Here is a 57,671-nt window from a genome sequence, read left to right as displayed (position 1 = left end):
ATCTTTGAATGTAGGTTCCTTGTAAGCCATGCGGGCCCCTTAACGCCCCCTTCCCCGCGCGTCAAAACGTCAACGCCCGAGAATCCGCCGGTAGAGTGCGAGATACTCGTCCGCCATCCGCTCGACCGAGAAGCGTTCGGCCACCGCGCGGCGGACGGCGGCGCGGTCGATCTCCCCGATCCGGTCGATCGCGGCGACCGCCTGCTGGACGTTCTCCACCAGAAAGCCCGTCACACCGTCTTCTATCAGCTCGGGCATCGATCCGCGATTGGTCGCGATCACCGGCGTCCCGCACGCCATCGCCTCGATCACCGACAACCCAAAAGGTTCATCGAAGTTGATAAGATGAAGCAACGCCCACGCCTCCCCCAACGCGCGCAGCCGCTCCGCCCCGCCGACGACGCCGTGAAAGCGGATGATGTCGCCGTCGATCCCCGGCGCGACATCGCGCTCGTGATAGCCCGAATCCTGCACGATGCCGTACATATCGAGGCGTCGACCGCTCGCGCGCGCGGCGGCAATCGCCTCGGCGGGCCCTTTGTCGGGATGGATGCGACCGAAGAAGAGCAGGTCTTCGCTGCCCGCCGGATCGAACGGAAATTCGTCGATCACGATGCCGTGATGGATGCGCGCGGCGTAGCGCAGATCGGGATGGCGGTCGGCGTCGCTGATCGCGACGTAATGCACGCGGTCCTGATAGGGCGCGTACATCGGCAGGATGCGATCCGAGGAGAAGCCGTGGATCGTCGTCACCATTGGCGTGTCGACCAACCCGGCAAAGGCATGCGCCGGGAAATCCGCCTGATTGTGGATCAGGTCGAAGCGACCGGCCTGATCGAACAGGTGCGCGAGGTGCCGGAATTCCCAGACCTTCGCGTCGATCGACGGATCCTCGCTGTACGCCGCCGGGACGACGCCATCGAGTGTCGCGGCGGTGATGCTGTCGAGTGTGGCGAAGAGCGTGACGTCCACCCCGCGCGCGACCAGCGCCTCGGTCAGCAGGCTGGTGACGAGTTCCCACGGACCATAGCCGCGCGGCGGCGTACGCCAGGCGATCGGCGCGAGCATCGCGATTTTCATGCGATTACGACTCCTTCGTCGGCACGGAGTTTGCCCGGTTCGGGCGCGCTGGTCAGCGTCGAGAGCAGCGGCGCTCCCTGCCACTCCATCGTTACCTCCTTCGAGGTGAGATTGAGCAGCACGCGCAGCCGCCGCCCGCCCCGCGATCGCTCATAGGCCAGCACGCCGTCCGGCGCGGAGAGCAGTGCGAAGTCGCCGAGCGCCAGCGCCTCCTCCGCGCGGCGCAGCGCCAGCAACCGCCGGTAGAAAGCCAGCATCGACGCCGGATCGCGCTCCTCCGCCGCCACGTTGCGCGCCGGCCAGTCGCCATTCAGCGGCAGCCAGGGCTCGACGGTGCTGAACCCGGCGAAGGGCGTCGCATTCCACGGCATCGGCGTGCGCGAGCGGTCGCGGCCGATGTTCAGCGTTGGCTGGCGGAAATGCTGCGGGTCGCGGATGCGATCGGGCGGGATCGCCACCTCGCCGATGCCGAGTTCGTCGCCCTGATACAGCGTCGGCGTACCGCGCAACGTCAGCAGCAGCATCGCCGCGACGCGCGCCCGCGCTTCGCCGATACGCGCGGCGATGCGCGCCGCATCATGACTCCCCATCACCCAATTCGGCCAACCATAGGACGGCAGGCTCGCCTCATAGTCGGCGATCACCCGCCGCAGCACGGCGGCATTCCACGGGTTCTCGATGAGCTGGAAATTGAACGGCAGATGCACCTGGGGCCGTTCAGGCGTGCCGTACCAGCGCGCGTGGCGGTCATTGGGCAGGAAGATCTCGCCGACCAGCACGCGCTCACCGTAGCTGTCGGCCAGCGCGCGGAAATCTGCGGAGATCGCATGCGCCTCGGGCTGATCGGTCGAAAACGCCTGGATCAGCCGGTCACGCTCGGTGCGATCGGGCGTCCAGTCGGGATTGAGCGGATTGTCGGGCAGCTCTTCGGCCTTGACGATGTGCCACAGCACGTCGATCCGAAAGCCGTCGACGCCGCGATCCAGCCAGAAGCGCAGCACGCGCATCATCGCCGCGCGCAGATCCGGGTTGCGCCAGTTGAGATCGGGCTGCGATTTCAGGAAGGCGTGGAGGTAATATTGGCCGGTGCCCTCGTCCCATTCCCAGGACGAGCCGCCGAAATCGCTGATCCAGTTGTTGGGCGGCCCGCCGTCCGGCGCGGCGTCGCGCCAGATGTACCAGTCGCGCTTCGGATTGTCGCGTGACGAGCGGCTCTCGACGAACCAGGCGTGCCGGTCGGAACTGTGATTGGGCACGAAATCGAGCAGCAGCTTCAGCCCGCGCGCATGCACCGCCGCCAGCAGCCGGTCGAACCCCGCGAGATCGCCGAACATCGGCTCGATCCCGCAATAGTCGCTCACGTCATAGCCGAAATCGTCCATCGGCGAGGGGAAGATCGGCGAAAGCCAGATCGCATCGACGCCGAGCGACGCGACATAGTCCAGCCGCGCCGCGATCCCGGCGAGATCGCCGACGCCGTCACCATCGGTATCCTGAAACGAGCGCGGGTAGATCTGGTAGATCACGCCGCGTTCCCACCAGGGGCTCGGTCTTGTTTCCGCTGTCACGCGGCATGCTTAGCGCACTCGTCAAGGAACGGCCATGACCTCGCGCAACCGATCGCTGCGCTGCGGCATTCTGCATCGACTCCCATATTGCCGCATGTTACGTTCAACTAGTTGGCCGATCATGTGATCGCCGGGTGCTTGCGTACTATCATGAAAACACGGGATCGAATCCCGCGTGCTGGGGGCGGCATCTGGTTTTCAATTCGCTGACGTTCTTCGTCTTCTTTGCCGTGGTTCTGGCGATCTATTCGATTCCGTTCGGCTGGACGGCGAAGAAGGTCTTCCTGCTGCTCGCCAGCTATCTGTTCTATTCGGCCTGGAACCCGCCGTTCGTCATCCTGCTGTGGGTCTCGACGATCGTTGATTGGGTGGCGGCGCAGCAACTCGTCAAGGCGCGGAGCCAGTGGGTGCGGCGGCTATGGATGCTGATCTCGGTCGTCGTCAATCTCGGCATGCTGGCCTATTTCAAATACGGCCAGTTCGCGGTCGACAGCTTCGCGGGGCTATTGAGCGAGTTCGGCGTGCATTACGCGCCGCCGCAATACGACATCGTGCTGCCGGTCGGCATCTCGTTCTACACCTTCGCGACGCTCTCCTACACGCTCGACGTGTACCTGCGGCGAGCGGCACCGGCGCGCAATTTCCTCGACTACGCGCTGTTCGTGACCTTCTTCCCGCACCTCGTCGCCGGGCCGATCATGCGGCCGACCGAACTGGTGCCGCAGTTCGCGGAACCGCGCCGTGCGACGCCCAACCAGATGGCGTTCGGGCTGTCGCTGATGATCCTCGGCATCTTCCAGAAGATGGTCCTCGCCGACGGCTTCCTCGCGCCGGCGGTCGAGAAAGTCTATGACAGCGCGCACAGCCCGCCCGGCTTCGTCGATGCGTGGGTCGGCACGCTCGCCTTTTCGGGCCAGATCTTCTGCGATTTCGCGGGCTATTCTACCACCGCGATCGGCGTCGCGATGTGCATGGGTTTCGCCATGCCGGACAATTTCCGCTTTCCCTATGCCGCGATCGGCTTCTCCGATTTCTGGCGGCGCTGGCACATTACGCTGTCGTCGTGGCTGCGCGACTATCTCTACATCCCGCTCGGCGGCAGCCGGCACGGCGAGGCGCGGACCTATCTCGCGCTGATGGCGACGATGCTGCTGGGCGGGCTGTGGCACGGCGCAAACTGGACATTCGTCGTGTGGGGCGGGCTGCACGGCCTCTACCTCGTCGTCGAGCGCGCGATCCGCAAGCACGTGCCGTGGCGGCCGGGGCCGGCGGTGCTGGTCGCGGTGGGCGTCCTGACGTTCGCGCTAACCAATATCGCCTGGGTGTTCTTCCGCGCCAAGACCTTCGGCGGCGCGTGGGCGGTGCTGACCGGCATGTTCGGATTGAGCCCGCATGGACCACCACTGCTCGCTGGCATCTATCTGGTGACGACGCTCGTCATCGTCGGCGGCATCGTCGCGGCGCACTGGGTCATGCGCAACCGTACGCTGGAGGCGACACTGGCGAAGGTGCCGCCGGCGGTGATCGTCTCGGCGCTCACGCTGATGGCCTTCGCCATCGTCATCGAACATGGAGGAGGCAATGCCTTCATCTATTTTCAGTTCTGAGGACGCGGTCGTCTCGGCCCAGGGGCCCAACGCGCATCACGGCCCGATGTCGCCGGGGTTGCGGCTGACCGCGTCGGACCGGCCCGGCATCGCGCAACCGGTGCCCGAGCGCGACGTGCCTCCCCTTCCCTGGCTGAAGATGCTGGCGATTGCGGTCGTGCTGGTACTCGCGCTGACCGCATTGTGGGAATGGCGTTCTCGCGCGCTCGGTTACGAGGCGGGCGATCTCGGCACCGATCCGTCGGCTTGGGCGGAGCAATGGCACCGGCTCGCGTCGGAAAACCCGCCAGCGGTGATTGTCGGAGATTCGCGCATCCTGTTCGATACCGATCTCGATCGCTTCCAGAAGATGACCGGCGTACGTCCTGTCCAGCTTGGGCTGGAAGGCACCAATGCCGAGCCGGTGTTGAAGATGGTCGCGGATTCGCAGTACAAAGGGCTGGTGATCGTCGGGATCGCCGACCAATCTTATTTCCGCGACAGTATCGGCATCGGCGAGACGTCGATGAAGGCGGCGAAGTGGGAATCACCCAGCGCGCGGCTGTCGTCGCAGCTTTACCGCGGCCTGCGCCGACAGCTCGCGATGCTCGACGACGACAACAAGTTTAGCAACACGGTCGGAAAGCTCGATCACGGCTGGGTGCCCGGGGCGCGCGGGCCGTATGACGACGTGTGGAAGCTCGGCCGCACGCACGACGACCGCCAGTTCTCGCTGTGGACCGAAGTCGAACGCAACGGCTTCGTCCGGGCGCACGCGATCCGCATGTGGATGATCATTTTCCACATCCTCAAGCCCGACGCCAAGGTGATTGCCCATACCCTCGCCAAGACCCGGGCCGATGTCGCCGCGATCCGGGCGCGCGGCGGCGAGGTGGTGTTCGTGCGCCCGCCCTCCGCACCGGCATTGCGCGCGGTCGAGGACAGTCTGCTGCCGCGCGCGAAGGGATGGGCACCGCTGCTCAAGGCCGCGAACGTACGCGGCGTCCACGCCGACGATCTGCCCGCGATCAAGGGCATCGCCATCCCCGAATTGTCGCACATCAGCGCCGCGTGTCAGGGCGTTTTCACCGATGCCTATGTGCGCGCGCTGACGGCGCTGACCCCGCGCCTGAGGCTGCGCGCCGACGCACCGCCGCCGCTTACCTCCGCCAATTGTCCGAAGTGGATCGAGACGACACCGCCGCGCCAATAGTGGCTCGCCGGGGCCTTTTTCCAAGGCGATGCGTAACCGGACGAACTTGCAGGTAGGTTCGCGGCCTAGTGGAAGATGCTGTGCCGCTTTGGCAAGAGCAGAATCAGCGCCGGTAGGAACACCAGCACCAGCGGCACCGCAGCCGTCAGGCCGAAGATAATCGCGGTAGCGAGCGGGCGTTGCAGGCCCGCGCCGCGCGACAGGCCAAGCGCCAGCGGTGCCAGCGTCAGCGCGGCGATGAGCGCGGACATCAGGATCGGCCGCAGGCGTTTGCGGCCCGCCTCGCGCAGCGCTGCGATATCGATCACCGCCTCGCCCGGCAGCTCGGCGAGGAAGAAGATCACCAGTTCGGTGACCATGCCGACCACCATCGTCAGCCCCATCAGCGCCGAAATGTCGAGCTCGATGCCGGTGATCCAGAGCCCCACCAGCACCATCGCGGCCGAGAGCAGCACCGTCGCAATCGCCGCCAGCGTCCAGGCGAGCCTCCCGAACAGGAACGTCAGCAACAGTGCGCTCAGCAGCAGGGCCGCCAGGAACACCACGGTCAGATCGGCGAAACTCTGCTGTTGCTGCGCATAGAGGCCACCATAATCGACGCGTACCGAGGCGGGCAGATGCAGCCCCCGCACCGCCGCCTGCACGTCTTTCATGCCCGATCCGAGATCGCGGCCTTCGAGCCGTGCGGTCACGGCGACGAAGGGCGCGAGATCCTCGCGCGTGATCTGCTCCTGCCCCGGCGTGACGGCAACGGTCGCGACCTGCCCCAGCCGCACAAGATGCCCATCGGGTGCGGTCAGCGGCAGGCGGACGAGCGCATCGACGCGCGTCCGCAACTCGGCCGGCGCCCGGACGCGCGCCGTGACGAGCTGTTCGCCGATGCGAAGCTGCGTCGATTGCGTACCGGCGACAAGCGCCTCGATCTGCGTGGAAATCGCATCGGGATCGAGCCCCTGCTGGAGCGCGGCGGCGGGATCGACCTTCACCGTCAGCGCATCGCCCGCGACGCGCAGGCCATCGACCACTTCGACGATGCCGCTGATCTTGCCGATCGTCTCGCCCACGCGCTTGGCCGAATCCGCCAACACCTTGGGATCGTCGCCGAACAATTTGACCTCGACCGGCTGGGGCACCGCCGTGAGATCGCCAATCAGATCCTCCATCAACTGCGCCGTCTCGATCTGAAGGCCCGGTACTCTGGATTCAACCTGGCTGCGGATATCAGCCATTACTTCGTCGATCGGACGGCGCGATCCATTCTTCAGGCGAATGAAATAATCGCCCTCGTCAGCCTCGGTCAGGCCGCCGCCGAGCTGGACGCCGGTCCGCCTGGAATAACTCGCCACCTCCGGGGTCGCGGTGATGATCTGCTCGACCTGTTTCAGCAGCCGGTCGGTGTCGTTCAGCGCAGCGCCCGATTGCGCCTTGTAGTCGAGGATGAAGCCGCCCTCGTCCATCGCCGGCATGAAGCCCGAGGGCACGTGGTTCCATGCGGCGTAGCCCAGCACCGCAAGCCCGACGCCGGTCAGCATGACGAACACGCCGGGCCGCGCCAGCGCGCGATCCGTGGCCTTGTCGTTCCACCGTTCGATTCTTTGCTGGAAACTGCCGGCCTTCTCCGCCGCCTCGACGTCCTTTGCGCGCACCCACCGCTCGGCGAGCAGTGGCAGGACGAGGCGTGCGAACACCAACGAAAGGCCAAGCGCGGCGACCATCGTCAGCGCCAGCGCCTTGAAGAAGCCGCCCGTCACGCCGCTGACGAAGGCAAGCGGCATGAACACCACAATCGTCGCCGCCGTCGATCCGATCAGCGGCTTGGACATTTCGGCAGCGGCCTTTCCGACCGCCTTCTCGCCCTCCTGCAACCGGCGCATGATATGTTCGAGCATCACCACCGCATCGTCCACGACAAGGCCGACCGCCGCGGCCATCCCGCCGAGCGTCATCATGTTGAAGCTCATCCCGAACGCAAACAGGACGAGGCAGGTCGCGGCGAGGACGGCGGGCAGCATCAGCCCGGTGATGATCATCAGCCGGGTCGAGCGCAGGAACAGGAACAGCACCAGCCCGGCCAGCACCGCGCCGATCAGGATCGCGTCGCGCACTGCATTGGCGGCACCCGTCACCAGTTCGGACTGATCGTAGAACGGCGTCACCTTGACGCTCGGCGGCAGGCCGAGGCCGGCGAGACGCGCGTCCACCTCCTGCACGATCCGCACCGTGTCACCGGTCAGCGACTGGCGGACGTTGACGAGCACGGCGTCGCGCCCGCCCGAGGAAACCTTGGTGAAATTCGGCGCGATCGAGGGATGTATCGTCGCGATCTGGCCGAGCGTGACGATGCCGGCGGCGCTGCCCGTCGCGGCCTTCACCGGCGTCGCGGCGAGATCGGCGATGGTGGCGATCCGGTTCTCGCTCAGGACGAGATAGAGCCGGTGGCGATCCTCCAGTTTGCCGACGCCGCGCACCGCATTGGCCTTGCCGATCGTCGCCGCGATGGCGTCGAGCGACAGGCCGAGCGCCTGCGCCTTGGCGGGATCGACGTCGACCGCGAGTTCGCGCGGGGAGCCGCCGAGGATGTCGATCCCCGCAACGCCGGGCACCGCCGTCAGCGCAGGGCGGACGTTCAACTCGGCGATCTGGCGCAGCGCATTCTGGTCGAGGCTGTCGGATGTCAGCGCGATGCCGAGCACGGGAAAGATCGTCGGATCGGAGCGGCGCACGTCGAAGCGCGTGCCTGCAGGCAGATCGGGCAGTGTCGTCGCCAGCGCAGTCTGCACCGCGAGCGTCGCCGCGACCATGTCCTGGCTCCATGGGAAATCCACGGCGACCTCCGCCGATCCCCGGCTGGTCGTGGACCGCACGCGCGTCACACTCGGCACCGCACGCAGGGCGATCTCGATCGGGCGCGTGATCTCCGCCGTCATCTGCTGCGCATCGCGGTCTCCGGCATCGATCGAGACGACGACGCGCGGGAAATCGATATGCGGGAACAGACTGACCGGCATCCGCGTCGCCGCGAAGACGCCGCCCGCGATCAGCAGGATCGCCGCCAGCCACAGCGCCTGTGCATTGCGTTGCAGGGCGTCCTTCACCGCGTGCGGACCTTCATCCCGTCCTCGACGGCGGTGCCACCCTCGACCACGACCTGTTCGCCGGGCTTGAGGCCTTTTCTGATCGTCACGCGGTCGCCGGTCGCGGGATCGGTCTGGACGTCGCGGCGATGCGCGACCCCTGCGGAGACGGCGTAGACATAGGGTTGCCCCGCGTCGTCGAGCAACGCGGCGTAAGGAATGGTCAGCGCCGATCCCGTCTGCATCACGGCGACCGACCCCGACACAACCTCCCCGGCGCGCAGACCGCTGCCGGCCGGCACGTTGGCATAGATCGAGGCGAGCTTGGTCTGCGTATCGACATTGGCGTTGACGGACTGGATCGCGACCGAAACCGGCGCGCGCGCGACATTGCCCGCGATCCTGATCGTCATACCGGGCCGCAGCGTCTGCGCGGTATCGGGATCGACGCCGAATCGCACGCGAACGTCCCCGCTGCGCGTCACCGTGGCAACGGCGGCGGCGGGCTGGAGGAGATCGCCGACCGCGACCGACACCGTATCGACGATCCCCGCCGCGGGCGCGCGCAGGGCGAGGCCCCCGACACGGTCCGCGAAGCTCGCGCGCAGGGCATTGGCCGCTACTGCGGCGGCGCGCGCCATTTCGACCTCGGCATCGCTCATCAACCCGTCGCCGCGCATGCGGATCGCGCGGGCGAGCGCCTTGTCGGCGACAGTGGCGTCGCTTGCAGCCTTGGCGGCGTCCGATCGCGTCGTCGGCGAAGGCGCCAGCCGCACGACGATCTGACCCTGACGCACCGTCGTGCCGGCTGGCGCATCGATCGCGGCGACCTTGGCTTCCGCAGGCGCGACCAGCGACATCTTTGCCGCCGGTCCCGCCTCTGCCGCGCCGTAGAGCGCGATGTCCTGCGCGGCCTCGCCCTGCATGGCGGGCGCGAGCTTGACCAGTGCCACCGGGTCGGCGGGCTTGTCCTCGCCGCCGCGCGAACAGGCGGCGAGCAACAGCATTGGCGCGGCGATCCACAGCCGGGTCATTTCGTCCACCCTTCCCTGAGCGTTCCGGTAAGCAGTTCGAGCGCGATGCCCTGTTCGGCGATCGCCTGTTCGGCCTGGGCAAGCAGGATGCGCTTGTCGCGCAGCGCCTGTTCGGCCGTGTCGGCGGTCGATCGTGCCAGATCGCCGCGATCGGCGGCGTTTCGGCTCCTGGTGGCGAAGCGTTCGGCGGCGGGCAGGTCGCGCAGCACCGTGTCGCGCTGCGCGCGCGCGACGCCAATTCCGGCAACGGCGGCGGCAATCTCGGCGCGGGTCTGAAACAGGCGCGCATCATATTCGGCCTTGAGCGCCTGCCGTGTCGCACGTTCGATCGCGATACCGCCCCGATTGCGGTTCCACAGTGGCAGCGTGAAATCGATCGCGGGGCCGACAATGAGGTTGCCCGCCGTATCGCGATTGACAGTGCTGGTCAGTCCGAGCGTCGGAAACTGGTCCATGATCGCCTTGCGCACCGTCGCCTCCTGCGACGCATAGCCCGCCTCCAGCGCGCGCAGATCCGTGCGGTTCGCCTGCGCCACGGCGAACAAAGTCGCGGCATCGAGCGCTCCGGCGGGGTCGGGTGCCGGAGCGAGCCGAAGCGCGGTCGCAGGCGGCAGGCCGAGCAGCCGGGTCAGCTCGAATGTCGCGGTGTTGAGGTCGTTGCGCACGGTCTGCAGCTTGTTCTCGGCATCGGCGGCGGCAAGCCGTGCAGTCTGCACCGGATCGCCCGCGACGTCGCCGCGCCCGGCCGCGCGCAGGTTACGGTCGAGCAGCGAACGCGCGCTGTCGCGGGTCGCCTCCGCGAGTGCGAGCGCCCGGGTCAGCGCGACGACCCGCACCGCCTGAAGCCGCGCCGCACCGGCGGTCTGCCATTCGCTCCAGGCAAGATCGAGCCGCACCTGATCCGCCGCCGCCTTCGCCTGCGCGACCTGCACGCCGCGTGTCCGCAGCGCGTTGAGATCGAGCGCGAGAGCGCCGATCAGGTCCATGAGCGGATCGGGGCCGGTTAGCACCTTGCTCACCCCGAGGTTAAGCGTCGGGTCCGGCAGGAGATGCGCTGAGAAAACCTGTGCGTCGGTGACGCCCGCCCGTTCGCGCAGAGCTTTCAGGTCGGGATTGTTGAGGACAGCCAGGGTTGCGATCGCGTTGCCGTCGAGCGGTCCGGCCAGATCAATCACCACCGGCTTGAGATAAGGCCGTTCGATTGTCGCCGCCGCCGCCGATAGGGCGCGCACGTCGGGCACCTTCAATACTGCGGGACGGGGATCGAGCGGCGCGGGCGCGTAGCTCTGGCACCCTGCCGTCAGCAGGCAGGCAAGCGGGACGAGCCTGCGCATCAATCGATCCTGGGTATCGTGACGGTCACGCGCAGCCCCGGCTGGCCGTCGTCCGTTTCGACAGCGCCGCCATGTGCCGCCGCAACCGCCGCGACGAGACTGAGGCCCAGTCCGTTCCCGGGCGTCGTCCGGCTCGCCTCGCCACGATAGAAGCGGCGCAAAAGGACGGGAAGCTCCGCCGATGCGACGCCAGGTCCGTCGTCTTCTACCAAAATCTCCGCCTTGGTTGCGTGGCCGCTTAGGGTCAGCGTCACGCGCGTACCCGCAGGTGTATGGACGCGCGCATTGTCGAGCAGGTTGGCGACCGCCTGCGCGAGCAACTCGCGATTGCCGCAGACTGCGATCCCGCGCTCGGCCCGCCATTCGAAATGGTGGCCGCTGTCGCTCAATGCAGGCAGGAAGCTGTCGCCGACGTCATCGACCAGCCCCGACAGATCGACCCGCGTAAAGCTCTGTTCAAGCCCGCCACCTTCGACTTCGGAGATACGCAGGATCGAGCCGAACAACGCCAGCAACGCATCACCTTGTTCCAGTGCGCGCTCCGCTGCGCCATCGACCTTGCCGACCTGTTCGAGCTGACCGCGAAGTCGGACAAGCGGCGTGCGCAGATCGTGCGCGACATCGCTGGACACCTGCCGGAGATTTTCCATCAACCCGGCGATCCGTTCAAGCATCGCGTTGAGCGCCAAAGCGACGGAATCGAACTCGTCGCCATAAGCGCTGACGGGCATGCGCTTGTCGAGCTCGCCACCAATGATAGCGTTTGCGGTGCGACTGATGACGCCCAGTCGCTGGCGCAGATACCGGCCGAGCAGCAACGCGCCGGCCAAGCCGACCAGCAGAACCACCGCAAAAGCGATGCCGAACAGTTCGAGGATCGTGGCGTCGATCGCCTCGACCGCTTCGGAATCGACTGCCACGACCAGTCGCCCCCCGTCCGGCAGATCGAGCGCCTTGGCACGTGCGCGATCCGGCCCCTCTGCTGGATCCCGGAAAACGATCATGCTGAAGCCCGGTGCGGGGCGCGTCGTGTCCATCCGTCCTGCAATGCGGCGACCCGCAGCGTCGAACAGCGCATAGCCGAACGATTCGGTGGTACGCCCCCGTTCGCGCTCGGCAATCTCCTCGCTCAGCCCGGTGGTTCCGCCCTGCTCTTGCGCGAGATCTGACAGCTCGGCCGCGATACGCTCGTCGCGCTGATGCCGGAACTCCGCATCGGCCGCGAAATAGACCGCTATGCCCAGCATCAGGATCGCCGCAGCGAGCGCGGCGGCGTAGGTGAAGGCGATGCGATAGGCGGCGCTTGTTCTTAGGCTAGCCATCCGCACGCACCCGGTATCCGGCGCCGCGTATCGTCTCTACCGGATCGCCCGCGAACCCGTCGCGCAACTTCGTTCGCATGCGGCTGAGGTGACTCTCGACGATGTTGGTCTGCGGATCGAAATGGAAACCCCAGACCTCCTCCAGGAACATCGTGCGAGTCACGATCTTGCCGGCGTTGCGCATCAGGAGCTCGAGCAACTGAAACTCGCGCGGTTGCAAATGAACGAGCCGCCCCGCCCGCGTCACCTCGCGGCGCATCACGTCGAGCGCAATGTCGCCGACCTCCAGCCGGGTCACGACCTCGTTGATCGGCGGCCGCCGCGCGAGCGCATTCAGGCGGGCGATCAATTCGGCCATCGCGAACGGTTTGACCAGGTAGTCGTCGGCGCCGGCATCCAGACCGTCGACGCGGTCGGCAACGCCACCCTTTGCGGTCAGCACCAACACCGGCGTGCGTACCGACGCCGCGCGCAACCGGCGCAGCACGTCAAGCCCCTCGATCTGCGGTAGCATACGGTCGAGCACGATCACGTCGAAACTCTCGGTCGCACCGATATGCAGCGCATCCTCCCCATCGGCCACGCGGGTGACCGTGTGGCCGATCTCGCTCAGCCCGCGCTCAACAAAGGCGGCGATTTCGGTATCGTCTTCGGCGAGGAGGATGCGCATGGCTCAGTCCTTCGCGCCGGGCGTTTCGTACATATCCTCGACGACCTTGCCCGACATCGCATCGGCGCCGATCTCGTGGATACGCCCGCCTTGTGCGATGTCGAAGGAATAGCGCCAGCCGCCCTTTTCATATTCGTATTCCGCGGCCTTCACTTGGCCCGGAGCACGCTTCAAAGCGATCGCGCGTGCGGCTGCCGGCGCGATCTTCGGCGTCGGCCGGGCAGGCGTGGCAGCGGCTGGGCAGGAAGCTACCAAGACAGTGGCGATCGTCAGACTAAGCATCGCAGGTTTTATGATCCGAATCCTCGAACACGCGATCGATTCGACCGCGTGTTCTTCCTGCCGCGCTTTAGATTGGCGCTCCGTGGCACGGCACATCGTTTTTCCCAATGTTTGTTAACACGGGCGATCTGCCCAGACTGACAGGCGGCGATTGTATTTTGCCAATGTCTCCCCCGGGGAGTGGCGCGACCAGAATGGCCGGCGCAGAAGGCACGCACTGGATGCTAGGAGTTCTTCATGCGCCTGACCCTGATCGCCCTTCTCGCTGCCGTTGCCGGTCCCGCAATCGCGGTCCCGGCCGCGTCGCCAAGCTACGCTGTGACAGCCAGGATCGCAGGCCCCGACGGATCTTGGGACTATGCCAAGGTCGATCCCGAAACGCACCGGCTCTTCATCGCCCGCAGCGGATCGGTGACGGTGATTGATCTTGCCGGCGGCGGCATCTCGTCCTGGGGCGAGATCGCGCGGGGCCATGCCGTCGTACCATTGCCGGGAAATCGGCTGCTGGTGACGAGTGGCAATGACGGCACCGTCCGCTTCCTCGACACGACGACAGGCAGGCAGATCGCGAGCGTTGCAGTCGGCAAGAAGGCCGACGCCGCGATCTTCGACGCCGCCAATGCCCGCGCTTTCGTCATGAACGCAGACGGCGGCACCGTATCCGTGCTCGACACCGCGACGATGCGCGTCAGCAAGACGATCACGGTCAAGCCGGCGCTGGAATATGCCGCTCTGGTCGGCGGTACGCTTTTCATCAATGACGAGGATGCGAACGAAATCGAAGTGGTCGATATCGCCAGCGGCAAGGCGGGGAAGCCGATCGCCATGCCAGGCTGCGAAGGCCCGACCGGCCTCGGCTATGACGAACGCACCGGCCACCTGGTCAGCGCCTGCGCCAACGGCAAGGCGGTGATCGCCGATGCGAAGGCGCGCAGGGTCGTCGGCATGGTCGATACCGGCAAGGGTGCCGATGCGGTGATCCTCGACACGGCTCGGCGGTTGGCCTTCGTTCCCTGCGGCAAGGACGGCGTGCTCGACATCCTCTCGCTTGACGCCCCTGGCGGCGTTATGCGCGTCGGCCGCGTCACGACCGAGGTGGGCGCTCGTACCGGCGCGCTCGATCCTGCGACCGGCGCGATCTACCTGCCGACAGCCGCATTTTCCGTCCCCGCCACACCCGGCGCGCGCCCAACGGCGGTCCCCGGCAGCTTTCATGTGCTGGTCGTAAAACCCGCCTGAGCGGCCGGGCGCGCGACTGGACATTACATTATCCCAATCTCGAAACTGTCGTCGTTACGCAATCGAACCGTAACACGACACCCATAGCCGACGCCCTGCCGGGAGCTGGCAAGGGGTCAAGAAACATGAGAGCGACATTTGTCGTGGCCGCATTTGCGGCCGCGTGCGCGAGCGTCTGCGCGCAAGCTGCGCCGGCACCGGAGGTCGTCACCTACCGCATTGTCGATCGCTTTGCGGGACGTGACGGTTATTGGGATTTCGCAACGATCGATCCCGTCGCTGGCGCGATTTACATCGCGCGCGGCGATGCGATCGAACGGATCGAGCTTGCGACACGCAAGGTGACTGATGCACTCGTCCCGGCACGCCGCGCGCATCAGGTGCTGGTGCTCGACGGTGGTGCGACCCTGTTCGAAACCGACGGCGAGACCGGCCTCGGCCGTTTCGTCTCGACGACTGACGGCAAGGTGTTTGCCGAAGTCGAGACCGGAGCGAAGCCCGACGCCGCGTTCTTCGACTCCGCGACCGGCCTTATCGCGGTAATGAACGCGGGCGACGGTACGGTCGCCCTTATCGATCCGAAAACGCACGCGCTTGCGGGAAAGATCACCGTCGGCGGCGGCCTGGAGTTCGGCGTTGCCGATGGCAAGGGCGGCGGCTTCATCAATATCGAGGATGCCAACGCCATCGCCCGCATCGACCTCAGGTCGAAGCGCCGCACCGGCACGATCGCCCTGCCGGGTTGCGACGGCCCGACCGGCCTCGCGCTGGTCGCGAACGGCACGCGGCTGATCTCGGCCTGCGCCAACCGCGTCGCGCTGGTCATCGACGCGAAGAGCGGCAAGACGCTGGCAACGCTTGCGATCGGCGCCGATCCCGATGCCGTGCTCGTCGATGAGACGCGCGGGCTCGCCTTCATCCCATGCGGCGGCTCCGGCACGCTCGTCGCGCTGTCGCTCGCCGATCCGAGCCACATCGCGGTCGCCGGCGTCATCGCAACGCAGCGCGGTGCCAAGACCGGCGCGATCGATCCGCGCGACGGACGCATCTACCTTCCGGCCGCCACGCTCGGGCCCATCGCCCCGGGCGCCAAGCGCGGCCAGCCGGTGCCGGGCAGTTTCACCGTTCTCGTCGTCGCCCCGGCGAAGAAGGGCGACAAAGCCCTTCAATATCTCAACCCGGCCGCCTTCGAACCGACCCGCACGTTACCGGCACCCGCGACCAAGGGCTCGCCCGCCGAGACGCTCGAGCTAAAGCGCGTCCATGCCCTGATCGACGGCGCCGGTGCCGCCCGCATCGCGCAGGCGAAGGCCGACAGTGACCTCGAGGATCCGTCGATCTTCGACACGGCCGCGGGCCGCGACCTGAAGGCGCTGCCCAACACTTGGGCAGTGCTCACGCTGGTCCAGTCGGAAACCGATCTGGCGGTCGGATCGAGCAAGAATTTCTTCAACCGCATCCGGCCGTGGGGCGTCGACCCGACGATCCACAATTGCGAGAACGAGCCCGGCGCAAAGCCGACGCGCGGCTATCCGAGCGGCCATTCCGGCCTCGGCTATTCGGTCGGCTGGACGCTGGCGCAGTTGTTGCCCGACCGGGCGCCGGCGATCCTCGACCGTGCGCGCGACTATGCCGTCAGCCGCGAAATCTGCGGCGCGCACTACGCGACCGACACGGAGGCGAGCCACGTCGTCGGCACGCTGTCGGCCTGGATGCTCGCGAACGATCCGCGCCTGGCGGGACTCTACGAAGCCGCCCGCGACGAACTCGCGGCGCCGGCCAGCCACTGACTTCCAATATCTCGGGGACATCATCATGAAAATCAATCTGCGCGCGGCGTTGCTCATCGCCACCAGCCTGACGGCATTCTCCTGCTCCGCCGGTGCCGACGCGGCCGACGCGCCGGCACCGGTGCCCGCCACCATCGATGACGGCCAGACAACCAGCGCCAACAGCGCCGGTCAGGCGAATGATAAGAACTCGCTGACGTCGTCGGATATCATCGTCACGGGTTCGAAAACGGCAGAAAGCGCACCGATCACTGCGTCGCTAACGACCACGCAGCCGCAGTCGGCCGTCAGCCGGGACCAGATCGACAATGTCGTGCCCACGGCAGACTTCAACACGCTGATCATGTTGACGCCGGGCGTGTCGATCACCGGCACGGGCAACGGCGCCGGCTTCGGCGAAAGCAAGGCGGTGATCCGAGGATTCCAGGACGGCGAATATAACGTCACCTACGATTCGATCCCGTTCGCCGACACCAACAACCCGACGCACCATTCGACCGCGTTCTTCCCCTCGAACACGATCGAGACCGTCGTCGTCGATCGCGGCCCCGGCAACGCCAGCCAGCTCGGCCAGGCGACCTATGGCGGCAACCTCAACATGTACTCGCGCGGCGTGCGGGACGAGATGGGCGGCCAGATCGAGGGCATCATCGGCAATTTCAACAGCTTCATCGGCCGCGCCGAATTCCAGAGCGGCAAGATCGAGAAGCTGGGCGGCGCGCGCGTCGTGCTGACCGGCCAGTATCTGCAATCGGACGGCGCCCTCACCTATTCGCCGGTCAATTCGAAGAACCTCTACGGCAAGGCGGTGATCCCGATCGGATCGAACACCCTGACGCTGATGAGCACGTGGAACCGCAACTTCTACTACCAGTCGGATGTCGCTAAGGGTGCGACCTGCGGCAGCGCGAACGTCGCGGGCACGTCGCGCACGGCGCTGGATGCGTCGGGCAATCCCCTCACCCAACTCAGCGGCGAAGATTGTGCAGCGACCTCTGACGTTGGTCTATACGGCAAGAACTTCGGGCTGACCAACGATCCGGGGCTGGCGAGCTATTACAAGTTCAACCGCACCGACAAGACCACCGACTTCTCCTACCTCCGCCTGCAGAGCGATTTCGGCGGCGGCTTTTCCATGGACAACCGTGCGTACATGTACGGCTACACCAACAACACCTTTTCGGGGAACGGCAGCACATCGATCAAGGCCGGAACGCCCAATACCTTCGTGCAAAGCCCCGGCACGGTGTTCACCGGCTTCAGCGGCGCTGGCACGCCGGCATCTCCACTCAAAGCGGTAGCTGGTCCCTCCACTGACGTGCTCGGCTACAACAAGCTGAACAAGTACCGGACCTTCGGCTATATCGGGCAGCTCAACTATGATTTCTCGATGGGCAAGATCCGCGTCGGCGGCTGGTACGAATATGCCGTCACCGACCGCCACATCTTCGACCTCGACCGCACCACCGGCGCGCCGAGCTTCAACGAGAAATTCGCGGACGGCACCGCCGCGAACGCTTCCCAGCCCTCCAGCACGCTCGCCAACGTGCAGTATCTGCAACATTCGAACTGGCACCAGTATCAGATCTTCGGCGAGTTCGAGTTCCATCCGTTCGAGGGCCTGTCGATCACGCCCGGCGTCAAATACGTTCATTTCACGCGCGGCGTGAACGCAGTGCTCAACCAGAAAGCGCGCGCGCCGATCGACACCAGCGCGACCTGGACCAAGACATTGCCCTTCGCGACGATCAACTGGCAGCCGACGTCGAACTGGTCGTTCTATGGCCAATATGCGCAGGGCATGTACGTGCCCGACCTGTCGAGTTTCTACTCAACCTCGGGCTCGCTTTCGACCGCGCTCGATGCGTTGAAGCCGCAGACCTCGACCAACTACCAGATCGGCACCGTCTGGCACGGCCACAACATCTCGCTCGACGTGGACGGCTATATCATCAACGTCGATAACAAGATCGGCACCTGCACCACGACTGGCTGCGACAGCACGCTGCTCGTCAACATCGGCCAGGTGAAATACAAGGGCGTGGAAGGTCAGATCAACGTCATGCCGATCCACGGCCTGACGCTGTTCGCCAACGCATCGTACAACGAGGCGAAGAGCGGAACGACGGGGCAGCAGATCGCGAAGGCACCGTTCTCGACTGCCGCTGGTGGATTCATCTACCGCAGCGGCGGCTTCCGCGTGTCGTACAACCACAAATATACCGGCCCGCAATACGCCACCGAATATAGCGGCAGCCCGGGCTTCCGCCTCTATCGCATCAAGCCGTACAGCATCGGCGAGTTTGCGATGAGCCAGGACATCGACAAGCGCTTCCAGATCGGCGTGACGGTATCGAACGTGTTCAACAGCCGCGCCGTCACTGCCATCTCGAACAGTTCGTCCGGCGCACCTACGACGATCATTGGCGGCACGAGCTATCAAAGTGGTTACGGGCAGCTCGATCAGTTCAACTATCTGCCGCCACGTTCTTTCCTGGTGGACGCTCGGATCAAGTTTTGACGCTGCAGGCGCGCGAGGGAGTATTCCTGATGGATGATAGCGACCGGGAGAAAGCGAACGACGGCACAAACGGTGCCGTTCAGACCTGAGCGCTTACAGAATTCCGCGACGTTCAGGCGCATCCCGACTTCCGACATTTGTTCACCTGATTGATCGGCACAAGTCGAAGGGGGATTTATATCTCGGCGCGCGCGATCCGCGTTGGCTAGCCGCTTTGGCGCGTCGGCAAAGCTGCGCGACGATACCATTCGCGCTTGACGCCGCGCGGGCCGGCATTCGAGAAGCGACGGATGATCAAGCATTTCGCAGCCACCGTCGCGCTGTTCGCGCTCGCCACCGGAACCGCCGCCCAGACTGTTCCTGCCCGACAGGTCGGCACCGCCACGCTCTCCGGCGTCCCTGACATTCCTGCGGACGTGCGGGAGGCCGTGCAGCGCTATCAGAATAGCCGCGCCGCGCAGTTCGAGGATTGGCTGCCGGACGGCTCGATGCTGATCGCCACGCGCTTCGGCGCGACGCAGCAGCTTCATCACGTCGCCGCCCCAGGCGGCGCGCGCACGCAGGTCACCTTCGGTGCCGAGCCGATCGCCGCCGCCATAACGATCCCCGGCAGCGACCGCTTCGTGATGACCCGCGACACGGGCGGGGACGAATGGTTCCAGTTCTACGCGCGCGGCCTCACCGGCGTCGCAACACAACTGACCGAAGCCGGCACGCGCAATCAGTCCGCGGTGTTCAGCAAGGACGGCGCGCTGATGGCCTGGGCGCGGGCGACGAAGGGCAGCGCCGCCTATTCGATCCTGGGTATCGATCCGAAAGCGGGCGGAAAGCCGAGGACGCTCTACCAGTCCGATGGCGCGGTGGCGCCAGCCGATATCGCGCCCGACGCATCGCGGCTGGTGTTCGTCCGCAGCCTTTCAAACCGCGAGGACCAGTTGTTCGAGCTGGATCTGAAAAGCGGCGCGGCAAGCCGTATCGCCCCTAAGGCGGAGGCAGCGGTCTATATGGAGCCGCGCTACCTGCCCGGCGGCCGGACGCTGATCGCCATATCCGACCGTGGCAGCGACACGCGCCGATTGGTCGAAATCGACATCGCGACCGGCGTGCAGACCGTTCTGACCCCCGATCTGAAATGGGATGTCGAGAGCTACGACCTGTCGGCCGACGGGCGCGTGCTCGCTTATGCCGTGAACGAGGACGGCTTCTCGCGCGTGGTAGTGCAGGACCGCATTACCCGCCGCGCGTTGCCGCAGCCGACGTTGCCGCGCGGCGTGTTGACCGCGCTCAAGTTTTCGCCCGACGGCAAGAACCTCGCGATCGGCCTGACCTCGGCGACCTCGGCGGGCGACGTGTGGACCTGGGCCGTCACCGGCGGCGTGCTGACGCGCTGGACCACCTCCGAGTTGGGCGAACTTGATCCGGCGACGCTGGCCGAGCCCGAACTGGTGCGCTTCAAGTCGTTCGACGGTCTGTCCGTCCCGGCGTTTGTCTATCGGCCGAAGGGCGTGCCTGCGGGTACGCGTACGCCGGTGATCATAGATATCCATGGCGGACCCGAAGCGCAGACGCGGCCGATCTGGAATTATGGCGCGCAATATTTCGCCGACGTCCTGAAGGCGACGGTGATCCTGCCCAACGTCCGCGGCAGCGACGGCTATGGCAAAAGCTATCTCAACCTCGACAACGGGATGAAGCGCGAGGATTCGGTGAAGGACATCGGCGCGCTGCTGGATTGGATCGGCGCACAGCCAAACCTCGATGCAGGCCGCGTCGCCGTTTATGGTCAGTCCTATGGCGGCTATATGAGCCTTGCCGTGATGACGCACTATTCGGACCGGCTGGTGGGCGGAGTCGAGCGCTACGGCATCAGCAACTGGAACACCTTCCTCCAGAACACGGAGGCCTATCGCCGCGACAACCGCCGCGCCGAATATGGTGACGAGCGCGATCCGGCAATGCGCACGGTGCTGACGCGGATCTCGCCGATCACCAGTGTCGCGCGGATCACCAAGCCGATGCTGGTGATGCAGGGCGCCAACGATCCGCGCGTGCCGCAATCCGAATCGGATCAGGTCGTCGCACGGCTGCGCGCGAACGGGAACGAGACATGGTATGTCCTGTTTGCCGACGAAGGGCACGGCTTCCTCAAAAAGCCGAACAACGACCTGCGCCGCGAAGTGGAGACTGTATTTCTTCGGAAACTGTTCGGACGCTGAAATGGATGCCGTTCAATTTGTTGAAGTAGCACCTTAAGTCGCCGTTCACGGCCGGCGTTGGCTCCCGCGCAGCATCGCCTGTCCGAGCGATGCTGCGCGGAAGGCATTGGGCCGCTTGCCGACAGTCAGTTTCCGAAATGAGAGCGCCGCAAGCTGCCTTTCGTCGAACAGGTGTTCTAAACCTCGTTTGCCGGCTCTCACCGCGAAGGGCATCCACGTGTTGCGGTGCCTGGCATGTAGCTCCATAGCGGTTCGACCGTTGCAAAGGGTCGTGCGCATCGGGACATTCGAGAACACAATATGGCTCGCAAACATTCGAAGCAGGCTGCTTCCTACGAATATCCCGGCACCGGGGAGGAAGCTCCGGCCGAGCCCGTCATCTGCTGGCTGTGTGGCAGGCCCACCGGCAAGACCATCATTTGGCACCATCCCGTGCCGAAAAGCCGGGGCGGGCGCGATACCGTGCCCATGCACGCAATTTGCCAGCAGACGCTGACGGTGAACTTCACCAATTCCGAGCTCGAGCGTTACGCGATGGACGTCGATGGCCTGCTCACTAACCCGGCCGTGCGCAAGTTCGTGGATTGGGTAGCGAAGAAGGATCCGGACTTCACGGCGACGATCGCCAAAAAGCAACGATGACCGCCGCGAAGGCATGGAACGCCGCCCAGGTCCGCACATGGCTGGAGAGAAGGCTGGAAGCATCGCGCCTCGATCAGGCGGCTGCCGACAAGCGCGGCTATTCCGCTCAGGACGATTATGACAGGGCAGCCGCTGAGGAATGGGTTTGCCGCTCTTTCGTAAAAGCGGATTGTACGAGCGACCCCGTCGCGTTCGCTGGACGCGTAAAAGCGCTGCTCGACCAGGACGACTACCGCATAACCGGCATTTATGACGATCGCCGCTTCGAGCGCGAGGTGCGGACATATCTTCGCAAGCTGGCCAAGATGATCAAGACCAACGACGGTTTCGAGAAGACGTCGCGTTTCCAATAATTGGCCCAGAAACAGCCACGCAGCCAGGATGTGCGCGTTCTTCGGCATTTAGCGTCGACGGAGCAGATTTTTCCGGTCAGCGAGCCCGCTTTTTTCAAGGCTTCGCTGGGACAGTCACCTTGGGCGCTGCCGTGAACGGCTCGATGCCGAACTTCGGGTAAATCTCGCTCGGGTAGTAAAAGGTGCCGTCCTTCACGACCATGCCGATCGTCTTGATGGCCTTGATGGTCTTGGTTGGGTCGCCCGGCACCAAGAAGAAATCCGCCAGCTTGCCCTTCTCGATGGAGCCCATGCGCTGATCCTGACCCGTATAGCGCGCGCTATCGAGTGTCGCGCGGGTTAGGATTTCGGCCGGGGTCATGATGCCCTTCTCCTGGTAGATTTCCAGTTCGCGGTGGTAAGTGAAGCTGCCGCCGGTATCTGTACCGAAAACGATGAACACGCCGCGATCGTGCAGCAGCTTGGTGACCGCGAGGAGCTTGCTCCAGGCACCCTCGTAGAGAGCGGCGTCGCCGGGTGCGGAGACGTCGATCCAACCCTTCATAAGGCCTCGGCGCGTACCCACCGGCATATGTGAGATATAGTCCAACGCTCCGGACGGCACTTTCCCATCGCGGTTGAGCAGCAGATTCTCGTGGATGCCGAGCGTCGGGTCGATCGCCTTGTGGCCGTCGACCATGAGACCGATCGTGTGCAATACCTTGGGATCGTCGAGCGACAGCGCCGGCAACCGCTTCAGCGCCGTCAGCCGGAACAGGGTGCGGGTGTCCTCCTGCGGACCGATAACCCAGCCGAGCACGAACTGGTTGATGTGGGTCATCTCGTCGTAGCCGGCGCCGATCATCTGGTCGGCGGTGGCGAACGCGGGCACATGCCCGGCAACGCGCATCCCGAGCCGATGCGCTTCCTTCACCATCGCCGGCACCCAGGCCGGGTTCATGCTGTTGTAGATCTTGATCTGCCAGAAGTCGCGCGCGCCATACCAGCGCACCGCGTCGATCGCGGCCTGCTGACTGTCGACGAGGATGCCGTTGTTCGCGCTGAACGGGCTCTTGCCCTCGATAAAGCCTGAACGGATCACGTGCGGGCCGCCGATCTCGCCCGAGTCCACGCGGTCGATCAGGCTGGCCAGGACCGCGTTGTCGTTGCCCATGTCGCGCACCGTCGTGATGCCGGCAACGAGGTTGAGGAGCGCGTCCTCCTGTCCCAGATGGCCGTGCATCTCATACATGCCGGGGACGAGCGTCCCGCCGGCGCCGTCGATGCTCACCTCGCCCGGTGTCGCCGGGCTGTCGGACGCCTCGATGGCGGCGATCGCCTTGCCCGAAACCAATACCGAGACGGGATCGGTCAGCTTGCCCGCCCTGGGGTCGAAAAGCCGGACGTTGCGGATACGGACGGGCGCGCCATAAGAGTGAGCGACCTGCTTCTGGATCTCGACGAAGCGCTGCGTACTCCAGTCGGCAGCGAGCTTGCGGAGCCGGACCTCCTCCCCCTCGTAACCCTCGCGCACGAGGATCGAGTCCGCCGAGACGCTCGCGAAGAGGTGCCCCTGCGCATCCAGCAGCATGGTCTCGGGCGTCGTATCGATCCCGGTGAGATCGTAGCGTGTCACCTGGAGCGGACCGCCCTTCCCCTCTACCGTCAGCGTCTCGCCCTTCTCGAGGCGCAAGGTGCCGCCGGGGAGCGCGCGAAGCGTCATGTTCGGCTGCTTCAGGAGCGCGGTCGCATAGACCTGATCCGACCAGGGGCTGCCGCTTTGCGCAACGTAGATCGCTGCTGCTGCAGTCGAGGAACTGCCCTTGCCGGCAGAATCGACCCACTCTGCGCGGCCGCCGCGCCGCGCGAAGCTCTCGGTCACCTTGCTGCCGAAGGTCGTCGAACCGGTCACGTTCCAGGCGGTCGGCAGGCTGTCGGCTCCAAGCGTCACGATCTCGGTGATCGTCGGCCCGCGTCCGTTGTTCTTGATGTTGAAGTCGACGGTCGTCCTGTCGCCCTGCGTGTCGGCCCACAGGTGGCCGACGTTCTTGCCGCCGACGATGGCGGTGTAGCGGGCGGTCTCGGCGGCGGCCGGTGTCGCAGATGCGAGGGTGGCGACAAGGACGAGCAGGGTTTTCCGAATCATCCCGCGACTAGAGCATGAGGGTTAGCGCCCGTCCATCGAGACGGCGGGCCCGACCTGCCGCCCCGACCTCGGCACGGCGTGTTGTCTCAGGTCGCGCCGGTGATCTTCGCCTTGCCCCATGACGTCCGCGATCGACACGATGAGGGTTCGCGCGGATCCCCTTCATGTTGGCGTTGCCGCGATCGTCGTACCTGGCCATGCGGCAATCGCCATGAACACTCGAAATGCGCGTCTCCACGATCCCCCGCCGACGGGTCGTCACGCAGACGAACATTCCTGGGCAGACAGCGTTCGCAGATCATCGGGTGTATTCACGTTGACCATCGCCGCCGCGCCATCAATCTGGCGAGCGCCTGCGCGACCAATCCAGCTGCCGAGAGATCGGCCGCCATCTTCTATATGCCTCTCCAGCAAACCGAGGCAGGTTATCGGCCAGTAACCGATCAGATGTTGGTCGCGGAGCACGGCGGGGTCATCGCCGACCAGGGCCGCCGCGAGGTTGCGCGGTAAGGGAAGCGTGTCGACGGGGACCGACAGGACTCCTTGGAAGTCGGCCGTCTTCGCGTAGTGAAGAGCAGCTTCCAGCCCGGCCAGCGGGCCGATCCTTCCCTCACGCCGATCCGCGATCGCTGGAATCTTCCGCCAAGCGCGCCCGCAGATCACAATCTCATCGGCTTGCGGCCTAAGCGCTTCGATGACGTGCTCGATGATAGGGCGCCCTGCGAGCATCGCGAGAGCCTTGTCGCTGCCGAAACGGCGCGCCCGGCCTCCCGCTATGACGGCACCGAGCACGCGCGGACGCGAGATCAATCTAGAAATCCAGGATCGTGACGGGCGCACCCTCTGGCGCTGCGGGAGCCGAGGCCGCGCTTCGGACAATCACGTTCGCCTCGGCCAGCCGCGCCTGGGCGGAAGCCGATTGCCGCTCGATCAGGCGCACGCTTTCACCATCCCAGTCCCCGCAGAGAAAGGTTTCTCGCGCATCGTCGTTGTTCTGCGCAGGCGCACGGAGCGGAGCGGTCCGCCAACGCAATGCGTCGCGCATCGCCCGCCCCGTCAAAAGGCAGAGAAGAGGCGCAAGGAACAGACGCGCCGTGGTGAGTGCGGCGGTCGGGTTGCCGGGCAGTCCAAGCACATGCCCGCCTGAAGAGTGACCATGCCACACCGGCTTCCCGGGCTTCATCGCGACCTTTGCGAAGGTCTGCGATATGCCAAGCGACCAGGCGACATCGCGTGAGAAGTCGCGGTCTCCGGTCGATGCGCCGCCGACAATGACGACGACGTCCGAGACGGCGATCGCCTCGCCCAGACGCTGCCGGATCGCTTCCGGCCTGTCAGGCACGATCGCCATCGAAACAATATCTCCACCCCAAGCGGACGCCATCGCGCCGACCGCGAGCGAAACGCTGTCGGGGATATTATGCACCAGGTTCGTCGTCGTACCAGGTGCCGACAATTCATCGCCACTCGCTATGATCGTCACGCGCGGCCGGCGTGCAACAACGACATGACCGACGCCGGCTGCCGCGGCGGCGACCATCGCGCGCGGATCGAGCAGACGCCCGGCGGACAGAAGGATATCGCCGGCGGCAAAGTCGGACCCACGGCAGCGGACGTGTCGCCCGACATGCGGCAAAGCGGCGCAGACGATCGTATCGTCATGGCGCGCGACATCTTCCTGGACAACTACGCGATCAGCCCCGGCAGGCATCGGTGCGCCGGTGAAGATCCGGACGGCTTGTCCGGTGCCGACAGCACGGTCGCACGGATTGCCGGGGAAAGATTGGCCGACAACCTGCAACGTACCCGCGGCGCCGGGGGAATCAGGCGCGCAAACTGCGTAACCATCCATAGCGGAGACATCGACAGGTGGCGCCTCGTACATCGCCACTACGGGTTCAGCGAGAACCCGGCCCGCCGCCACGGCGAGCGGTATTCGTTCGATGCCGATCGGTGTCGCCGTCTTCTCCATGAGCGCCAACGCCGCATCGAAATCGAGCGCGGCGTGACAAACCGGAGTTAGCGAGAAGGCGAGGTTAGCCATTGGCAAGCGCCTCCGCATGCACCGCGACACCACGTGCCCGCACCGCTTCACCGACGAGGATAAGCGCGGGCCCGCTACCGGCGGTAGCATCCACAGCGAGCGGCAGCAAGTCGAGCCGGGTATGAGCGAGCCGTTCGGTCGGCAGGCTTATGTCGCTTGCGACCAGCACCGGCGTGTCGCCGGGGAGGCCATGCTCGATGAGTCGACGACGGATTTCCGGTGCGGCGTCACGCCCCATATACAGCGCAAGCGTCGCCGCCGGGTCCGCGAGTGCCGGCCAGTCGATCGCGGCTTTCGCGCCGGCCTGCGCCTGCGTAGTCACAAAGCGCACCTGCCGCGCCTTGCCGCGTAGCGTGAGCGAGATGCCAGCACTCGCAGCAGCCGCGCTCGCAGCGGTGACGCCGGGACAAATGCGGGCGCGTATACCCGCCGACGCGAGCGCATCCATCTCCTCCGTCGAACGGCCGAAGATCGACGGGTCGCCCCCCTTCAGTCGAACCACGCGTTCGCCGGACAACGCCGCTTCCACAAGCAAGGTGTTGATTTCGTCCTGTCGTGTCGCATGGCGACCAGAGCGCTTTCCGACCGGCACCAGCCGCGTCGATCTCGGCACCAGATCGAGAATGCCAGCCCCGATCAGCGCATCGTAAAAGACGACGCTGGCGGCGCGGATCAGCGCATCAGCCTTGCGTGTCAGCAAATCGGGATCGCCAGGGCCTGCGCCGACCAGCCAGACCTCTCCGGGAGAAATCAGATCAGGCATGCGCGCTATCCTTCGATGCGGGGAGAAGCTTGGCGATAGCGGGGCGGCATGAACCGCAATTGGTGCCGGCGTTGATCGCGGCGCCGACCGCCTCCACCGTCATCAGGCTACGTTCGGCGATCGCGGCGATGATGGTCTTCATGCCGACGTCGAAGCAGACACAAATGATCGGCCCGCGATCTGGCGCGGGTTTGGCAGGACGCCCGGCGAGCATTTCCATGGTGGGCGTGTCCGTCGCGCCGAACTGGGCGATAAGCCACTCGCGCGGCGGAAGATCGCCGATACGCGACACGAACAGCGCACCGTGCATGATGCCGTCCACCGCAACCGCCGCGCGCACAACGCCGCGCCGCGCGTCGATCATTTCCGCGCGCTCACCTGTCGGCAGCAACGCCCGGAGCATCGCCGGGTCGCCCTTGCCGGCGATCTCCGTCAGCCAGCCATGCGCGGTTCGCACCAGTGTCCAATACGCACAATCCGGCGCGACCGGCCGGTCGCGGGTTATGAGGAAACCCGACCATTCCGGCTTGAAAGGCGCGATCGTCGCGGGGGTGTTCTTGAACCCGGGCTGGCCCGAAATGGGATCGCGATCGTCGCCCGGCAGTAACCCGGTGCGCCCGGCACCACTGGTCTTGTCGGTCCAGTGGATCGGCACGAACACTTCGCGCCGCCGCATCGACGATGTGATCGCGACGCGGAAAATGCTGTTTCCCTGCGCCGTCGTTACGCGCGCCAGGCCGCCGTCGTTCAGGCCGTAGGAGCGCGCCGTATCGGGATGTATCTCGACCAAAGGCTCACGCCGATGTTGCGATAGCGTCGGCGAGAGGCCGGTGCGCGTCATTGTGTGCCACTGGTCACGGTAACGGCCGGTGTTGAGCCGCAGCCGCGTGTCACGGCCGCCATCGTCGCGCGGGCTGAAGGCAATCGGCACAAGCCGCGCGCGCCCGTCCGAAGTCGGATAGCGCCGCTCCGCGAAAGGCGACACTCCGCCCCATTGGAAAGGCGCCATAGCGTCATAGTCCGCATCGCCAAGCCCGGCCTTGTCGGAAAGATCGAGCGCGCGGCTTCCCTCGTTTTCGAATCCGGTCTGCGCCGCGAACTCGCGGAATATGGACGCCGGACCTGCAAAGTCGAAGCCGTTCGCGAACCCCATCCGGCGCCCGACTTCGGCCACCGCCCACCAGTCGGCCCGCGTTTCGCCGGGCGGTGCGAGGAATGGCCGCTGGCGCGAAACCCGCCGCTCGGAATTGGTGACGGTGCCGTCCTTCTCGCCCCAGCCGAGCGCAGGCAACTTCACCTGCGCGTAAAGAGACGTGTCGGTTTCGGCGATGCAATCGGACACCACTACGAACGGGCAATTGGCAAGCGCCACCCGCGCCATGCGCGCATCAGGCATGGAAACCGCCGGATTGGTCGCCATGATCCACACGGCCTTGATCTTGCCCCGCGCCATCGCGTTGAAAAGATCGACCGCTTTGAGCCCTGGTCCCGCGCAGATTGTCGGGGAGCGCCAGAAGCGCTGCGCCCGGTCGCGCTCGGCATCGCTAAAGCCCATGTGCGCCGCGAGCGTCGAGGCGAGCCCGCCGACCTCGCGCCCGCCCATCGCATTGGGCTGGCCGGTGATGCTGAACGGCCCCGCGCCGGGCTTGCCGATCCGCCCGGTCGCGAGATGCAGGTTGATGACGGCATTGCCCTTGTCGGTGCCGCGCACGGACTGGTTCACGCCCTGGCTGAAAAGGGTGACGGTGCGTGGATGCGCGACGAACAGGTCGTAGAAGGCCCGCAAATCTTCCGGTGCGATATCGCAGATGCGGGCCACATCGAGCTTCGGCAAATCCTTCCAGAAACCAGCCGGCACAGACACGCATTCCGCCAGATACCGCCCGTCGAGCTGCCACCGCCTCTGTGCCTCCGCGAGAAGCCCCGTGAACAGCGCAACATCGGTGTCGGGCGCGATGGCGAGGTGCAGGTCGGCGCATTCAGCCGTCTCGGTCCGCCGCGGATCGATCACGACCAGCTTGGTGCCGCGTGCCTTGCGAGCCGCCTCGATCCGTTGCCAGATCACCGGATGACACCAGGCGGTGTTCGATCCGACGAGGATGATCAGGTCGGCCGCGTCGAGATCGTCATAGCTGCACGGCACCACGTCCTCGCCGAAGGCGCGTACGTGCGCCGCCACCGCGCTCGACATGCAAAGCCGCGAATTGGTGTCGATGTTGCCGGTGCCGATGAAACCCTTCATCAGCTTGTTGGCAACGTAATAGTCTTCGCTCAGCATCTGGCCGGAGGCGTAGAAGGCGACACTGTCCGGCCCATGTTCGGCAATCGCCGCCGAGAAGCGCGCGGCGATGAGATCCAGCGCCTCGTCCCAGCTCGCCCGTTTCGCGCCGATCATCGGGTGAAGCAGCCGTCCCTCCAGCCCGATCGTTTCGCCGAGGTGCGTGCCCTTCGAACAGAGCTTGCCCCGATTGGCCGGATGATCCGCGTCGCCTTTGATCGCGGCAGTACGTTCTCCGGTCGGCGTGGCGATCACGCCGCAGCCCACGCCGCAATACGGGCAGGTTGTCCTGACCCCGCTCACGCCACCCCTTCGAGCGCGGCCGCGCGGCCAATGAGTATGCGGCCGCCGTCGATCTTGACCGGGATGACCGGCACGCAGCCCTTGTCCTCCCCCAAGGCTTCACCCGTCACCAGCGAGATACGCCAATTGTGCAACGGGCACGTCACCGTCGTGTCGTGTACGATGCCCTGGCTGAGCGGCCCCGCCTTGTGCGGACACTGGTTGGCCAGCGCATAGACTTCGCCATTCGCCGTGTGGAAGATCGCGATCTCGCGCCCGCCACGCACCGGCAGCGTCCGCGCACCGAGTGCGGGGAGCTGATCGACCGGCCCGATATCGAGCCATTCGCCGACCGCGCTCATGCCGCCACCAGCGGGCGGATCTCGGCGAGATGCCGATGCAGCTTCCAGTCCTCCCCAGCGGCGCGCTTCGCCCAGGGATCGTCCTGCATGAAGCTTTGCGAATAGAGAAAGCGCGCGCGCAAAGCCTCGCGCCCGGCCGCATCCTCGACGATGCGTTGTTTGATGTAATCGAGCCCGACCCGTTCGACCCAGGGCGCGGTACGGTCGAGATAGCGCGCCTCTTCACGGTAAAGCTGGATGAAGGCTGCGCAATAATCGAGCGCTTCCTGCTCGGTGGCGACCTTGCACAGGAAATCGGTGCCGCGCAGCTTGATGCCGCCATTGCCGCCGATCGACAGCTCGAAGCCGCTGTCGACGCAGATCACGCCGAAATCCTTGATCGTCGCCTCGGCGCAATTGCGCGGACAGCCCGACACCGCGATCTTGAACTTGTGCGGCATGAAGCTGCCCCAGGTCATCTGCTCGGTCTTGATGCCGAGCCCGGTCGAATCCTGCGTCCCGAAGCGGCACCATTCGGAGCCGACGCAGGTCTTCACCGTGCGCAGCGCCTTGGCATAGGCATGGCCGCTGACCATGCCGGCGGCATTGAGATCGGCCCATACGGCGGGCAGATCCTCCTTCTTGATGCCGAAGATGTCGAGCCGCTGCCCCCCGGTCACCTTGACCATGCGCGCCTGATACTTCTCGGCGACATCGGCGATCGCGCGCAATTCCTGCGGGGTGGTGACGCCGCCCCACATGCGCGGCACGACCGAATAGGTGCCATCCTTCTGGATGTTGGCGTGCATCCGTTCATTGACGAAGCGCGACTGGTTGTCATCGACGAACTCGCCCGGCCAGGCGCAGAGAAGATAATAGTTCAGCGCAGGGCGGCACGAGGAACAGCCGTCGGGCGTGGTCCAGTGCAGTTCCTGCATCACCTGCGGGATAGCCTTGAGCTGCTTTTCGAGGATCAGGCGGCGCACGTCCTCATGCGTGAAGCTGGTGCATTTGCAGACGGCCGGCGCGGCGCGTTCGCCCTCGAAGGCGTCGCCGAGCGTTACCGCGAGCAGCCCTTCGACCAAACCTGTGCAAGAGCCGCACGAGGCGGACGCCTTCGTGCAGGCGCGCACCGCGTCGAGCGTGCAGGCTCCGCCTTCGATCGCCGCGACCACCTTGCCCTTGGAGACGCCGTTGCAGCCGCAGATTTCCGCATCGAGCGATAATGCCGCGACTGCCGCGTTAGGGTTTGCATCGGCTCCTCCTCCCGCCGCGAAAGCCTGGCCGAAGATCAACGCGTCGCGAATTTCGGAAACGTCGTCCTGCTTCTTCAACAGATCGAAATACCAGTTCCCGTCCTGCGTATCGCCGTAGAGCACCGCACCGACAAGGCGATCGTTCTTGACGATGACGCGCTTGTACACGCCGCGCGCAGCGTCGCGCATGACGATATCCTCGCAGCCCTCTCCTCCCGCAAAATTGCCGGCCGAAAAGACGTCGATCCCCGAGACTTTCAGTTTGGTGGAGGTGACCGAGCCGGTGTAGCCACTCGGCGTCGCGACCAGCCCGTCGGCGAGGCTGCGACACATCTCCCACAAGGGCGCGACGAGACCATAAATGAGGCCGTTGTGTTCAACACACTCGCCGACGGCGAGTACGTCCGCATCCGACGTGACGAGATGATCATCGACGTGAATGCCGCGCCCGATCGCCAGCCCCGCCTCGCGTGCCAGCTTCACGTTGGGGCGGATGCCGACCGCCATCACGACAAGGCTCGCCGGGATTGCGCGCCCGTCCTTCAGCCGCACGCCCTCGACCTTGCCCTGGCCGTAGATTTCGGCGGTGTCGGCCCCGGTCAGGATCGTCTGGCCGCGCCGTTCGAGCTCCTCCTTGAGCAGCCACGCCGCCGCTTCGTCGAGTTGGCGCTCCATCAGCGTCGGCATGATGTGCAGTACCGTCACTTTCATGCCGCGCAGCGACAGGCCGTGCGCCGCCTCCAACCCGAGCAACCCGCCGCCGATCACGACCGCATCCCCGCCGGCGGCGGCCGCGCGCAGCATCGCGCCGATGTCGTCCATGTCGCGGAAGGTTACGACGCCCGACAGGTCATGCCCCGGCACCGGGATGATGAACGGGTCGGAACCGGTCGCGAGCAGCAACTTGTCATAGGTCTCGACCCGGCCCGATCGCGCCGTGACGGTGCGCGCCGCGCGGTCGATCGCCACCACGGCGTCACCCGCGACGAGATCTATAGCGTTGTCCGCGTACCAGGCGGCATCGTTGATAACGATGTCCTCGAAAGTCTTGTCCCCGGCCAGCAGCGGGGAGAGCATGATGCGGTTGTAATTCACCCGCGGCTCGGCGCCGAAGACGGTGATGCGGTAGCGGGTCGCATCGCGCGCGAGAATCTCCTCGATCGCGCGGCACCCGGCCATGCCGTTGCCAACGACGATAAGGTGCGGCTTCATCTCGCTCATATCGACCACTCCAGCGATGCCCAGAATTTCTTGGTGTCGGTGCCAAAGGCGTCGGCGCGGTAGTCGGCGTATTTGAGGAGGGCGGCGTATTTGCCCTTCCTGAATACCGCCTGCGCATCGATCTCGTCACCGTAATGCTGGCCGAGCCGATCGCTGTCGAAGCGGTGATAGACCGCCGTCAGCGCGATCGCATCGAGCCCGAGCGGCTTCTTCCAGCCGTAGCCGATCGTGCCGTATGCGTCGCGCAGGCCGTTCGTTGGCGTGACGAGGAACTTGTCGGCCCAGCCGTTGAACTTGTGCAGCGTCGCCAGCGGCGTCTGGAAGCTGGTGACGGCGACGCCCCCATTACCTTTGGTATCCGCGCCCAGCACCTCATAGCCGCCCCCAAGCGTCAGCGTATTCACCGCGAGCCCGAGTTCGCCGGCATAGTAATTGGCCTGGTAGCGGTTCGGATTGCGGCGGTAATTGCTCTGGCTGGCGTAGCTCGCGAGATAGGTCAGCTTCACGTGCGGGCTCAGCGGATACGCCCCGACGAAACGCCCGCCATAGGTCTGGCTGCTGTTGGCGAATACCGGCGCGGCATTCTGGTCGACCAGATAGGCGAAGCCGGTGAGCGCGCCGTATTTCGTCGTGTAGCCGACGTTGCCGAGGACGTTGTTGCCGCCGATCTCCCCCAACCGTGCCGGTCCGAGTGCGTTGCCGCCATCGGCGCCCCAGATCGTGCGGACATTGTCGGCATAGGTTAGATCGAACTTGATATGCTCGATGCCCGACCATTCGACCCGCGCCGCGTCGAAGGTCTGTTCGTTCTGTCGCCACGCTACCGAGCCGACGAAACGCTGATCGTCGAGGTTGATGCGCTGCCGCCCGACCGTGATCACCGTATTCGGCAGCCCGCGATACTGAAGCTGCAACCGGTTGAGCTCGATATTCTGCGGATCCGGCACAATCGGGTAGGTGGTCTTGCCGTTAAGCCCGCTGTTATAGGCCGGGTTGATCGCGAGCAGTGCTTCGCTTTCCGCGAGGAACGACCAGTCCTTCGCCTTCGCCTCGAACCCGGCGCGGATGCGCAGGGTCAGGGCGTCGGCATCGGCGGCCAGTGGCACCTGCTCGACATGTTCGTAGCGCAGGCGGGCATCGATGATCGGCTTGAGGGTGACGGGCGCATCGGCCGATCCCGACGCGAGCCCAATCAAAACGAGGACAGGAAGCCCGCACATCAGATCCGCGCTCCCGTGCCGGCGGTGCCCCAGGTCTCGCGCCAGCGTTTCTTGACCACCGTCAACCCGCCGAGAGCGATCAGCGCCAGCCCCGCAAAGATCAGGAAGCCCATCTGCGGCTTGCCCGTCAGCTGCTTTGCGAGGCCGAGCGACGAGGCGAGATAGAAGCCCCCGACTCCGCCGCCGAAACCGACCAGCCCGGTCATGACGCCGATTTCCTTGCCGAAGCGCTGCGGCACGAGTTGAAAGACCGCGCCGTTGCCGAAGCCGAGCGTCGCCATCACCAGTAGGAACAGCCCGAGCGCGAGCGGCAGGATTGTCGTACCCAGGCTGATCGCCACCAGCGTGACCGCAGCGAGGCTGTAGACGAAGGTCAGCGTATTGATGCCGCCGATCCTGTCCGCCACCGCTCCGCCGAACGGCCGCACCAGCGACCCAGCGAACACGCACGCGGCGGTGCAATAGCCCGCGACCACCGGCGTCATCGCGAAACTGTCCGTGAAATAGATCGACAGGCTGGAGGACAGGCCGACGAACCCGCCGAAGGTGACGCCGTAGAACAGCATGAACCACCATGCGTCCTGATGCCGAAGCACGCTCAGATACGCCGCGAAGGACTTTGGCGCGGGCGGGTTCGGCGCGTCCTTCGCCATCGCCACGTACAGGACGAACACGATCGCGAGCGGGATCACGGCGAGGCCGAACACCGCATTCCAGCCGAACGCCTTCGCCAGCAGCGGTGCGAACAGGGCAGCGAACACCGTGCCCGAATTGCCCATGCCGGCGATCCCCATCGCCTTGCCCTGATGCTCCGCCGGATACCAGCGGGAGGCGAGCGGCAGCGCGACCGCGAAGCTCGCGCCGGCAAAGCCCAGCACCACGCCGACCGCCAGCGTGCCCGCGAAACTGTCCACACCCAACAACCAGGCGGTCGAAAGCCCGGCGATGACGATGATCTGCCCGATCGCGCCCGTGCGCTTCGGCCCGATGCGATCGACCAGCAGCCCGTTGACGATGCGCAGCACCGCGCCCGCCAGTGTCGGCACGGCGACCATCAGCCCCTTCTGCGCGGGCGACAGACTCAGATCCTTCGAGATGATCGGCGCGAGCGGGCCCAGCAGCACCCAAACCATGAAGGCGAGGTCGAAATAGAGAAACGCCGCGATCAGCGTCGGGCGGTGCCCCGCGCTCCAGAAGCTTCCGCCGGACTTCGAGGAGGTGCGATGTTCGATCACTCCCACATCCGCCGCGCTCATGGTCATCTGCCCCTGCGTCATTCCCCGATCCCCTTCGAGCAAACGCAAAAAAGCCGCCGCGAACACGCGCGGATAAGCGCATGCACGACGGCGACTTTGCCAAAGTGTTGGTGATGCCGAATCGACTGCCCCGTTGCAGTGTTCCAGCGATGATCAAAACTGACGGAGTTTTCGAAAACGCGCAAGACGCTTTTTGCGGTGCGGCGAAAACTATGCCGGATCGAAGCCTTTTAGATAACCGGACAGCCCATCGGGGTCGAAACTGCGCGCGTCGAAGAAGCGGTCGGCGCTGAGAATGAGACGACCCTGCGTCGTCCCGACACCCGTCGCGCCCGCGATTCCGCCCTCAAGCTTCGAGCTCGCCCCGGGTAGTGGTACACCCAGCGGACGCAACGCTGCGCGGTAGATATCGGGCCGGAATACATGCTGCGCCGCAAGATAATCCGCCTGATCCGGCTGCGTGTGGCCGGCTACGCACATCTGTGCGTAAAGCCACGCCGCTTGGCTGATCCAAGGGAAGTTGGCGGCTTCGCGATGCTGGAACATGAAATCTGGCAGGTGAACTGCTTCGTGGCCAATGGCAAAAAGGATGCGGTCCGCCATGGCACGCCGGATCAAGTCGGCAGAGCCGTCGAGATATTGCGGCAAAGCCAGGATTTCTGCGATCCGGTCCCATTGTTGCGGATCCACGAACGCCTCGCCCGCGCGATACAGGGCGCGGATGACGCGGTGGACGGCGTCGCCGTCGCCCAATCGATCCGCGCGGATCGCCAGCACCTTCTCGACGCCGCGAAGCCAGATTTGCGAGGTCACCGCGACGATGACGCCGACACCGCGATCGACCGCGACGCTATTCCACGGTTCGCCCACGCAGATGCCGTCGACCTCGCCGGTCGCCAGCGCGTCGGCGGCGAAGGGCGGCGCGACGGTGACGATCTCGACATCGCGGTCAGGATCGATGCCGCATCCGATCAACCAGTAGCGCAGCATATAATCGTGACTTGAATAGCGATGCACGACGCCGAAGCGCAGAGGCTTCCCGCCGCCCCGCGCAATGTCCGCCAGCCGCCTGCCGATTACCGCCACATCCCCCGGCACGCCGACGGTGGTGACCTGCGTGGCGAGATCAGGCCGCAGCGTGATCGCATTGCCGTTCAGCCCCAGCACGAACGGCACCGACAGCGCCGTCGCGGGCCGCCCCAGGCCCAGGGTGGTCGCAATCGCCAATGGCGCGAGCATGTGCGCGGCATCGCTATGCCCGTAGAGCAACCGATCGTTCACCGTCGCCCAACTCATGTCGCGCACCAGCGTCAGGTCGATGCCCTCGGCCTCCGCAAAGCCCAGTTCGCGCGCAAGGATCGGCAACGCGGCATCGACCAGCGGCAGGAAGCCGATCCGGAATGGGGTGTCGCTCATAAGTCCCCCATCAGCCGGTCGGCAGTGACGATCGCGTCGGCGACCTCGCCGAGCCGCCGTCCGCTGTCCATCGCTGCCTTGCGAAGCGCGGCATAAGCGGTCGGTTCGTCGATCCCGCGCTTCTTCATCAGCAACAGTTTCGCCTGATCGATCGTCTTGCGCTCGGCGAGCGCGTTGCGAGCCTCGTCGAGTTCGGCACGCAATCGCGAATAGGCGCGAAAGCGGCGGATCGCCAGTTCGAGCACCGGGCGGATACGTTCCTTCTTCAGCCCATCGACCACGTACGCAGATACGCCCGCGTCGATCGCCGCTTCGATCCCGGCGCTGTCACTCTGGTCGACAAACATCGCCACAGGTCGCGCCACCGCGCGCGAAAGGGCGAAAGACTCTTCCAACTCGTCGCGGTGCGGGTTCGCGAGGTTGATGAGGACGACGTCGGGCGAATAGGCCTCGAGCTTCGCCGCGACGGCCGTGCGATCGACGAAAAGCCGCACGTCGTGAAGCCCTGCATCACGCAGCCCTTCCTCGATCACGGCAGCCCGCGCCGGGCTTTCGTCTATGATCGCAATTCGCACGTCCAAGATCCTCGCTGCATCGCAGCATAGATTGTCATCGCCAATGTCGGAAGCGTTTTACGCGAGCGATCGAACAGCGGCTATCAGCGCGCTGACAACCGCATATAGAGCGGGATAGGCCCGTCGATAAAAAAGCCAGCGCCTACGGTCATGGTCAATTGCGCTTGGGGAACAAAGCCATCTCTACGGCTTCGTCAACCGACGAGAGGCATTCTCGCGCGTGTCGGCGCCAGGGATTGGCAGCATCGGGCCGATCCCGGCCCTGATGTTCCACTTCGAGGTCGCACCCGTGTATGAAGGGCTAACTGTCTGATTAGCGAGTAGGAAATGGCGGAGAGGGTGTCCGCCGAACTATGCCCGCAACCCCTTGTAAATAAAGCATTATCGGGCTCCGATCTGTAACGGGTCCCCACACGGGACCACAATTTTTTCAACGCCTAAAAATGCAGTTTCCTGCGCATTTGGGCAAATCTCGTCTTACGACGTTTCAAGCAGAAATGCGAACCTCGCTCCCTGCTCGAAATTCGAAGCCTGCCTTCCCTTCTTCCACTTGCAGAATCGCGCAAAGCGACTCATTCTTCTGCAAGCGGGCAGACCGATTTGGGATCGGTTTGCATGAACGAGACAGACGACAGGTTTCTTCGCATCGGCGACGTCATCAACAAGACGGGCCGATCGCGTGCCGCCATCTACAGGATGATTGCCCAGGGACAATTCCCCCGGCAGGAACGCATCGGCGTTCGCGCGGTCGGATGGCGCTTGTCCGCGGTTCTACAGTGGATGAGTGCACCGACCGAATTTCGGGAAGCGCGTTAGGACGGCGCGGGCCGACGGTCGCTACTCGCTGCGTGGCTCACAGCCGATTATGGCTTGTCGGGCCGGGCAAAGATCGATGGTCCGAATCTCAATGACAGCCGTCTGGCGACAGCGGCGGCATATCTCTCCTGACGCCAGCCGGTTGGACTGTGATACAGGCCAACCGCCTTCCAATAATCCTTGGTTGTCATAAGCGCCGAGCGGAATATCCAGCTCGCGGTATCGACATTGAAACACACGTCGTTCTGGAGCCACCAGCGGACGTGATCCTTCCGCCGCGACAGAAGCGATGCGATCCGGGGCACCCACCAGGTGTTGATCTGCAGCGGACCGAGATCGTGACTTCCATTTCGGTTCCTGACCGCCGCGCCGACCCAACCCGCCTCCTGATCTCTCAAGCCCCACAGCGTTTTAGAAAGCCACGGCTTGCCGATCGACGCGCGGGCTATGCACCGGGCAAGGAGCTCCTCAGCGGCCCGATCGCGAGGCACACCGGCGGCCGGCGCGGCAACCAGGACTCCCGTCGCGGCAGCCACACAGATTCCGAAGCGTAGGCCCCTTTTCATCGGTCGCGCTCCCGTGGCTGGCGGCGCTGGTCATTGCCGTCGGCTTGTTTGGACAGATCAGGTGTCGGCAGGGTCGGTCCGGCTTGCTGATCGAGCAGGCGACCCAGGAAACGATCAAGGACTTCCGCGAAGGATTGTGCGCGGCCGGCGAGACGATCGCCAAACCTCTCGAAGGGGCCGCGCGGCGTACCCTGTCGCATCGCTGCGAGGCCGGCCGCGCGATCGGCACGATCCTGCCGCATTTGCACGCGCGCCTTCTCGAGGCGTTCGGCATGGCGCCCCTCTCGCACCGAACGGACATCGCGGTCTAGACGGCCAAGGCCTTCGAGCGCCGATGTCTTCTCGCCCGAGCGTGCCACCAGCCGATCGACGAGCCGCTTCTCATCTTCGGTCCACAGCTTCACACCGAAACGGGCCCGGGTGATCGCCGTGTAGAAATTCTGCGCGGTCACGAGCGGGGAGTTCACCGGCGCCAGGACGTACACGCGGTCGTAGGTCTTCGACTGTGCGGAATAGACGGTTTCCGCATAGCCGTGATCCCAGGTGCGGTGCTTTCCCAGATCCACGTCCTGCATCTTGCCGCGGTCCCAGCGGATCGTGGCGACCTGTCCCTTGAGCGCCTCAACGGTGCCGCGCTCCGCATTCTTGAGCTCGAGCGGGTGATTGACGAGTCTCCACTGGATCCGGTCACCCTGTGCAAGCTCGCGTTCCTCGCGGTTGAAGACATTGACCTGCGAGGCTCGGCCCAGTCTCGGATCCCAGCGTATCGTTCGCCCCTGCTCATCGACCAGCCGCACGATCTGGCGGCCGTTGGTGTCGCGGCCGACACCGAGCACCCGGTATTCGGTGTCGCTCGCGATCCCCTGCCCGCCGCGCGCGCGGGAGAACGCGACCACCTGCCCGCCAGTGTAGAAGCGCGCCATGCGTTTCTCCTCGTCGCTCATGCCGGCGGGGGTGAGAACCGATAGCCGCGTATCCTCCGCCGCCACGGCCCCCTCGACCTTGAGCGCTTCCCGGACGCGCGCGTTGACGATCAGACGCGTCGTATTCTCCAAGACGAGGATATTGGTCTTGTCGCGGTTTTCGGGGCGAAGCCGAGTCCATTCTGCGACCAGATTCTGCGCAAGTGTCGCCGCGTCCGCGCCGCTCGAGAGCTTGTCGAGATGACCCAGTACATCGGCGAAGTTCCCTGCACGCGCCTGAACCACCGCGGCCTTCATCGCCCGGGTTTCCTGACGCACGGATTCCGCCAGTTCGGCGGTTGGAAGGCCGAGGCGCTGCAGAAGCCAGAATGCCTTGCCTTGCTCGATCGCCCCGGTCTGCTTGTTATCGCCAAGCAGGATCAGCCGGGCACCGGTCCGGCGGCTGATCTCCAGAACGCGCAATGACTGGCGGTTGCCAAGCTGCCCGGCTTCATCGAGGACAAGGACGTCGCGGTCGGTGAGATTTCTCCCGCCCCCTGCAACGAGGCTGGCCACGGTCCGAGATTCTATATCTGCCGAGCGTCCGAGGTTGGCGGCCGCCGAGGAGGTTGGAGCGAGCGCGGTGAACGTAATGTCGGCGTCCGCGCCTCGTACCAAAGCCTTTATCAGGGTCGATTTGCCGGCGCCGGCGACCCCGTGGACACCCGAAATGCGATCCTCGCCCAGCCCGATATGCAGCAGCGCCTTCTCCTGCGCCGCGTTCAATCCCGTCTCCCGCGAGGCCGTCCGAAGCCGCTCCTCGACAGCGACTGGTCGCGCATCATTCAGAGCCAGCGAAAGATGTTCCGATAGCCCTATCTCGAGCCGCGCCGTCATCCGCGTGGTGCGTCCACGGGTGAGCGTGGCATCCCCGGTTTGCGCCCGGGTTGCGAGCAGCCGTGCGCGGGCCTCGCGCTCTTGGGCAAGAGGACGAAGGTCGTCGAGCCGGACTTCCCCGACATGGGACGCCAACCCTAACCGGAGCATGCGTCCAAGATTGTTGACCGCTTCACCGCCCTCCGACTGCCGGATCCCGAACAGCATCGCGCGAGCCGCGGTGGCGTGATCCACATCCTGCGCAACGCTCGCCACCTGGGTCGTCTCTCTCAGCCCCGAGAGCGTCGGCGCGTGTTCGGCGGCGCGGGCCGCCCAGCGCCCGTGGAGCTCATCGAGCCCGACCTTCTCCTTGGCCCCGCGGGTTTCGTAAAAGGATCGCCGCCGGGCCGCCTGTCCTTCCAGTCCGTGCGCACGGGCATGTTCGTCGATCTGCGCCGCGCGCTGCGACATGGCCTGGATCAGATCGTCGGGCACCCCTTTGATCTCGAAAAGGCCTGAACGTGGGTCCGCATCGACTTCATACCCGAGCGCTCGCAGGTCGTGCGCGATCGCGTTCCGGTAAACCTGACCAGCGACCATTTGCTCGGCGTACATCGCACGCGTCTCAAGGCTTGCCATCACGCTACGGGCCTCCCGGTTCGTGATGTTCATCACCACGACATGGGTATGAAGATGGGGATCGAGTTCGCGGGACGCGTGCTCAGTGAAGCGAGCGTAGACGAGCCGGCCGGTGGTCTGGTGAACGATCTCGCCGTCCCGACGGTGGCGGAGTGCAGCGTGCTCCTCAAGGTAGGAGAGCGCCGTGCCGACGGCGCGCTCGTGCGCAGCGAGGATCCGGTCATCGCCCGCCACCAGCGCCATGATCGACACCGACTTTGGCGCGTTGACCGAGAAGTCCCATCCCGGATGATGTTCGATCGTCCCGTCGGCACGGTGTTGGCCGAGCTGCTGGCCGGCGACCTTGCCTTCGAGCAGTTCGCGGAACACTTCGGCCTGGCGCTCGACGGTGACGACAAGCAGTCGGCGATCACGATGGCGGTCGCGATCGTTGCCGAGATGGCGAACGCGGCGACCCGCAAGGGTGTCACCACCTCGGAATGGAATCTGCTCAAATCGGCCGTGCAATGGGCGATCGACACGGGTCACGCCGATCGCGGCATCGATGCCGTGCGCGAATGGCTGGGCACCTACCCCGCCCAGACCAGAACTGACCTCGACCGGGTCGAGCATCTGATGCCGGTCGCGCGCGAGCTCGCGTTCAACCTGCGCGATTTCGGGTCGGACGGCGCCTATGGCCATTATTTCAACGGCCCCTCGACGCTCGACATCCGCTCGGACGAATTCGTCGTGCTCGAGCTGGAGCGCCTCAAGGCGATGCCCGATCTCTTCAACGTAATCGTTATGGTGGTGGTCAACGCGGTCACCCAGGAACTGTATCTGTCGGCGCGCGACAGACCGCGCTTCGTGCTGTGTGACGAAGCCGCCCAGTTCATGATGCGCCAGGAAGGCCAGGACCTCTCGCGGCTCGCCGAGGCGTTCGGCCAGGGCTATCGGCGCGCCCGCAAATATCAGGGTTCGTTCGGGATCGTGCTGCAGTCGATGAACGACCTGATGTTGTTCGGCGGAACGGGTCAGGTCATCCTCGAAAATGCCGCGACCCGGTTCCTGCTGCAGGGCTCGACCTACGACAAGGCCGTGGACAACAAAATTCTGGATTATTCGGGATTTGTGCTCGATCTTCTGAAGTCGGTTCGCAACTCGAAACCCAACTATTCCGAGGTATTCATAGACTCGCCGCTGGGTCTCGGTGTCGCGCGGCTGGTAGTCGATCCCTTCTCATACTGGATCAACACCTCGGCTCCCGGTGAGGTTGCCGCGTTCGACGCATTGGTCCGCCAGGGCCTGTCGCCGCTCGAAGCGATCTGCCGGCTGGCAGGCGTCAATCCGGCCGACATGCAGGGTGCAGCGTCCTCCGCTGGTTAAGACGGGAATCCGTTTAATCAAATCGCACCTGGGTGCCGCATCGTCCGTCGATGCGGGCGGCGAGCACGACGACGACACCAAAATCGAACCTTCGCATGCCGTTCGAACCCCACAGGAATCGTTTCTCTCAGAGAGGCCAGAACCCCCTAAATCGCGAAGCGACCTTCATTGCGTCAAAGCGGGAAAACGAAAAAATCCACCAGACACCCGAGTATGACGCAGCGGTGATATCCGGCGCGTGCTCGCGACGCCGTCCGTGCAACCGCCAAGCCGGCCGGCGCGCGATCCTACGGAGAATCGTAGCGTGCCCTTTCCGAAACAAACCTTGCTCGTCGCGATTGCCCGCGCCAGTGTTCTGGACACCGAGACTGGGCGATAGACCTGGCGGATTGCGCAAAGAGCGTATGACCCCGTGTTGAGAGGATGGAAAGCGATGATGAGCCAACGCGACCAGACCGACCCCAGCAGGCCCGCGACGGCATGTCGCGCCGCGCTGGCCTGTGACGTCCGGGTACGTCGCCATCGCCCGAGCAGCGCATGCGGGTGGGAGAGGCGCAGGTGTCCTTTAAGGCAGGGCGCGGGGGATTGAGTTCTTGAAGCTTTGGACGCTCCATCGCCCGGTTCGAACACGGACGACTTCTCGCCAAGCACTGCCAGTCGCGGTGAGAAAAACGTGGTGAAGGCCGTCAGCGTGCTGCAAGAAATCTGGAAAATCGACGCGGTGATGCGCCAGGATCAGCCGGCCCCCGGGCCGCAGCGCGCGCGTAACGTCGCGTGCGACACGCGTCATATCGGTCTTCGTGAGATAATAGAGTACTTCGGCGACGACGATGGTATCGTACGTCTGGCGTGGGAAGCGTCCCGGCAGCACAAGCCGTCGCACCTGCACACGCGGCATGTCGCCGACCGCGCGCTTTACGAGGTCGGTGCCGTTCTGTGTGCCTTCGGTTGCGTCGAGGCGCCGCGCCACTTTCGCCAGCGCGACGCTGTTCGAACCGTTGCCGGCGGCTAGTTCCAGGACGCGCCCGATCGGCCCTTCCCCCACGCCGTGCAGGATGGCTCGGCGTTTGCGCGCTTCAGCGCGGTCGCTGAAGGTGCACCAGGGATCGTCGTCGCTGGCGAATTTGCGATCGAAGCCGCCAAGGTCAATGGGCTTCACCTTTGCGCCTCTCGAAAGTGCTCGACCGGACGAGCAAAGGCGGTGAGCTCCTTTCGGGAGATGGCAAATCCGTTCGGGTCGTCGGTTATGCCGCCCATTTGCGTGCGGTACCGGCGGATCGCACCGCGTTTCAGTGCGGTACCAAGGCCCAGGCGCAGGCCATGACTTGCGCGTCCGGACCGAATTTTCCGATGAGGCCATACCAGATAGTGCAGCGTGCGCGTTCCTGATGACGGGATGGCTGCGGCGACGGCGCGGTGGTCAGGATGATCATCGTCGCGCGCCGGGATCACGATGAGATTGCACTTACGAATCGTGGCTATCTCCCGGCGCAACGTCCTTCGTAGCTTGACTGATAACTCGCTAAGCCGACCGTCGGGAAAGCCTAGAAACCTCACGTCCTCGGCCTTTACTCCGACGGTTCGCATTGCCGACAGCGTTTCTCGCTTTCTTTCAGCGACAAGGCGGCGTCGCGGCCAGCGCGAGCTTCCCGGATGCGAGCCGGCGCCGTCGGTGGCGACAACAAGGTGGATGCGTGCCCCCTGCCGTTTCAGCGCCCTTATCAGGCCGTGCGCACCGATCGTTTCGTCATCGGGATGCGGTGCGACGATCAGCGCGCTCCTGATGCCGACGAGTGACACCGGTTTCACAAGTCAAGCGCCAGCTGGCCGCTAGCGACGGCGCTTCCTAGACGCATGCGCTGCGCATCGGGAGCTGGCTGACGGAGGTAAACCATCAAATCGGTGAGGGTGGCAGAAAGCGGATGGTCGACAAACATGCCCGCGACGCCGATCGCCTGCTGTGCAATCGTGAGCGCGTTTTCGGCGCACGCCGCCACGGTCACCCGCGCTGCCGTGACATGTTCGACGAAATCCGGTGTCGACCACCACCGGCTCGCTTCCCGCACTGCCGCTGCGGCCGACCCCGCTGCAACGAAAAGTTCTGCGAGCCTGCCAGCCTGATGCGGATCGGCGGCGCGGCCCGCCGCGACGAGGTGATTGCGGACATGATCCAAAAGCGCCGCAACTCCGCCTGCGTGGCACGCAACGAAGCGCAGCGCTCCGCCGCTGAAGAAGGGCTCGCGGGCATAATCGCCCGGCGCGCCGACAAATCGGAAGCTTTTGGGCTCGGCCCCGCTCCAGCGAACGGCGTGCGTCTGCGAACGCTGCATGCCGACCACCCGCCACCATTTTCCATCGACCGTTGGCGCCGAAGCCTCAAGATCGATCAGGACAAGACGGCTGCCCTCCGACGTGTCCGCCCCTGCGAGCGCGTGTCCGAGAATTCCCGCGCCTGACGCGAAACTCTTGCCACCATGCAGACGGCCATCGACCACGCGGAGCGGTTCGCCGACGATCGCGGCGTTCCACACCCCGAACACGCCGCCCGCAGCAGCGATAGCCTCTACAGCTTGCGCGACCGCGTCTTCGGCATAGCGCGCGATGATCTGCAACGCATCGACATGGCCCTCGAACAAACGTGCGAGCGGCAGATCGCGACGGGCGATGCGGTAGAGCGTGCGGAGCAGGTCGAGCAGTGCCTCTGCCGTCGCGGGATCGCTATGCCTCGGCATCAGGGCATGGAGCCGCGCCAGCATACTCCCAATTTCACCCGATCCTGCCGCCCAATCCTCGAGCAGCCGACCAAGTGGATCAACATCGCTCATGCCGCGATCCCTTGGCGGCTTCCGAAAAAATTGGCGAGGATCTGCTCTGCCTCGTCGAGTTCCACTTGACGCGCACCGCCCGGTATCTCGGGCACAATGCAGTTCACGAACGCTTCCGCAGATTGTGTATCGGCAGCGATGCGATCGACGTGCCCGACAATGCATCCAAGCATTGCTGCCAGCGAACGCCGCCGTCCTGAAAGATCATGCCAAGCAACGCGAGCCGCCGCATGCCGTTCATAACGCCACGCTTCGTCGGCAGGATGGGACATCGTCGCCTGCGGGCCCTCTTTGTCGAGATTTCGAAGATGGTCGGCAAGCCCGCCGATCGCACGTCCGTTGCGACGGCTCGAGGTTTCGACCCGGATCGTCGCATCCCGGCGCACGCGCAAACCCGTTCGATGCGCAGCATCGATCAGTCGCGCATCCTCGGCGAAAGGAACAGGCTCGAACCCGCCGAGCAAGCGATACGCGTCCACGCGGAAACCCAGGCTTGCGCCGCTGGTGTAGTGATGAGTCCGCGCCGCTTCCCAGGGCACCGGGTCGATCAGGCGGCGCAACGCGAACAGGTCGTCATAATACACTTCGAGCCGATCCTGCACCGCGCAGGTCGGTACGGCCGTTCGCACCACGCGCCCGGCCACGACGTCGGCATGTGCGAGCGCAGCGATGTTCGCCGTGAGCCAGTCCGGTCCGGGCTCCGAATCCCCGTCGGTAGACAGGATAATCCCGTCCTCACGCAATACAGACAGCCCCAGCGCCATCGCCCGCAGTCGCGCCAGTCCGGCATTCGCGGGGCCGTTTTGCCCGGCCTCGGCGGTGACGATCGGGTATGGTAGCGCTCCGGCCCGTGCCGCTACGATCGGCACGCTGTCGTCGCTGCAAGCGTCGAAAAACAGGCACAGTACGAAATTGCTGACGCCGCGCTGCCGCGCTATTGCGTCAAGCAGGCGTGGCAGCAACACCGCCTCATTGCGAACCGGAACGCATACGGCCGCTGCCCAGGGGCCTTCTCTCTGTACAGCAATCACCGCTTTAGCGATTGCGCAACGAGATCGGCTGAGATGTCGCGCGGGCCGAGGCGCATCGCGAACCAGGATCCAACCGAGGCTTTGGTATCGGTCAGCGGCAAGGGCGGCGCGTCCGTAGACGTTTCGCCCTCTTGGGTCGCTAGATTATACCTTTTTTGTCTGCCTGCCACGTGCGCCGCCCCCGGCCGCGAGAGCGCGACACTCCGACACAACGCGATCAAAGAAAAAAAGGGACCAAAATAAATACACTGACCCAGATCAGCCGAGGTCTCATCAATATTTGAAACCGAAGCATTTGGCTGCGGAACCGAGAAACTAGCTGATCTTGATTAAGCTACAGTGGGTTGTTTCCACTTTCGCGGAACAACCGCCGGTCCCGGAGCGCTCCCACGCCAACCTGAGCGCTTGGCTCCGGCGATTGAGGAGCTTTTCCATGTCGACACCCGAAGACCTGAACGACATTTACGTCGACGAACTAAAGGATCTTTGGTCTGCGAATGACCAGATGCTCAAGGTGCTCAAGAAGATCACCGCGAAGGCGAGCGATGCTGCGCTCAAGGACATGCTGACCAAATCGCACGAGGGGATTACGCAGCATACGGCGATCGTGAAGGAATTGATCGCCGGGCAGGACGAAAAGGTTTCGAAGGAGCATTGCAAGGGGATGGAAGGCCTCGTCGCCGAGGCCACCAAGCATGTTCTCGAGGAAGGCCCGGAGAAGGGTCCGGCGCTCGATGTCCTGATCATCGCGCAATATCAGCGCATGACGCATTACGGCATCGCCGGGTTTGGTACAGCGGCGGCTTATGCCAAGGCGCTCGGTCTGAAGGATGACACCAAGAAGCTTCGCGACGCCACCAAGGAAATCTACGGTGGCGACGAATATATGACGAAGCTCGCCGAGAGCTCGGTTAATATGCAGGCCGAAGACGCCTGATGCTGTACGTCCGTTCCGGCTTTGCCGGGGCGGACGCGGCTCTCCGGTTTGGGCTAAGGAATAGTCGCCTTGCAGCCTAAATTTCGGCCCCATTGGTGAAGCAGACCCCTGCGCATGTTCTTTGGCGTGCTCTTTGGAGGAGAAGCCTGAAAACGACTAGGATTGGGCGGTCCCGAAGCTAGCAGCCGGCAAAAAAGGTGCTGATCAGGATCAGGCGCCGAGAAACACAGGAACAGCCGGAGTTAAGTCCCGTTGAAGGTACGGGCACGCAAACAGGCAACTCTTGGATAGTCCCAGCAGCACCTGCGCGGCGAGCGCGGCGGTTCTCGGTCTTCGGCACGAGCGCTAGCAGTTTAACGCGCGCGCGACGGGCGCGGCCAGCGTGTCAGGGTCGACTGTCCTCATCAGGATCAGGCAGCGGGGCCGTTGCCGTGAAAACAACCCCGTCCGGATGATAGTCCAGGTTGGTTGTTCCGCCCAACTCGCTCGCCAGGACCCGGGTAATGAGTTTCGACCCGAAGCCGACGCGGGTTGGCGTCACGACTACAGGGCCCCCCAGTTCCTGCCAGGTAAAGTGAAGCCGGTGCGGTCGTTCGCTCGCCGCCACGTCCCAGCGGACCTCGACGCGGCCGTTACCGGTCGAAAGTGCACCGTATTTCGCGGCGTTCGTCGCCAGTTCGTGAAGGGCGAGCGCAAGTCCGACGGCGACGCGCGGCGCAAGCCGGAGCGCGGGCCCGTCAATCCTGATGCGGTCGTCGCCCTCGCCGCGAAATGGCGCGAGCGCTCGTTCGATCACATCCTCGATCGCAGCGGTTTCCCAGCGCTCGTTGACGAGAAGATCGTTGGCGGATGCCATGGCTTGGATGCGGGATGTCAACGATGCGCCCGCCTCCTCTAGCGAAGATGCCGTGCGGAGAGCCTGGGAAACGAGCGCTTGGAGCGTGGCCAGCATGTTCTTGACGCGGTGGCTGAGCTCATTCGCGAGCAGTGTGCGGTGTTCCTCGGCGCGTTTGCGTTCGGTGATGTTCTGCGAGACACCGGCGATCAGCAATGGCCTCCCATCGGCCCGGCGAAAGACTTGACCTCGCACGGCCAACCATCGCTCTTCGCCCTCAGGCGTGTGGATACGATATTCGACACGGTAGTCGTCGGTTTCTTCCAGAGCGCGGCGAAGAGCCTCGTCGCGACGTGCGCGATCGTCGGAGTGTACTGCCGCCTTGATGTCGTCATATCGGAAGGGCTCGGAGAGTGGTCGTCCGAAATTTGCCTTGCAGCCGTCGGTTACCGTCATCCGCTCGGTGGTCAGGTCGAGCGTCCATGACCCAAGTTCCGCGGCGTTGAGTGCGATCCGAAGCCGGCTTTCAGCTTGCATAAGATCCGAAGTGCGGTGCCCGACCTCGGCTTCGAGATCATCCCGGTCGCGCTGAAGGTCGACGAGCCGTTCGCGCTCCAAGGTGACGTCGAACTGCGATGCGAAGAAGAAGGTTGTCCTGCCGTCGTCGTCGAAGACCGGCGAAACCAGCAGTCGGTTCCAAAATGTGCTACCGTCCTTGCGATAATTGAGTAGTTCGAGCTCGATCGGCTCGCGGGTCGCGATCGCCTCGCGCAGCCGCCGTACCTCGCTCTGGTCTGTTGCCGGCCCTTGCAGAAACCGGCAATTACGACCGACGATCTCCAGGTGATCGAATCCCGTCAGCCGAGAAAAGGCAGCATTCGCGAATACGATGGGATTGTCGGGCTGATTGGGATCCGTGATCAGCATCGGCATGCGCGTCAGCTTGGTCATCGTCATTTCCGCCTGTTTTGGCCCGCCTACGCGTAAGCCCACGTGAGCATGTGGAGGCCAAATCCCGACAATCACGTCGTAGCCGCGGCATGACTTGATGCCTATAATCTTTATCGATTACCGTGCCTTAGCGTAGAAAAAGAAACTTCGGCGTAGACTGGCAACGCTCGGTACCGGCTCGCCGAGCACGCCTTCGGTCTCCGGGATGGGCACTGCCTCGAGCTGGTCGGTGCTCATCCGTCGCTGATGTAAAGCGCCTTGCTGTTCTTCAGAATCGTCACGCCATCTCTCCGAGCGTGCCGCGACTCTGCCCGACCGCCTTTACATAGATCATCTCCTGTGAAGGGTGGCCGGACGAAAGCGCAAAATTGGAACGGCGTCATTTTTCGCGGGAATGGCGCGTCGGGATTGCCGCCGCGCGCATTTCCGATCAGTACTTGAAGTTCAGACTCAGACCCACCTCCCGTGGCGGCGCATAGCCCGCCAGGAACCCCGCCGAACTGGCAAGGCCGTTGACGTAATACGCTTTGTTGGTGACGTTGCGGGCGTAAACGCCGATCCGCGCCTTGTCGAAGCTGTAGCCGATCGTTGCGTTGGCGGTAACATAGGCCGGCTGGTTGATGATGCCGGTGATGTCGTGGAACACCGAACTTGAATAGCTCAGCGTCCCACTCGCATCGAACCTTCCGTCGTCATAGGTCAATGTCGCGCTCGCGGTGAACTCGGGCGTGCGGCTCAGCCGCCGCCCGCTCGCGTCGAATACGACCGGCAGAAAGCCACCGCAGCCGCCGCCGGGCGCGCAATTGAAGGGCGGCTGCGTCGGATCGAAGGGGATGCGCGTCGTCGATGATCCCGATGCGTTCTTGAAATCGAGATATTTCGCGACCGGGATCCACGATGCCGTCGCCCGCAGCGTTAGCGGTTTGGCGAGCTTGGCGCTGGCGTCGAAATCGAAGCCGTAGATCCGCACCGGCCCGGTATTGGTAACGATCGTGGCGAGCCCGGTGAAGGTCTGCTCCTGCTTGTTTTGATAATCGTAGTAGAAGAACGAACCGTTGAAAGTGATACCCGAGGTCGCATATTTCACGCCTGCTTCGTACGAATAGATTTTCTCCGGCGCAGCCGGAGCAAACTGCGGCACGCTGGCATTGTTCGATGCGCCGGTCAGACCGCTCTTGAAGCCGATCGAAAATGTCCCGTACACACTCAGCGCCGGGGTTATCTCGTACCGGATCGAGGCGCGCGGCGTCAGGCTGTCGAAGGTCTTCGACAGCACCGGTGACGGGGGAATGATAGACTGGTCCTCATGCGGTTCGTGATTGAAGCGCAGGCCGCCGATGATCGTCAACGCATCGGTCAGCCGCAACGTAGCTTCGCCGTACGCGGCGTAGGAGGTGGTCTTGAACTTGAAGCGCTGTACCGGGATCGGGAAGCTCGCCGGGGCGATCGCCGCGAGGTTGTTCTGGATCTGGCCTTCGGTCGCGCCTTCCGCATTGTAATAATAGAGGCCTGCGACGAAACTCAGGATGCCGAAATTGCGCGAGGCGAAGTTGAACTCCTGCGAAATCTCGCGGTTCTTGACTGAGAAATAATAATCCAGGCACGCGAAGTTGAGTGAGCACGGCAGCGTGCCGACGGCATTGTGGATCGACGTACCGGGATTGAGCGCATTTGTGTTGTTATAGCCGGTAAGCGAGGTCAGCGTGCCGACATCCATGTCGATTTTCACCGTCGCGCTGAACCCGTATTGCGTCAGCAGCGCCGTGTTGCTGCCGCGCGGGTCGGTTTCATAGGCGGTGTGCCAGGGCTGGCTCGGCACGATCGCGCCGGGATAGGCGGCGGCGGCGGACAGCCCGTTGACAACGGTTTGCTCGATCAATTGGTTGTTATCGACATAATAGCCGCCCAAAGTGATTTCGACAGTGTCGCTCGGCTTGATCAGCAGCTTGCCGCGGAAGTTTATCTTACGCGTGAGCCCGTCGTTCTGCCCTGTCGCATCATTGTGGAGATAGCCGGGCGTATAGAGGTATCCTGCCGACAGGCTCGCCGCGACCGTATCGCCGATCAACGGTCCGGAAACGAACGCCCGCACGTTGACGCGCGGTGCAGAGTCGCTGCCGCCGTCGCCGGTGTAATATCCGCCCTCGACGGTGAAATCGGCATGAGGATCGAAGCTCGGCGCGCGCGTGAAGATCTGGATCGCGCCGCCGGTGGCGTTACGCCCGAACAACGTGCCCTGCGGGCCTTTCAGCACTTCGATATGATCGATATCGGGCAGTTCGTTGCCGAGCGCCGCCTGCGTCGCCTGATAGATGCCGTCGATGTAAAGTGCGTTTGGGTTCTCCGATCCCGAGGTCGACAGCAACGTCGATACGCCGCGGATTGACGGCTGGGCGACCGTGCCTTGACCCGAGAAGGTGAAGCCTGAAACCAGGTTTTGCACGTCGCGCAGCGTCGTGACGCCCGCCTTTTCGAGAGTATCGCTGGAAACCGCCGAGATGGTGAGCGGAACATCCGACAACCGCTGCTCGCGGCGCTGCGCCATGACGATGATGTCGTTGAGGCCCGGCGCGTCGGGCGTGATGGCAGCCGAGGCGGACTGCAGCGCGGTCGGTGGCGCCTGGGGCTGCGTGGCCGCTTGATCCTGCGCCCAGGCACCGCTGGCAACGGCGAGGGTGCTGACGGTGGCAAGAAGCCGAATAGTCCATCGAAGCGGTTGATTCATAATCGTTTTCCTCTCACTGATAGGTCGGCCGCTTCTTTGGCGGTCGTTCGTTGCGACATTTTGTCGCCGAATGCGAAGCGGGTCACGGTGCCGTGGTACTGGGCAACCGATCGTATTTCGATCGCGCCGCCGCAACAGACAACCTCGTATTCACTTTCAGTTTTATACAGATATTTATTCTTGCGAAAGTCTTTTAAGCCACCCGCGACTGATCCGGACGCGGCCACTCAGGCGAACATCGCCCGTAACCGCCCCCGGTGCGCTTTGTGGCTGGCGGTGCGGGGAATGTCGGTCGCAGCCAGAAAATGGAAGCGCTTGGGCACCTTGTACGACGAGAGCTGCGCGCGCAGCATCGTTGTCAGCGCCGCCTGATCGAGCGTCGCGCCGGGCCGAGGCACGACGGCAGCGACGAGGATTTCGCCCCCGCGCCGGTCGGGCAGGCCGAAGGTCACCGCCTCCTGCACGCCGGGCAGCCCGGCGAGCGCCAGTTCGACTTCGCGCAGCGAGATGTTGGCGCCGCTGCTCTTGACCATATCGTCGTCGCGGCCCGCGAAATGGAGAAAGCCGGCCGCGTCGATCGCGCCGAGATCGCCCGTCTTGTACCAGCCGTCTGCGGTGAACACCTCGTCGCGCTCGCGCCGGTGCATCCCAAGCATGAGATGGCCGCCGCGCACCGCGATCTCGCCGGTCTCGCCCGCCGGCAGCGGCTGGCCAGTGGCGCGATCGATCACGGCACGCTCGATCGTACCAACGCGCCGCCCGAACGACCCCTCGCTGCCCGGCGGGAGCGGATAGCCGAGATATTCCATGCTGTGTGGCCCGAGCGTTTCGGTCATGCCGAGCGCGTTGGGCGTGTGCGCGGCGTCGGCGAAGCCAAACAGACCAAGATGCTGCGCCGACATCGGCCGCAGCCGTGCGAGCAGCGTCCCGCTCGTATCCTGCGCGAGCAGCGCGGCAAGCTGCTGCGGCCAGAGCGCGACGTGACTGACATCGGCGGCCAGCGCCGTCGCGAGCAGCGTCGCGGCATCGGGCGCCGCCGGGCAGACCAACGCCGCACCGTTGTAGTTCGACGTCATCAGCGCGGTGACGAGCCCACCGACCCAGAACAAGGGCATGGTCGTCAGCAGCCGGTCGCCCGGCTGGAAGCCGGTGTAGGCGCTCATGCGGAAGCTCTGGCGCACCAGAGCGCCCTGGCTATGAAGGACCGCCTTGGGCAGCGCCGCGCTGCCGGAGGTGTAAATGAGGACGGCCGGATCGGCTGCCGCCACCTCCGCCTCGGCGGCGGCGAGGATGCGATCGGGCAGCGCGAGACCGGCCGCGACCAGATCGTCGAGCGGCCGCGCCCAGCCGGGAACTGTATTGCCCGCGACATGCACCGCGCGCAGGAACGGCGCCGCCGCGATCGTCAGCGGCGCGGCGGCAGCCCAATCGGCGAGTTCGGGCAGCGCATCGCCCACCACCGCCGTCAGATCGTGCGCGAAATCGCGGTCGCGCATCAGCAGCATGTGGAGATCGGCATGGCGGACGAGATGCGCGAGCTCCTCGCCGCGCGCGAAGGTGCTGAGCAGCACCGCGACCAGCCCGATCCGCTGCGCCGCCAGCAACGCCACCGCGAAATCGCGGCCGTTGGGCATCAGGATGCCGACGCGCGCGCCCTTGGCGACGCCGCGCGCGAGCAGCCCGCGTGCAAGCGCACGCGATTGCGCCTCGAGCTCGGCGAAGCACGCCTCCCCCTCGGCATCGATGATCTGCGGCCTGCCGCCGTAGCGCGCGGCAAGCCAAGCGATTGCCGCCGGCACGGTCGGCGCGTGCGGCAGCGCGGGTTCGGCCGACGGATCGGTCGCGCGCAGCCCCGGCGCCGGTGGCGCATGCGGCGCGCCGGCGATCGTCTGCGCGATCCGCATCCACCGCGCCGCCCCCTCGCCCGTCACGGTCAGGCGCGTATCGGCGACGTTGCGCCGCTGCGTCACGACCAGCGCGAAATCCTCTGCGGTGCCCTCCACCCGGTCGGCAGCATCCGCCGCGCCCCATTCCCATACGCGGGCAGAGGGGGCGAACAGGCGGATGAAGGGCGCGGGCGGCACCTCTAGCGCGTTGATCTTGAAGGCGAAGCTGCGCGTGCGCACGCCGAAATCGGCGATCCGGCGCAACCGATCGCGGTTAATGCGCCGCACGTCGAGCGCGTCATGGACGTCCTGGCCGTAGCACCAGGTTTCCATCTGCCGCGCGGCGATCAGCCGGCTCGCCTGCATCGGCGGCCCGAACCATTCGATCGGCCCGTCCTCTCCGCGCGCCTGCGCCGCCGCCGCCAGTGCCACCCGCCCGGCGCGCCAGCGCGCCAGCAGCGCGTCCTGGCCGCGCTCGGCGATCCGTCCCAATTCGTAGCGGCGCAGGCGCAGGAAGCTCGCCAGTGCGGGCGTCTCGCCGGCGACCGGTTCCGCGGTGCCGGCCTGCATCGCCGCGCGCGCGCCCGCGAAATCGGGCGATCCGGCGAGCGCGAGCACGGCATCCTCGTCAAGCGCGATGAGGTGGCGCAGCACGTCGCCGATCGTCCATCCGGCATGCGGCGTGACGCGGTCGATCGCCGCCGGATCGAGCGGGGCGATCAGATCGTCTAGCGCGACCGCTTCCTCGATCCAGTCGGCGAGCGCATCGGCGATCGCGGTATCGGCGCCGGTCATCGCGGACGCATCAAGCCGCCAGGCCGATCATTTTCGCCATGTTCGATCGCATGATCCGCCGCGTCATCGCGCCGTCGCCGTGCGCGATCAGTTTGTCGGCGAAGTCGAGCGGCTCGGCCAGCCCCTCTGGATGCGGCCAGTCCGATCCAAACAGCACCTTGTCCGCGCCGATCAGCTCGGCGAGCTCGACCGGGTCCTCCTCGAAGAACGGGCAGATGTAGAAATTCTGCCTGAGCACGTCGGCCGGGCGGCACGTCACCGGCCCGCCCAGCCCGGCCTGCCCGCGCGTCTGGAACGCCGCCTTGTTCATGCGCTTGGTCAGGCCCTTGGCCCATTCCGATCCGTTCTCGACGCTCAGGATGCGCAGCTTCGGGAAGCGATCGAACAGGTTGTTGAGGATGAGGTTGGCGATCGTGTCCTCCATCGCGGTGGAGGCGAGATAGACCTGGAACGGCGAGGTATATTGCACCGGCGGGCGCGGCTCCTCGCCCCACTGCGTGCCCCACAACTCGTGATAGCCGGCGTCGCCGATGTGGAAGGCGAGCGGGATGTCCGCCTCCTGCACCATCGCCCAAAACCGGTCGCGCGAGGGATGGGCGATCGAGGCGCCGTAGACCGGCCCGCGCTTCATGTGGAGGATGCGCGCGCCCGCCCTCAGCACGCGCTCCAGCTCGGCGCAGCCCTGTTCGGGGTCGACCAGCGACATCATCGGCGCGCCAAAGATGCGGCCGTCTGCACCGTAGCCCCAATCATCTTCCAGCCAACGGTTGAAGGCGCGCAGGCCCGCGTAGAGCGCGTCGACATCATCGTGCATCTCATGCTCGACCGCGACGCCGACGGTGGGGAACAGGAGCGTCGCCTCGATCCCCTGCCTGTCCATCAGCGCGATCCGCGCATCGCGGTTCATCATCGCAGGATGATCGTGCGCGCTGATCACCTCGGACTGGTGCCAGCCCTCCTCGTCGTCGATCAACCCCTGGAAGAAATCGGCGCGGCTGCCCGGCGCGCCGGTGTAATCAGTCTGCGTGACCTTCATCATGCCGAGTTTCTTGTCGCCGTAGAACAGGCGGCCGAGCCCGTCCTTCGAGCTCACCTCGACGCGCAACGCGCGGTTGCTGAAGCGGCTTTCCAGGTGGCGGGTAAAGGCGTCGTGCGGCTCGTAATAATGACCGTCGGCGTCAATCGCGCGATAGCCCATCGTCGCGACCTGCGGGGCGGTATCGGAAAGCGTGTCAGGCGTCATGCGGGTTCCTCGATCGATCCGGTCATTCGGCCGCAGTCGTCGCCTTCGCCTCGCGGTACGCGGCGCGGCTGGCGACGGGGACGGCCATCGGGTTGTCGGGCGTGATGCGGCCCTTTTCGGCCGACCACAGATAGTTGAGCTTTAAGAAAGCGTATTTCCACACGCCGTCGACGCGGCGGTAGCGCTCCTCGTAGAGCGCCACGATCAGCAGTGGATTGACGTTCGCCTCGCGCAGCGAGAAATCGAGCAGATACCAGGTGCCCTCCGCTTCGTCGCCGTCGACGATTAGGCGCGGGTTGGTGACGGCGTGGAGCGCGGTGAATTGCGGCATGTCGCGATACGCGCGGCCATAGCCTTTGCGAATCGCCTCCTGCCCCTCCATCCTGCCCCACGGGCCGGTATCGATCACGCCGTCGGCGCAGAACAGATCGGCCAGCGCGTCGGGCGCCGACGTCTCCAGATACCAGGCGAAACTGTGGCGAAGCTCGCGGATTTCTTCTTTCGCAAGAAGGGTCTCGGTCGTTATGGGCACGGGTTGCGGCCTTTCCGCGTTAGTCTCTCCTACCCAGTATCCTGCCTCACCCGGACGCATTATACAACGAATTAAATTATGGCCGAAACCGCCCGTGTGCACGCTTAGTGTTGTCAACCGGGACACTCACGCTATCACTGTGTCGTGAGTGAAAGCGAAATGATGATCGGGCGGACGCCAAAGGCGGCGGGCAAAGGCGATCTGGCGCGCAGTCGCATCAAGGCCACGGCGCGCGCGCTGTTCGCGCGGTACGGCATTGACGCGGTAACGATTCGCGACATCGCCCAGCATGCCGGTCAGCGCAACGGCGGCTCGGTGAACTATTATTTCGGGTCGAAGGAGGATCTCATTTTCGAGATTCTCGACGATGTGGCGCGGCTGCGCGACGAGCAGGCCGCGCGCCAACTCGACGCGCTGGAGGCATCGGGCAAGCCGATCACGGTGCGCGCGTTGCTTAAGGCGCATTTCACCCCGATCTCCGACGACGGCGAGGAGATGCGGCTGTTCACCATGCTGCAGACCTATCGCCGCGACGCGATGCACAGCCAGATACCGGGCCGCTGGGACACATCTTTCCGGCGCTGCGTCGACTATTTTCGCACATTGCTGCCACACCTCGACGCGCGGCTGCTGAGCCAGCGACTGTATTTCCTCGTGCCCTACATCTGGACCTTCATGGGCACGCGCGAGCATTTCACCGGCCAGGCGCAATTCTGGCAGACCTTCTGGGCCGATCCCGCCTCGATCGAGGGGCTGTTCGACACCGCCGAGGCGATCCTGACCTGTAACCCGTCGCCGGAAACGCTGGCGGCGATCGCGGGATCAGGCGAGATCGCGGAACGCTACTCGTCGATGCCGGGATAAGCGATCACGCCGCATCGGTCAGCCGGACGATGCCGGCGCCGTGCAGTGCCGCCGCTTCCTCCCCCGCGATGCCCAGCTCGGCGAGGATCGAGCCGGTATGCTCGCCGTAGCGCGGGGCGGTGCGCAGCGCGCCGATCGGGCGCTCGTCGAACTGCGCGGGCGATGCCCCGCCGAGATAGCCCTGCCCGTCGCCGTCCTCGATGCGCGTGATGAAGCCGTTTTCCAGCGCCTGCGGATCGGCGATCACCTCGGCCGGGCTCTGCAGCGGTGCCCAAACGCCTTCGAGCGTCGCGAGCTTGTCCTTCCACCAGGCGAAATCGTGCGCGAGAAACACCTCGTCGAACTCGCGGATCAGCGCGCGGCGGTTCTCGAACCGGGCGGCGGCATCCTTGTAGCGCGGATCGTCGAGCAGATCGGTGCGGCCGAGATGCTGGAGCAGATCGGGCCACCAGCGATCCATCAGCAGGCACAGCGAGATCCAGCGGTCGTCCTTGGTGCGGTACAGGTTCACCATGGCGCTGAACGCCTCGTCGCGGCCGCCGTTCGGCCCGCGCTCCAGCCCCATGCCCGCCGCCGCCATCGACTGCGACATCAGATAGATGCCGAACAGATACAGCGCATTGTCGACCACCGCGCCCTGCCCCGTCCGCTCGCGCCGGAACAGCGCCGCCGCGACCGCCCCCGCCAGCGTCGCCCCGCCGCCGAGATCGCCGACCGATCCCGGCTGCTGCGGCGGCTCCAGGCCGGGGCGCGTCTGCATGTAGCCCGAGCCGGACCGGCACCAGGACGAGGGGAAATCGAAGCCGCCGTCGTTCGCCATCGCCCCACGCAGGCCGTAGCCGGTGCCGCGTGCATAGACGATGCGCGGGTTGATCGCGGCGATATCGGCCGGTTCGATGCCGAGCTTGGCGCGCGCATCGGCGCGCAGATTGGTGATGAACACGTCCGCCGTCTCGACGAGCCGGCGCAGGATCGCGCGGCCCTCCGCCTGCGTCAGATCGAGCGCCAACGAACGCTTGCCGCGATTGCCCGCCTCGAAGAACATATTGCGCCCGTCGCGCCCGGAATCGGGGATTGCTAGGTTGCGGCTGGCTTTGATGGCGGCATGGAGCGGTTCGATGCGGCGCGATTCGATCTGCTGCCCGATCTCGGCCTGATCGCGACGGTGGCGGCCGGCATGTC

42 protein-coding genes and 2 pseudogenes (1 of these 44 running past the window's edge) are annotated in these 57,671 nt (G+C 65.0%); 12 read left to right on the top strand and 32 right to left on the bottom strand.

What is annotated here, in order from left to right:
- The 3 genes in view from Q5H94_RS11275 to Q5H94_RS11265 are tightly spaced (at most 39 nt apart) and all read right to left on the bottom strand, a layout consistent with a single transcriptional unit that may run on beyond the window.
- Positions 1–30, bottom strand: the 5' end (the start) of a protein-coding gene (locus tag Q5H94_RS11275) for a DUF6481 family protein (RefSeq protein WP_304561372.1). Its footprint begins 303 nt before the window's first position; the window shows 30 of its 333 coding nt (coding positions 1–30); its start codon is at positions 28–30; the stop codon falls past the left edge of the window.
- A gap of 39 nt (positions 31–69) precedes the next feature.
- Positions 70–1,080, bottom strand: coding sequence for a glycosyltransferase family 4 protein (locus Q5H94_RS11270; RefSeq protein ID WP_304561371.1), 1,011 nt, complete (start codon positions 1,078–1,080; stop codon positions 70–72).
- The gene (locus Q5H94_RS11265) at positions 1,077–2,606 is read right to left on the bottom strand and encodes an alpha-amylase family glycosyl hydrolase (RefSeq protein WP_304561370.1); all 1,530 of its coding nucleotides are present in this window, start codon (positions 2,604–2,606) and stop codon (positions 1,077–1,079) included. Before Q5H94_RS11265 ends, Q5H94_RS11270 begins: the two co-directional genes overlap by 4 nt.
- A gap of 272 nt (positions 2,607–2,878) precedes the next feature.
- Between Q5H94_RS11265 and Q5H94_RS11260 the strand changes: the two genes are divergently transcribed.
- Both Q5H94_RS11260 and Q5H94_RS11255 read left to right on the top strand, forming a co-directional pair.
- A complete protein-coding gene (locus Q5H94_RS11260) occupies positions 2,879–4,255 on the top strand; it encodes an MBOAT family O-acyltransferase (protein ID WP_304561369.1) in 1,377 nt (458 codons plus the stop codon).
- On the top strand, positions 4,230–5,447 hold the full coding sequence (locus Q5H94_RS11255) for a hypothetical protein (protein ID WP_304561368.1): 1,218 nt from the start codon (positions 4,230–4,232) through the stop codon (positions 5,445–5,447). Before Q5H94_RS11260 ends, Q5H94_RS11255 begins: the two co-directional genes overlap by 26 nt.
- 65 nt (positions 5,448–5,512) lie before the next feature.
- Here the strand turns inward: Q5H94_RS11255 and Q5H94_RS11250 are convergent, their stop codons facing one another.
- Genes Q5H94_RS11250 through Q5H94_RS11225 form a run of 6 tightly spaced genes read right to left on the bottom strand, consistent with a single transcriptional unit; the run spans position 5,513 to position 13,163 of the window.
- Positions 5,513–8,542 (bottom strand): efflux RND transporter permease subunit, encoded by a 3,030-nt coding sequence (locus Q5H94_RS11250; RefSeq protein WP_304561367.1) that lies wholly within the window; start codon positions 8,540–8,542, stop codon positions 5,513–5,515.
- Positions 8,539–9,555 carry an efflux RND transporter periplasmic adaptor subunit gene (locus Q5H94_RS11245; RefSeq protein ID WP_304561366.1) on the bottom strand — a complete coding sequence of 339 codons (1,017 nt, stop codon included), beginning with the start codon at positions 9,553–9,555 and terminating at the stop codon, positions 8,539–8,541. Before Q5H94_RS11245 ends, Q5H94_RS11250 begins: the two co-directional genes overlap by 4 nt.
- On the bottom strand, positions 9,552–10,889 hold the full coding sequence (locus tag Q5H94_RS11240; RefSeq protein WP_304561365.1) for a TolC family protein: 1,338 nt from the start codon (positions 10,887–10,889) through the stop codon (positions 9,552–9,554). Before Q5H94_RS11240 ends, Q5H94_RS11245 begins: the two co-directional genes overlap by 4 nt.
- A complete protein-coding gene (locus Q5H94_RS11235; RefSeq protein ID WP_304561364.1) occupies positions 10,889–12,211 on the bottom strand; it encodes a sensor histidine kinase in 1,323 nt (440 codons plus the stop codon). The genes Q5H94_RS11240 and Q5H94_RS11235 overlap by 1 nt, the downstream gene beginning before the upstream one ends.
- Positions 12,204–12,881: a response regulator transcription factor gene (locus Q5H94_RS11230; RefSeq protein WP_304561363.1), complete on the bottom strand. Its 678-nt coding sequence runs from the start codon at positions 12,879–12,881 to the stop codon at positions 12,204–12,206. The genes Q5H94_RS11235 and Q5H94_RS11230 overlap by 8 nt, the downstream gene beginning before the upstream one ends.
- A gap of 3 nt (positions 12,882–12,884) precedes the next feature.
- Positions 12,885–13,163: a PepSY domain-containing protein gene (locus Q5H94_RS11225; RefSeq protein ID WP_304561362.1), complete on the bottom strand. Its 279-nt coding sequence runs from the start codon at positions 13,161–13,163 to the stop codon at positions 12,885–12,887.
- 237 nt (positions 13,164–13,400) lie between these two features.
- Between Q5H94_RS11225 and Q5H94_RS11220 the strand changes: the two genes are divergently transcribed.
- The 6 genes from Q5H94_RS11220 (at position 13,401) to Q5H94_RS11195 (ending at position 21,924) form a co-directional block, all read left to right on the top strand.
- Complete coding sequence (locus Q5H94_RS11220) at positions 13,401–14,402, top strand: YncE family protein (RefSeq protein ID WP_304561361.1); 1,002 nt, start codon at positions 13,401–13,403, stop codon at positions 14,400–14,402.
- A gap of 125 nt (positions 14,403–14,527) precedes the next feature.
- On the top strand, positions 14,528–16,192 hold the full coding sequence (locus tag Q5H94_RS11215; protein WP_304561360.1) for a phosphatase PAP2 family protein: 1,665 nt from the start codon (positions 14,528–14,530) through the stop codon (positions 16,190–16,192).
- A 25-nt stretch (positions 16,193–16,217) separates the two neighbouring features.
- Positions 16,218–18,713, top strand: a complete 2,496-nt coding sequence (locus tag Q5H94_RS11210; RefSeq protein WP_304561359.1) for a TonB-dependent receptor — start codon at positions 16,218–16,220, stop codon at positions 18,711–18,713.
- A gap of 290 nt (positions 18,714–19,003) precedes the next feature.
- On the top strand, positions 19,004–20,929 hold the full coding sequence (locus Q5H94_RS11205) for a S9 family peptidase (protein WP_304561358.1): 1,926 nt from the start codon (positions 19,004–19,006) through the stop codon (positions 20,927–20,929).
- 300 nt (positions 20,930–21,229) lie between these two features.
- Entirely contained in the window at positions 21,230–21,571 is a 342-nt protein-coding gene (locus tag Q5H94_RS11200) for a hypothetical protein (RefSeq protein ID WP_304561357.1), read from the top strand.
- Entirely contained in the window at positions 21,568–21,924 is a 357-nt protein-coding gene (locus Q5H94_RS11195) for a hypothetical protein (RefSeq protein ID WP_304561356.1), read from the top strand. The genes Q5H94_RS11200 and Q5H94_RS11195 overlap by 4 nt, the downstream gene beginning before the upstream one ends.
- A gap of 94 nt (positions 21,925–22,018) precedes the next feature.
- On the opposite strand, the gene Q5H94_RS11190 is transcribed toward Q5H94_RS11195, so the two are convergent.
- From Q5H94_RS11190 to Q5H94_RS11140, 11 genes are all read right to left on the bottom strand, one after another.
- Positions 22,019–24,049 (bottom strand): amidohydrolase family protein, encoded by a 2,031-nt coding sequence (locus Q5H94_RS11190; protein ID WP_304561355.1) that lies wholly within the window; start codon positions 24,047–24,049, stop codon positions 22,019–22,021.
- A 258-nt stretch (positions 24,050–24,307) separates the two neighbouring features.
- Positions 24,308–24,859, bottom strand: a complete 552-nt coding sequence (gene mobA / locus Q5H94_RS11185; RefSeq protein WP_304561354.1) for a molybdenum cofactor guanylyltransferase — start codon at positions 24,857–24,859, stop codon at positions 24,308–24,310.
- A 1-nt stretch (position 24,860) separates the two neighbouring features.
- Positions 24,861–26,093, bottom strand: coding sequence for a molybdopterin molybdotransferase MoeA (locus Q5H94_RS11180; RefSeq protein WP_304561353.1), 1,233 nt, complete (start codon positions 26,091–26,093; stop codon positions 24,861–24,863).
- Positions 26,086–26,856, bottom strand: a complete 771-nt coding sequence (gene cobA / locus Q5H94_RS11175) for a uroporphyrinogen-III C-methyltransferase (protein WP_304561352.1) — start codon at positions 26,854–26,856, stop codon at positions 26,086–26,088. Before cobA ends, Q5H94_RS11180 begins: the two co-directional genes overlap by 8 nt.
- The gene (locus tag Q5H94_RS11170) at positions 26,849–29,437 is read right to left on the bottom strand and encodes a nitrate reductase (protein ID WP_304561351.1); all 2,589 of its coding nucleotides are present in this window, start codon (positions 29,435–29,437) and stop codon (positions 26,849–26,851) included. Before Q5H94_RS11170 ends, cobA begins: the two co-directional genes overlap by 8 nt.
- The gene (nirD, locus tag Q5H94_RS11165; protein ID WP_304561350.1) at positions 29,434–29,778 is read right to left on the bottom strand and encodes a nitrite reductase small subunit NirD; all 345 of its coding nucleotides are present in this window, start codon (positions 29,776–29,778) and stop codon (positions 29,434–29,436) included. The genes Q5H94_RS11170 and nirD overlap by 4 nt, the downstream gene beginning before the upstream one ends.
- Complete coding sequence (gene nirB / locus Q5H94_RS11160; RefSeq protein WP_304561349.1) at positions 29,775–32,234, bottom strand: nitrite reductase large subunit NirB; 2,460 nt, start codon at positions 32,232–32,234, stop codon at positions 29,775–29,777. Before nirB ends, nirD begins: the two co-directional genes overlap by 4 nt.
- Positions 32,231–33,454, bottom strand: a complete 1,224-nt coding sequence (locus Q5H94_RS11155; protein ID WP_304561348.1) for an alginate export family protein — start codon at positions 33,452–33,454, stop codon at positions 32,231–32,233. Before Q5H94_RS11155 ends, nirB begins: the two co-directional genes overlap by 4 nt.
- On the bottom strand, positions 33,454–34,710 hold the full coding sequence (locus Q5H94_RS11150; RefSeq protein ID WP_304561520.1) for a nitrate/nitrite transporter: 1,257 nt from the start codon (positions 34,708–34,710) through the stop codon (positions 33,454–33,456). The genes Q5H94_RS11155 and Q5H94_RS11150 overlap by 1 nt, the downstream gene beginning before the upstream one ends.
- 210 nt (positions 34,711–34,920) lie before the next feature.
- On the bottom strand, positions 34,921–36,126 hold the full coding sequence (locus tag Q5H94_RS11145) for an ABC transporter substrate-binding protein (protein ID WP_304561347.1): 1,206 nt from the start codon (positions 36,124–36,126) through the stop codon (positions 34,921–34,923).
- A complete protein-coding gene (locus Q5H94_RS11140; RefSeq protein WP_304561346.1) occupies positions 36,123–36,701 on the bottom strand; it encodes an ANTAR domain-containing response regulator in 579 nt (192 codons plus the stop codon). The genes Q5H94_RS11145 and Q5H94_RS11140 overlap by 4 nt, the downstream gene beginning before the upstream one ends.
- A gap of 615 nt (positions 36,702–37,316) precedes the next feature.
- Here Q5H94_RS11140 and Q5H94_RS11135 point away from each other — a divergent pair.
- Positions 37,317–37,517, top strand: a complete 201-nt coding sequence (locus Q5H94_RS11135; RefSeq protein WP_304561345.1) for a helix-turn-helix transcriptional regulator — start codon at positions 37,317–37,319, stop codon at positions 37,515–37,517.
- Between the two features lie 47 nt (positions 37,518–37,564).
- Here Q5H94_RS11135 and Q5H94_RS11130 read toward each other — a convergent pair whose 3' ends face one another.
- Both Q5H94_RS11130 and mobF read right to left on the bottom strand, forming a co-directional pair.
- Positions 37,565–38,053: a lytic transglycosylase domain-containing protein gene (locus Q5H94_RS11130; protein WP_304561344.1), complete on the bottom strand. Its 489-nt coding sequence runs from the start codon at positions 38,051–38,053 to the stop codon at positions 37,565–37,567.
- A 26-nt stretch (positions 38,054–38,079) separates the two neighbouring features.
- A pseudogene (mobF, locus tag Q5H94_RS11125) lies at positions 38,080–40,869 on the bottom strand (MobF family relaxase); the annotation flags it as partial.
- 3 nt (positions 40,870–40,872) lie between these two features.
- On the opposite strand from mobF, the pseudogene Q5H94_RS11120 reads away from it, so the two are divergent.
- Positions 40,873–41,865, top strand: a pseudogene (locus tag Q5H94_RS11120) (TraG/VirB4 family ATPase); the annotation flags it as partial.
- 565 nt (positions 41,866–42,430) lie between these two features.
- Here the strand turns inward: Q5H94_RS11120 and Q5H94_RS11115 are convergent.
- From Q5H94_RS11115 to Q5H94_RS11100, 4 genes are read right to left on the bottom strand one after another with little or no spacing between them, the layout of a single operon-like run.
- On the bottom strand, positions 42,431–43,024 hold the full coding sequence (locus Q5H94_RS11115) for a class I SAM-dependent methyltransferase (RefSeq protein ID WP_304561343.1): 594 nt from the start codon (positions 43,022–43,024) through the stop codon (positions 42,431–42,433).
- Positions 43,021–43,674: a PIG-L deacetylase family protein gene (locus tag Q5H94_RS11110; RefSeq protein ID WP_304561342.1), complete on the bottom strand. Its 654-nt coding sequence runs from the start codon at positions 43,672–43,674 to the stop codon at positions 43,021–43,023. The genes Q5H94_RS11115 and Q5H94_RS11110 overlap by 4 nt, the downstream gene beginning before the upstream one ends.
- Positions 43,671–44,690, bottom strand: coding sequence for an acyl-CoA dehydrogenase (locus Q5H94_RS11105; protein WP_304561341.1), 1,020 nt, complete (start codon positions 44,688–44,690; stop codon positions 43,671–43,673). Before Q5H94_RS11105 ends, Q5H94_RS11110 begins: the two co-directional genes overlap by 4 nt.
- Complete coding sequence (locus Q5H94_RS11100) at positions 44,687–45,721, bottom strand: glycosyltransferase family 2 protein (RefSeq protein ID WP_304561340.1); 1,035 nt, start codon at positions 45,719–45,721, stop codon at positions 44,687–44,689. Before Q5H94_RS11100 ends, Q5H94_RS11105 begins: the two co-directional genes overlap by 4 nt.
- Before the next feature lie 433 nt (positions 45,722–46,154).
- Here Q5H94_RS11100 and Q5H94_RS11095 point away from each other — a divergent pair, with 433 nt between their 5' ends.
- Positions 46,155–46,658 carry a ferritin-like domain-containing protein gene (locus Q5H94_RS11095; protein WP_304561339.1) on the top strand — a complete coding sequence of 168 codons (504 nt, stop codon included), beginning with the start codon at positions 46,155–46,157 and terminating at the stop codon, positions 46,656–46,658.
- Positions 46,659–47,043: 385 nt separating this feature from the next.
- Here the strand turns inward: Q5H94_RS11095 and Q5H94_RS11090 are convergent, their stop codons facing one another.
- The 5 genes from Q5H94_RS11090 to Q5H94_RS11070 form a co-directional block, all read right to left on the bottom strand.
- Positions 47,044–48,444, bottom strand: coding sequence for a PAS domain-containing protein (locus Q5H94_RS11090; RefSeq protein WP_304561338.1), 1,401 nt, complete (start codon positions 48,442–48,444; stop codon positions 47,044–47,046).
- A 430-nt stretch (positions 48,445–48,874) separates the two neighbouring features.
- Positions 48,875–51,169, bottom strand: a complete 2,295-nt coding sequence (locus Q5H94_RS11085; protein WP_304561337.1) for a TonB-dependent receptor — start codon at positions 51,167–51,169, stop codon at positions 48,875–48,877.
- 227 nt (positions 51,170–51,396) lie between these two features.
- Positions 51,397–53,850: an AMP-binding protein gene (locus tag Q5H94_RS11080; RefSeq protein WP_304561336.1), complete on the bottom strand. Its 2,454-nt coding sequence runs from the start codon at positions 53,848–53,850 to the stop codon at positions 51,397–51,399.
- Positions 53,851–53,860: 10 nt separating this feature from the next.
- Complete coding sequence (locus Q5H94_RS11075; RefSeq protein WP_304561335.1) at positions 53,861–55,093, bottom strand: amidohydrolase family protein; 1,233 nt, start codon at positions 55,091–55,093, stop codon at positions 53,861–53,863.
- Between the two features lie 22 nt (positions 55,094–55,115).
- Positions 55,116–55,625: a nuclear transport factor 2 family protein gene (locus Q5H94_RS11070; RefSeq protein WP_304561334.1), complete on the bottom strand. Its 510-nt coding sequence runs from the start codon at positions 55,623–55,625 to the stop codon at positions 55,116–55,118.
- Between the two features lie 159 nt (positions 55,626–55,784).
- Between Q5H94_RS11070 and Q5H94_RS11065 the strand changes: the two genes are divergently transcribed.
- Complete coding sequence (locus Q5H94_RS11065) at positions 55,785–56,489, top strand: TetR/AcrR family transcriptional regulator (RefSeq protein WP_304561333.1); 705 nt, start codon at positions 55,785–55,787, stop codon at positions 56,487–56,489.
- 4 nt (positions 56,490–56,493) lie between these two features.
- Here Q5H94_RS11065 and Q5H94_RS11060 read toward each other — a convergent pair.
- Positions 56,494–57,671: CaiB/BaiF CoA transferase family protein (locus Q5H94_RS11060; protein ID WP_304561332.1), on the bottom strand; the 1,178-nt coding region annotated here is incomplete at its 5' end.

The sequence above is a fragment of the Sphingomonas immobilis genome, from assembly GCF_030580995.1.
In the GTDB taxonomy this organism is placed as follows: domain Bacteria; phylum Pseudomonadota; class Alphaproteobacteria; order Sphingomonadales; family Sphingomonadaceae; genus Sphingomonas; species Sphingomonas immobilis.
The sequence above is the reverse complement of the archived record's forward strand: the minus strand, read 5'-3'. Positions and strand labels throughout refer to the sequence as shown.

Excerpts from the sequence above, each read along its gene's own strand:
- Q5H94_RS11270 (WP_304561371.1), bottom strand. The coding sequence starts at position 1,080 with ATGAAAATCGCGATGCTCGCGCCGATCGCCTGGCGTACGCCGCCGCGC.
- nirB (WP_304561349.1), bottom strand. The coding sequence starts at position 32,234 with ATGAGCGAGATGAAGCCGCACCTTATCGTCGTTGGCAACGGCATGGCC.
- Q5H94_RS11105 (WP_304561341.1), bottom strand. The coding sequence starts at position 44,690 with ATGAGCGATGTTGATCCACTTGGTCGGCTGCTCGAGGATTGGGCGGCA.
- Q5H94_RS11095 (WP_304561339.1), top strand. The coding sequence starts at position 46,155 with ATGTCGACACCCGAAGACCTGAACGACATTTACGTCGACGAACTAAAG.
- Q5H94_RS11255 (WP_304561368.1), top strand. The coding sequence starts at position 4,230 with ATGCCTTCATCTATTTTCAGTTCTGAGGACGCGGTCGTCTCGGCCCAG.
- Q5H94_RS11230 (WP_304561363.1), bottom strand. The coding sequence starts at position 12,881 with ATGCGCATCCTCCTCGCCGAAGACGATACCGAAATCGCCGCCTTTGTT.
- Q5H94_RS11210 (WP_304561359.1), top strand. The coding sequence starts at position 16,218 with ATGAAAATCAATCTGCGCGCGGCGTTGCTCATCGCCACCAGCCTGACG.
- Q5H94_RS11195 (WP_304561356.1), top strand. The coding sequence starts at position 21,568 with ATGACCGCCGCGAAGGCATGGAACGCCGCCCAGGTCCGCACATGGCTG.
- Q5H94_RS11155 (WP_304561348.1), bottom strand. The coding sequence starts at position 33,454 with ATGTGCGGGCTTCCTGTCCTCGTTTTGATTGGGCTCGCGTCGGGATCG.
- Q5H94_RS11150 (WP_304561520.1), bottom strand. The coding sequence starts at position 34,710 with ATGAGCGCGGCGGATGTGGGAGTGATCGAACATCGCACCTCCTCGAAG.
- Q5H94_RS11245 (WP_304561366.1), bottom strand. The coding sequence starts at position 9,555 with ATGACCCGGCTGTGGATCGCCGCGCCAATGCTGTTGCTCGCCGCCTGT.
- Q5H94_RS11240 (WP_304561365.1), bottom strand. The coding sequence starts at position 10,889 with ATGCGCAGGCTCGTCCCGCTTGCCTGCCTGCTGACGGCAGGGTGCCAG.
- nirD (WP_304561350.1), bottom strand. The coding sequence starts at position 29,778 with ATGAGCGCGGTCGGCGAATGGCTCGATATCGGGCCGGTCGATCAGCTC.
- Q5H94_RS11200 (WP_304561357.1), top strand. The coding sequence starts at position 21,230 with ATGGCTCGCAAACATTCGAAGCAGGCTGCTTCCTACGAATATCCCGGC.
- Q5H94_RS11180 (WP_304561353.1), bottom strand. The coding sequence starts at position 26,093 with ATGGCTAACCTCGCCTTCTCGCTAACTCCGGTTTGTCACGCCGCGCTC.
- Q5H94_RS11075 (WP_304561335.1), bottom strand. The coding sequence starts at position 55,093 with ATGACGCCTGACACGCTTTCCGATACCGCCCCGCAGGTCGCGACGATG.
- Q5H94_RS11215 (WP_304561360.1), top strand. The coding sequence starts at position 14,528 with ATGAGAGCGACATTTGTCGTGGCCGCATTTGCGGCCGCGTGCGCGAGC.
- Q5H94_RS11190 (WP_304561355.1), bottom strand. The coding sequence starts at position 24,049 with ATGATTCGGAAAACCCTGCTCGTCCTTGTCGCCACCCTCGCATCTGCG.
- Q5H94_RS11220 (WP_304561361.1), top strand. The coding sequence starts at position 13,401 with ATGCGCCTGACCCTGATCGCCCTTCTCGCTGCCGTTGCCGGTCCCGCA.
- Q5H94_RS11090 (WP_304561338.1), bottom strand. The coding sequence starts at position 48,444 with ATGACCAAGCTGACGCGCATGCCGATGCTGATCACGGATCCCAATCAG.
- Q5H94_RS11135 (WP_304561345.1), top strand. The coding sequence starts at position 37,317 with ATGAACGAGACAGACGACAGGTTTCTTCGCATCGGCGACGTCATCAAC.
- Q5H94_RS11225 (WP_304561362.1), bottom strand. The coding sequence starts at position 13,163 with ATGCTTAGTCTGACGATCGCCACTGTCTTGGTAGCTTCCTGCCCAGCC.
- Q5H94_RS11235 (WP_304561364.1), bottom strand. The coding sequence starts at position 12,211 with ATGGCTAGCCTAAGAACAAGCGCCGCCTATCGCATCGCCTTCACCTAC.
- Q5H94_RS11065 (WP_304561333.1), top strand. The coding sequence starts at position 55,785 with ATGATGATCGGGCGGACGCCAAAGGCGGCGGGCAAAGGCGATCTGGCG.
- cobA (WP_304561352.1), bottom strand. The coding sequence starts at position 26,856 with ATGCCTGATCTGATTTCTCCCGGAGAGGTCTGGCTGGTCGGCGCAGGC.
- Q5H94_RS11080 (WP_304561336.1), bottom strand. The coding sequence starts at position 53,850 with ATGACCGGCGCCGATACCGCGATCGCCGATGCGCTCGCCGACTGGATC.
- Q5H94_RS11085 (WP_304561337.1), bottom strand. The coding sequence starts at position 51,169 with ATGAATCAACCGCTTCGATGGACTATTCGGCTTCTTGCCACCGTCAGC.
- Q5H94_RS11145 (WP_304561347.1), bottom strand. The coding sequence starts at position 36,126 with ATGAGCGACACCCCATTCCGGATCGGCTTCCTGCCGCTGGTCGATGCC.
- Q5H94_RS11205 (WP_304561358.1), top strand. The coding sequence starts at position 19,004 with ATGATCAAGCATTTCGCAGCCACCGTCGCGCTGTTCGCGCTCGCCACC.